Origin of the sequence: Hahella sp. HNIBRBA332 (genome assembly GCF_030719035.1) — a bacterium.
Taxonomy (GTDB): domain Bacteria; phylum Pseudomonadota; class Gammaproteobacteria; order Pseudomonadales; family Oleiphilaceae; genus Hahella.
On record NZ_CP132203.1, the window covers coordinates 4,612,229 to 4,669,899 of the forward strand.

49 protein-coding genes (2 of these 49 running past the window's edge) are annotated in these 57,671 nt (G+C 56.4%); 29 read left to right on the forward strand and 20 right to left on the reverse strand.

Translation table 11 applies throughout. The features are described from left to right. Both O5O45_RS20385 and O5O45_RS20390 read right to left on the reverse strand, forming a co-directional pair. On the reverse strand, positions 1-10,851 hold the 5' portion of the coding sequence (locus O5O45_RS20385; protein ID WP_305901182.1) for a LysM peptidoglycan-binding domain-containing protein. 5,430 nt of this gene lie to the left of the window's left edge; the window shows 10,851 of its 16,281 coding nt (coding positions 1-10,851); its start codon is at positions 10,849-10,851; its stop codon lies off the left edge, out of view. 287 nt (positions 10,852-11,138) lie between these two features. Beyond that, entirely contained in the window at positions 11,139-11,912 is a 774-nt protein-coding gene (locus O5O45_RS20390; RefSeq protein ID WP_305901183.1) for a substrate-binding periplasmic protein, read from the reverse strand. A 163-nt stretch (positions 11,913-12,075) separates the two neighbouring features. Here O5O45_RS20390 and O5O45_RS20395 point away from each other — a divergent pair, with 163 nt between their 5' ends. Further along, entirely contained in the window at positions 12,076-12,570 is a 495-nt protein-coding gene (locus O5O45_RS20395; protein ID WP_305901184.1) for a lasso peptide biosynthesis B2 protein, read from the forward strand. On the opposite strand, the gene O5O45_RS20400 is transcribed toward O5O45_RS20395, so the two are convergent. Next, positions 12,559-13,542 carry a hypothetical protein gene (locus tag O5O45_RS20400; protein WP_305901185.1) on the reverse strand — a complete coding sequence of 328 codons (984 nt, stop codon included), beginning with the start codon at positions 13,540-13,542 and terminating at the stop codon, positions 12,559-12,561. The two genes, O5O45_RS20395 and O5O45_RS20400, sit on opposite strands and share 12 nt — an antisense overlap. A gap of 80 nt (positions 13,543-13,622) precedes the next feature. Next, positions 13,623-14,327, reverse strand: a complete 705-nt coding sequence (locus tag O5O45_RS20405; protein ID WP_305901186.1) for a pirin family protein — start codon at positions 14,325-14,327, stop codon at positions 13,623-13,625. 209 nt (positions 14,328-14,536) lie between these two features. Here O5O45_RS20405 and O5O45_RS20410 point away from each other — a divergent pair, with 209 nt between their 5' ends. Both O5O45_RS20410 and O5O45_RS20415 read left to right on the forward strand, forming a co-directional pair. Continuing rightward, complete coding sequence (locus O5O45_RS20410; RefSeq protein ID WP_305901187.1) at positions 14,537-15,451, forward strand: LysR family transcriptional regulator; 915 nt, start codon at positions 14,537-14,539, stop codon at positions 15,449-15,451. A gap of 115 nt (positions 15,452-15,566) precedes the next feature. Further along, entirely contained in the window at positions 15,567-17,312 is a 1,746-nt protein-coding gene (locus O5O45_RS20415; protein WP_305901188.1) for an alkaline phosphatase D family protein, read from the forward strand. Positions 17,313-17,358: 46 nt separating this feature from the next. Here the strand turns inward: O5O45_RS20415 and O5O45_RS20420 are convergent, their stop codons facing one another. Then, positions 17,359-18,282, reverse strand: a complete 924-nt coding sequence (locus O5O45_RS20420) for a LysR family transcriptional regulator (RefSeq protein ID WP_305901189.1) — start codon at positions 18,280-18,282, stop codon at positions 17,359-17,361. 106 nt (positions 18,283-18,388) lie between these two features. Here O5O45_RS20420 and O5O45_RS20425 point away from each other — a divergent pair, with 106 nt between their 5' ends. From O5O45_RS20425 to O5O45_RS20445, 5 genes are all read left to right on the forward strand, one after another. Beyond that, positions 18,389-18,799, forward strand: coding sequence for a VOC family protein (locus tag O5O45_RS20425; RefSeq protein WP_305901190.1), 411 nt, complete (start codon positions 18,389-18,391; stop codon positions 18,797-18,799). A 13-nt stretch (positions 18,800-18,812) separates the two neighbouring features. Then, entirely contained in the window at positions 18,813-19,919 is a 1,107-nt protein-coding gene (locus tag O5O45_RS20430) for an alkene reductase (protein ID WP_305901191.1), read from the forward strand. A 350-nt stretch (positions 19,920-20,269) separates the two neighbouring features. After that, on the forward strand, positions 20,270-21,064 hold the full coding sequence (locus O5O45_RS20435) for a TIGR04255 family protein (RefSeq protein WP_305901192.1): 795 nt from the start codon (positions 20,270-20,272) through the stop codon (positions 21,062-21,064). Further along, entirely contained in the window at positions 21,064-21,528 is a 465-nt protein-coding gene (locus tag O5O45_RS20440; protein WP_305901193.1) for a hypothetical protein, read from the forward strand. The genes O5O45_RS20435 and O5O45_RS20440 overlap by 1 nt, the downstream gene beginning before the upstream one ends. Then, positions 21,491-21,955 carry a hypothetical protein gene (locus O5O45_RS20445; RefSeq protein ID WP_305901194.1) on the forward strand — a complete coding sequence of 155 codons (465 nt, stop codon included), beginning with the start codon at positions 21,491-21,493 and terminating at the stop codon, positions 21,953-21,955. Before O5O45_RS20440 ends, O5O45_RS20445 begins: the two co-directional genes overlap by 38 nt. A 315-nt stretch (positions 21,956-22,270) precedes the next feature. Here O5O45_RS20445 and O5O45_RS20450 read toward each other — a convergent pair whose 3' ends face one another. Continuing rightward, a complete protein-coding gene (locus O5O45_RS20450) occupies positions 22,271-22,957 on the reverse strand; it encodes a DsbA family protein (protein ID WP_305901195.1) in 687 nt (228 codons plus the stop codon). Continuing rightward, positions 22,951-23,817, reverse strand: a complete 867-nt coding sequence (locus O5O45_RS20455; RefSeq protein WP_305901196.1) for an MBL fold metallo-hydrolase — start codon at positions 23,815-23,817, stop codon at positions 22,951-22,953. The genes O5O45_RS20450 and O5O45_RS20455 overlap by 7 nt, the downstream gene beginning before the upstream one ends. A 223-nt stretch (positions 23,818-24,040) precedes the next feature. On the opposite strand from O5O45_RS20455, the gene O5O45_RS20460 reads away from it, so the two are divergent. Beyond that, positions 24,041-25,315 carry a cation:proton antiporter gene (locus O5O45_RS20460; RefSeq protein ID WP_305901197.1) on the forward strand — a complete coding sequence of 425 codons (1,275 nt, stop codon included), beginning with the start codon at positions 24,041-24,043 and terminating at the stop codon, positions 25,313-25,315. Positions 25,316-25,335: 20 nt separating this feature from the next. Here O5O45_RS20460 and O5O45_RS20465 read toward each other — a convergent pair whose 3' ends face one another. Next, positions 25,336-26,229, reverse strand: coding sequence for a LysR family transcriptional regulator (locus tag O5O45_RS20465; RefSeq protein WP_305901198.1), 894 nt, complete (start codon positions 26,227-26,229; stop codon positions 25,336-25,338). Between the two features lie 102 nt (positions 26,230-26,331). On the opposite strand from O5O45_RS20465, the gene metE reads away from it, so the two are divergent. Next, positions 26,332-28,620, forward strand: coding sequence for a 5-methyltetrahydropteroyltriglutamate--homocysteine S-methyltransferase (gene metE, locus O5O45_RS20470; RefSeq protein WP_305901199.1), 2,289 nt, complete (start codon positions 26,332-26,334; stop codon positions 28,618-28,620). 87 nt (positions 28,621-28,707) lie between these two features. Here the strand turns inward: metE and O5O45_RS20475 are convergent, their stop codons facing one another. Beyond that, on the reverse strand, positions 28,708-30,177 hold the full coding sequence (locus O5O45_RS20475) for a carboxylesterase family protein (protein WP_305901200.1): 1,470 nt from the start codon (positions 30,175-30,177) through the stop codon (positions 28,708-28,710). 316 nt (positions 30,178-30,493) lie between these two features. Between O5O45_RS20475 and O5O45_RS20480 the strand changes: the two genes are divergently transcribed. The 3 genes from O5O45_RS20480 to O5O45_RS20490 all read left to right on the forward strand — a co-directional run bounded on the left by O5O45_RS20480 (position 30,494) and on the right by O5O45_RS20490 (position 32,986). Beyond that, entirely contained in the window at positions 30,494-31,315 is an 822-nt protein-coding gene (locus tag O5O45_RS20480; RefSeq protein WP_305901201.1) for a substrate-binding periplasmic protein, read from the forward strand. A gap of 163 nt (positions 31,316-31,478) precedes the next feature. After that, complete coding sequence (locus O5O45_RS20485; protein ID WP_305901202.1) at positions 31,479-31,940, forward strand: thioesterase domain-containing protein; 462 nt, start codon at positions 31,479-31,481, stop codon at positions 31,938-31,940. Between the two features lie 14 nt (positions 31,941-31,954). Further along, entirely contained in the window at positions 31,955-32,986 is a 1,032-nt protein-coding gene (locus tag O5O45_RS20490) for a LacI family DNA-binding transcriptional regulator (RefSeq protein WP_305901203.1), read from the forward strand. A gap of 99 nt (positions 32,987-33,085) precedes the next feature. Here the strand turns inward: O5O45_RS20490 and O5O45_RS20495 are convergent, their stop codons facing one another. The 3 genes from O5O45_RS20495 to O5O45_RS20505 are packed head-to-tail and all read right to left on the reverse strand — an operon-like array spanning position 33,086 to position 36,684. Then, positions 33,086-34,108 (reverse strand): ABC transporter permease, encoded by a 1,023-nt coding sequence (locus O5O45_RS20495; protein ID WP_305901204.1) that lies wholly within the window; start codon positions 34,106-34,108, stop codon positions 33,086-33,088. Positions 34,109-34,167: 59 nt separating this feature from the next. Then, the gene (locus tag O5O45_RS20500; protein ID WP_305901205.1) at positions 34,168-35,715 is read right to left on the reverse strand and encodes a sugar ABC transporter ATP-binding protein; all 1,548 of its coding nucleotides are present in this window, start codon (positions 35,713-35,715) and stop codon (positions 34,168-34,170) included. A gap of 39 nt (positions 35,716-35,754) precedes the next feature. Further along, a complete protein-coding gene (locus O5O45_RS20505; RefSeq protein WP_305901206.1) occupies positions 35,755-36,684 on the reverse strand; it encodes a sugar ABC transporter substrate-binding protein in 930 nt (309 codons plus the stop codon). Between the two features lie 643 nt (positions 36,685-37,327). Between O5O45_RS20505 and O5O45_RS20510 the strand changes: the two genes are divergently transcribed. The 10 genes from O5O45_RS20510 (at position 37,328) to O5O45_RS20555 (ending at position 47,060) form a co-directional block, all read left to right on the forward strand. Further along, positions 37,328-38,164, forward strand: coding sequence for a TIM barrel protein (locus O5O45_RS20510; RefSeq protein ID WP_305901207.1), 837 nt, complete (start codon positions 37,328-37,330; stop codon positions 38,162-38,164). Between the two features lie 40 nt (positions 38,165-38,204). Then, the gene (locus O5O45_RS20515; protein WP_305901208.1) at positions 38,205-38,336 is read left to right on the forward strand and encodes a hypothetical protein; all 132 of its coding nucleotides are present in this window, start codon (positions 38,205-38,207) and stop codon (positions 38,334-38,336) included. Between the two features lie 507 nt (positions 38,337-38,843). Further along, positions 38,844-40,766, forward strand: coding sequence for a bifunctional 5-dehydro-2-deoxygluconokinase/5-dehydro-2-deoxyphosphogluconate aldolase (locus O5O45_RS20520; protein ID WP_305901209.1), 1,923 nt, complete (start codon positions 38,844-38,846; stop codon positions 40,764-40,766). Between the two features lie 241 nt (positions 40,767-41,007). Next, on the forward strand, positions 41,008-42,858 hold the full coding sequence (gene iolD, locus O5O45_RS20525) for a 3D-(3,5/4)-trihydroxycyclohexane-1,2-dione acylhydrolase (decyclizing) (protein WP_305901210.1): 1,851 nt from the start codon (positions 41,008-41,010) through the stop codon (positions 42,856-42,858). Between the two features lie 31 nt (positions 42,859-42,889). Beyond that, on the forward strand, positions 42,890-43,789 hold the full coding sequence (gene iolE / locus O5O45_RS20530; protein WP_305901211.1) for a myo-inosose-2 dehydratase: 900 nt from the start codon (positions 42,890-42,892) through the stop codon (positions 43,787-43,789). A gap of 109 nt (positions 43,790-43,898) precedes the next feature. Next, complete coding sequence (locus tag O5O45_RS20535) at positions 43,899-45,401, forward strand: CoA-acylating methylmalonate-semialdehyde dehydrogenase (protein WP_305906233.1); 1,503 nt, start codon at positions 43,899-43,901, stop codon at positions 45,399-45,401. 496 nt (positions 45,402-45,897) lie between these two features. After that, positions 45,898-46,062, forward strand: coding sequence for a hypothetical protein (locus O5O45_RS20540; protein WP_305901212.1), 165 nt, complete (start codon positions 45,898-45,900; stop codon positions 46,060-46,062). Beyond that, positions 46,052-46,456, forward strand: coding sequence for a type II toxin-antitoxin system YafO family toxin (locus O5O45_RS20545; protein WP_011395107.1), 405 nt, complete (start codon positions 46,052-46,054; stop codon positions 46,454-46,456). The genes O5O45_RS20540 and O5O45_RS20545 overlap by 11 nt, the downstream gene beginning before the upstream one ends. After that, the gene (locus tag O5O45_RS20550; RefSeq protein ID WP_216737874.1) at positions 46,456-46,686 is read left to right on the forward strand and encodes a hypothetical protein; all 231 of its coding nucleotides are present in this window, start codon (positions 46,456-46,458) and stop codon (positions 46,684-46,686) included. Before O5O45_RS20545 ends, O5O45_RS20550 begins: the two co-directional genes overlap by 1 nt. Positions 46,687-46,841: 155 nt before the next feature. After that, positions 46,842-47,060 carry a hypothetical protein gene (locus tag O5O45_RS20555; RefSeq protein ID WP_305901213.1) on the forward strand — a complete coding sequence of 73 codons (219 nt, stop codon included), beginning with the start codon at positions 46,842-46,844 and terminating at the stop codon, positions 47,058-47,060. A 66-nt stretch (positions 47,061-47,126) separates the two neighbouring features. Here O5O45_RS20555 and O5O45_RS20560 read toward each other — a convergent pair whose 3' ends face one another. Further along, on the reverse strand, positions 47,127-47,285 hold the full coding sequence (locus O5O45_RS20560; protein WP_305901214.1) for a hypothetical protein: 159 nt from the start codon (positions 47,283-47,285) through the stop codon (positions 47,127-47,129). A gap of 386 nt (positions 47,286-47,671) precedes the next feature. Between O5O45_RS20560 and O5O45_RS20565 the strand changes: the two genes are divergently transcribed. After that, positions 47,672-48,499, forward strand: a complete 828-nt coding sequence (locus O5O45_RS20565) for a hypothetical protein (RefSeq protein WP_305901215.1) — start codon at positions 47,672-47,674, stop codon at positions 48,497-48,499. A gap of 134 nt (positions 48,500-48,633) precedes the next feature. On the opposite strand, the gene allE is transcribed toward O5O45_RS20565, so the two are convergent. The 5 genes from allE to O5O45_RS20590 form a co-directional block, all read right to left on the reverse strand. Beyond that, positions 48,634-49,380, reverse strand: coding sequence for a (S)-ureidoglycine aminohydrolase (gene allE / locus O5O45_RS20570; protein WP_305901216.1), 747 nt, complete (start codon positions 49,378-49,380; stop codon positions 48,634-48,636). Positions 49,381-49,481: 101 nt separating this feature from the next. Further along, the gene (locus tag O5O45_RS20575; RefSeq protein ID WP_305901217.1) at positions 49,482-50,603 is read right to left on the reverse strand and encodes an acyltransferase family protein; all 1,122 of its coding nucleotides are present in this window, start codon (positions 50,601-50,603) and stop codon (positions 49,482-49,484) included. A gap of 179 nt (positions 50,604-50,782) precedes the next feature. Further along, entirely contained in the window at positions 50,783-51,601 is an 819-nt protein-coding gene (locus O5O45_RS20580) for a GNAT family N-acetyltransferase (protein WP_305901218.1), read from the reverse strand. Position 51,602: 1 nt separating this feature from the next. Continuing rightward, positions 51,603-52,175, reverse strand: a complete 573-nt coding sequence (locus O5O45_RS20585) for a TetR/AcrR family transcriptional regulator (RefSeq protein WP_305901219.1) — start codon at positions 52,173-52,175, stop codon at positions 51,603-51,605. 70 nt (positions 52,176-52,245) lie between these two features. Next, on the reverse strand, positions 52,246-52,875 hold the full coding sequence (locus O5O45_RS20590; protein WP_305901220.1) for an NAD(P)H-dependent oxidoreductase: 630 nt from the start codon (positions 52,873-52,875) through the stop codon (positions 52,246-52,248). 137 nt (positions 52,876-53,012) lie between these two features. Here O5O45_RS20590 and O5O45_RS20595 point away from each other — a divergent pair, with 137 nt between their 5' ends. From O5O45_RS20595 to O5O45_RS20605, 3 genes are all read left to right on the forward strand, one after another. Then, positions 53,013-53,915, forward strand: a complete 903-nt coding sequence (locus O5O45_RS20595; RefSeq protein ID WP_305901221.1) for a LysR family transcriptional regulator — start codon at positions 53,013-53,015, stop codon at positions 53,913-53,915. Positions 53,916-54,064: 149 nt separating this feature from the next. Then, on the forward strand, positions 54,065-54,805 hold the full coding sequence (locus O5O45_RS20600; protein ID WP_305901222.1) for a hypothetical protein: 741 nt from the start codon (positions 54,065-54,067) through the stop codon (positions 54,803-54,805). Further along, positions 54,802-55,158 (forward strand): response regulator, encoded by a 357-nt coding sequence (locus O5O45_RS20605; protein WP_305901223.1) that lies wholly within the window; start codon positions 54,802-54,804, stop codon positions 55,156-55,158. The genes O5O45_RS20600 and O5O45_RS20605 overlap by 4 nt, the downstream gene beginning before the upstream one ends. 83 nt (positions 55,159-55,241) lie before the next feature. Here the strand turns inward: O5O45_RS20605 and O5O45_RS20610 are convergent, their stop codons facing one another. Continuing rightward, positions 55,242-55,460 (reverse strand): hypothetical protein, encoded by a 219-nt coding sequence (locus tag O5O45_RS20610; protein WP_305901224.1) that lies wholly within the window; start codon positions 55,458-55,460, stop codon positions 55,242-55,244. 78 nt (positions 55,461-55,538) lie between these two features. Beyond that, positions 55,539-56,855: a sigma-54 interaction domain-containing protein gene (locus tag O5O45_RS20615; protein ID WP_305901225.1), complete on the reverse strand. Its 1,317-nt coding sequence runs from the start codon at positions 56,853-56,855 to the stop codon at positions 55,539-55,541. A 187-nt stretch (positions 56,856-57,042) separates the two neighbouring features. Between O5O45_RS20615 and O5O45_RS20620 the strand changes: the two genes are divergently transcribed. Next, positions 57,043-57,567 carry a hypothetical protein gene (locus O5O45_RS20620; protein ID WP_305901226.1) on the forward strand — a complete coding sequence of 175 codons (525 nt, stop codon included), beginning with the start codon at positions 57,043-57,045 and terminating at the stop codon, positions 57,565-57,567. Further along, positions 57,560-57,671, forward strand: the 5' portion of a protein-coding gene (gene cydP, locus O5O45_RS20625) for a cytochrome oxidase putative small subunit CydP (RefSeq protein ID WP_305901227.1). It continues 86 nt past the right edge of the window; the window shows 112 of its 198 coding nt (coding positions 1-112); its start codon is at positions 57,560-57,562; its stop codon lies beyond the right edge, outside the window. The genes O5O45_RS20620 and cydP overlap by 8 nt, the downstream gene beginning before the upstream one ends.

The window sequence follows — 57,671 nt, forward strand, 5'->3', positions numbered from 1 at the left end:
GTTGTCGTATTCCACCCAGCGATCACTGATTCTGGTTTCCGCTTTCAGAACATATTCAGTTTGTACTGTGGTTTTAGTGTTAGCGTAGTTATTTGAATCTACATACTTATCCACGATGGTTTTCACCACCTTTTTGGCGGTCATGGTCACGGTAGCGGTTTGATTCTCCACCGGCAGGACCCAAGCGGAAGGGGTTTTATCTTGCTCTGTCGCCAATCGATCGCCAACGAGCTCGCCCAGCACACCCCCCTTATCGTCGCGCAACTCCAGTCGATACCCATAGCGCGCCGCCTTCAATCCCAGCAGCTCAAGCTGTTCGCTGGAAGCGCCCTCACGCACTCCGCTGTCAACAATATGCTCGTCCAATGAGAGATAAGTCAGCTTCCAGCTTTTTACTTCCGAGTCCAACAAGCTGATGTTTAACGCCGCGCTATTTTCTCTCAGGTTGACATCAATTTTGGCCAACTGGATTTCCTGAGTAGCAACAGAATCATCATTCGGATCAAAGCCCGGGACTGTCCCAACGGTTGTTTTCTCTCCCGTCCCATACTTTTGTTGGATTTTCGCTATTGAATCCGTTTCGGGATCATTTATGTTGATCCAGACGGTATCTCTTACGGGCATCCCCGCCGCAATCGTCTTCGTATCGACAGGCGCCAGCCCCAACGAAGGCTCTCCCGCCCCAACCCATGGCCCTAACGTCGGCGCTGTGCCGCTATCGTAGCCAGGCTGTCCTTGTACGCCTTCCGCGCCCTTCCATCGGATCTCCCCGCTTAACCCTTCAAAGGTCATGGGCGGCTCCACCACATCCGTCAACTGCCCTTTGGCGTCATACACGCTGACGCGGATCTGTACGTCTTTCGGCGAGAGTTTGGCGGCGTCCGCGGCGCTCTTAATGTCTTTCAGGGTGACGGTTTTTCCATCCAGCTCAAAACTGTCGATGGTCAGCATTTCCATCGTCGCCTTGCCGTTGGCGTCATACAGGTACAACTTCCAGGCGCCGTTGTCCTTATTGGTTTTAAGCACGCGTCCAATATGGTCGTAGACGAACTGCTCCTGCCACTGTCCCGCTTTGCCTTTCGCTTCAATCTCGCCATAGCTGTTGTAGCGCACTTCGCTGCTGACGGTTTCGCTTAGATAGGTCGGGTCCACTTCCCAGCGTTTGATTTCCTGATCCTGAGCGTCATAGATAAAGAAGACGTCCAGGGTGCGATTATGCGTCGAACCGCTGCTGTAGCCGCCGACCAGCGTCTGCTGACGGGTCACATTGCCATAGCTGTCGTAGTTGTATTGGATACGACGGTTATCCGCATCCAGAGACGTGATAGTGCGGCCCAGTCGATCGAGCACATGAATCTCAGTGCGCGTTTGCTTCGTCTTACGGTCTGCGCTAACGCCTTCACGGCTGCTGCTGAACGCGCCGCCGTCGGCGCGAACCGCCGTAGCGCTGATGCTCACCTGCTCGCCAAACGCGTTATAAGACTGGCTCTGACGTCGACGCACCGTATCCCCTTCGAAGTCCGTGAAGGTTTCTCCGGTTTGCGTCTCTTGCCGCCCCAGATTGTCGTAAGTGAACTCCGTGACATGATTGACGCCCGGGCGCACCACTTTCACTACGTTGCCCATGCCGTCGTATGTGTAAGCGGTGACCAGATCGCCGCTGGTATGGCTGAGCGCGCCACTGCTCTTGTCGATGGCGCTGTAGGCGACGCCTTTCTTGATCTCCTGCACCTTACGGCCCAGGTTGTCGTAGCGGAACTCCGTCACCCGGTTGTCGGCGTTGCGCGGCGCCGGCTTATCCGGGTCGCTGCTGGGCGCCGGGTCCGTTTTCGCTTCTGCAATCAACGTTGGGGCGCTGCGACTGGATTGATCCGCCGCCAGCGCCTGCAAGGTCGTTCCTTTGAGCGGCACGGCGAACTGGGTTTCTTTCGTCACCGAGCCGCGATAGTCGTATTCCCACGCAATGGCGACCCCCAGCGGGTCCACCTGCAGGATGCGATTACCGCGATCGTCATAAAAGTAGTAGGTCGGCTGGTAGTTGGCGTCCACGGACTTCACCACCTGCCCGTTGCCGTCGTAATAGGACTGCGTGGTTTGCGCGCCGACGTAATAGCCCGTGCGCTCCGTGTCCTCCCCGCCGCCATGAATGACCGCATTGAGGTCAAACAACTGCTCGTCACGGGTGCGGGTGGCGATGACGCGGTTTTCCCGATCGTAATAGGTGTTCAGCTCACGATAGTCGTCACTGTCCTTATTCATCAACGCCGAGACTTCCGTCGCGCCATACCCCAGCGTCAAGCGCTCGCCATACTGCCGCACCTGAATGCGGTTACCCGCCGCATCGTAGGTCATGGCGGAGAGGCCAAAGTCTGCGTTAACCGCCCAGATCTGTTGACTCAAGGCGTTGTAACCATAGCGCTCCACTCGCGCCGCGCCGACAGGCGTGGTTCCGTTCTGATGCGCTTGTCGGGTCGTTGCAACGACCTGCCCCATCTGATCGTATTCGGTGCGGGTATGCAGACTGACGTTATTGTAAGTGGCGTTGGCGGCGGCGTCGTAGATGCCGTCCATCGCCTGATCAATGCGCAGAATCTCCCGGTTCAGCTTGTCATAGCGGTATTCCGTAGTGCGGCTCTGTTCCGCGATATTCGCCGCCTGCGTCACCTTCACTTTGTTGCCCAGGGCGTCGTACTGATAACGCGTCTCTACGCCTGCGTTGGCCAGCAGCGTCACCGAGCGGTCGTCGTTGGCCCGGTATACCCTGACCGCCGGCGTCACTTCCTTGATCAAGCGGTTGGCGGCGTCGTAGACATAGCGATACGCCTGGGTTTCGACGACGCCTTGTCCTTGCTGGTAGTTCTGCAGCTTGTCCACCATGCGGATGCGGTTGCCCGCTTTGTCGTACTCAAAACGCTCCACATAGTTCTTCACCGCCCCATCCAGCTGAGTATGGCGATAAACGATATCGCTGACCCGATCCAGCGTGTCGAAGACGTAATCGGTGCGTCCGCCGACCTGATAAATATGCGCGTTGGGATTGACCGCCCCCGTATTGACGCTGCTGATGCGGCCGGCGATGACGCTGAGCGCCGTGCTTTCGTTCAGTCCGGAAAGGGTGATCGGCGCATAATGCTCGATCTTGCTTTTTACTTTGCCGGTGCTGGTGTACTGGTTTTCTATGACGTAGCCGGCGGGATCGACGCTGTAACGCAGGCGATTGAGGCTGTCGTAGTAGAAGTAGCCTGTTTTGCCGACGCCATCGATCACTTTAGCGATATTGCCAAAGGCGTCGTAGGTGGTGGACTTGACCTGACCGTTGGCGTCCGTCTCGGAGATTTTACGGCCCAGCGTGTCGAAACGCTGCTGGCGGGAGTACAGCTCATACAGCGCCTGCTTATGGAAGCTGTTCAGGTTCTCCGCCTTGTCCGGCAGACTGTAAAGCTGCGTCTTCAAGTGCGCGGGAATTTGCAGCGCCATCGCTTCCGCACGATTAACGCTCCCACCACTGGCGACACTGCGAATCAGCGCGCGCATTTCCTGCGCCCAGGCGTCGTTGCTCTCCACCAACGCGTAAGCGCGTGGATCAATCACCCGCTCCACCTGACCGAAGGCGTCGTAGACGTAGCCGGTGCTGCTGGCGTTCGCCGTGCCGAACGCTTTGGTTTCCTTTACCACCCGGTTCAGGTCGTCGAATTCGTAGCGCGTGGTGCGCTCCAGGGCGGAGCCCTCCGCTTCGATCAACGCCGTGACGTTGCCGTAGCGGTCATATTCCTTACGTGTCAGAGTGGAGACGCCATTGAGCTCCGGCGTACGGATGCGCTCCTGGCGATTGAGGGCGTCGTATTCGTAACGGGTATGCCGGTCTCCGCTCACCGGATCGTTATTCGCCGGGACGTTCGCCGTGGCGTAATCCGCCGCCGTGCGTTCATGGATCGACACTTCCGTGATGTACTGGCTTTCCTGAATCAGGTTGTCGAAGCCGTCGTACTGGTAGCGCGTCACCGCGCCTTTGCGCGCGCTGGCGCTGATGTCCGCGTCGTCGACGGAATCCTTCGGCGTCAGTTTGGCGATCAGGCGGTTGTCCGCATCGTAGGCGAAGGTGGTGACGTTGCCCCGCGCGTCGGTCACCGCCGTGCGGTTGCCGTGGGCGTCGTAGGCGTAGCTTTCAGTAATCCAGGTTTCCGCGCCGCCGGTCATCAGCCGCTGCGACTGGCTGATTTTACGGCCGGCGTCGTCATAGGCGTAGCGGGTGATGCGGGTTTCCGCATCCGGATGCAGCCCCGACAGGGCGCTCAGGGTCGCCGCCTGGGTCCAGGGGGCGGCGTAACGGCGTTCTTCCGTCACCTGCCCCTGTCCGTTGTACAGGGTTTCCGAGACGTAGTTCTCGCCGTCCAGGCTGTAGCGCAGGCGTCCCAGGGCGTCGTAAACCCGACGGCTGTGCTGGTTCGCCGCCGCGCTGCGATGGGCGTCCGCCGCCTGCGTCACTTGCGTCAGGGTCGCCGCGGTTCCGAGATTCAGGCTGGCGGCGTAGCGCACGCGATGGGTCAGACGACCGGCGTGGTCGTACTCCTGTTCGATCAGGCGTCCGCCAGCGTCTATCCGGTAGATTTCCAGGCCGCGGGCGTCGTAGAAGACCTGCTCCACCCGGTCCCCGGCTGAAGCGTGGCCTTGCACATAAGTTTCCAGCGCCGCCGCCGTCAGCGGCTGGCTCAGGTCATAGGCCGCGACGTAACTCAGGGTGCGCGTCACCTGGCCATTATGATCGTATTCCAGTTCGGTGATATGGCCCTGGTGATCCAGCTTGAAGCGCGCCTGGCCCAGGCTGTCGTACACCATGTAAGCATGTTGCGCCCGGGTCTCGCCCGCGACAAACTGCGCCAGCGCCGCTTCGCTGTAATCGGCGCCGCTGTAGGCGGTTTCGTAGCGCAGCGTCTGCGTCGCCCGGCCCGCCGCGTCGTAACGGGTCTCCGTCACCTGCCCCAGGGCGTTCAGGCTGAAGCGCGCCAGACCGCGCGCGTCGTACGCCGTGCGGCTGACGTTGACGCGTCCCGCCGGGGCGTCCAGCCGCGTTCCGATCACCACGTCTTTCAGCAGGGAGCCGCCTTTGTAAAAGGAGCTGTCGATGGCGTACGCCTTGCTCGAGTCCGCCACTTTCGCGGAGGTGTACACCAGCGTAAAGCCGGCGTCGGTTTCCCGTTTGATGTAGTAGTTGACCTTGCCGTTTTTCAGCTCGATGCGGTAACGGGTGTCCCCGGGCAGCACACCCAGTTCCTTCACCTTGGTCGAGTCTTCATAGCAGCGCACCACGCCGCCCTGCTTGCGGTAAAACGCGAAGTTCAGATCCTCGTAGGTAGTGCCCCCATCCTTCTCGCTCAAACCACAGAACACGGCATTGACGCCCTCCGAGGGCAGGCTGAATTCAACATAGCCCTCGCCCCGAATGCTCTGCCGCGATCTCACGCTGCCGGTAAAGTCTCTCGCTTCCGGCACGTCCAGCTGCTCAATGCGCGACGAACCGCCCACCAGCGGGCCGGTGCGCTTGGACCACTCCGCCGCCTGCGGCAGCCATTGCTCCACGCCCGCTTCGGTGTAGGCCACATCCGCCGGCAACGCCCCGTTGTACTGATAGGTGGCGATCACCCGTCCCGCCGCGTCGTATTCCCGCTCCGTCACATGGCCCAGCGCGTCGATCTCAAACCGCGCCTGGCCTTTGGCGTCATACACCAGGCGCCCGCTGCGCGGCTGACTTTGTGCGCTGGCGAACTGGGTCAGCGCCGCTTCGCTATAATCCGGGCCGGCGTAGGCGCGGTCATAGCTAAGTTTTTCCGCCACCTGTCCCAGGGCGTCGTAACGGTTCTCCGTGACGTAGCCCAACGCGTCAATGGTGAAACGCGCCTGGCCTTTGGCGTCGTAGACTACGCGGGATTGAGTGTGAGAGGGTTTGCCGCTGACAAAGGACTGCAGACCGCTTTCCGAAGCGCTGCCCCCCGTATAAGCGCCATCGTAGATGCGCGTTTCAACTGCTCGCCCCAGCGCGTCATAGCGGGTCTCGGTCACCTGTCCCAGTGCGTCAATCGTAAAACGCACCTGGCTTTTGGCGTCATACACCAAACGAGAATGGGATGCAGGGGTTTCGCCATTCGCGAAGGTCTGCAAGGCGCTCTCAGTAAAGACGCCACCCGTGTAGGCATGGCTGTAGCTAAGTTTCTCGGTTACCCGGCCCAGCGCGTCGTAGCGGTTCTCCGTCACCTGTCCCAAGGCGTCAATGGTGAAGCGCACCTGGCTTTTGGCGTCATACACCAAACGGGAATGAGAAGCCGACGTTTGCCCGCTGATGAAGGTTTGCAGGGCGCTTTCGGTAAAAGCGGCGCCAGTGTAAGCAGAGCTGTAGTTGAGTTTCTCGGTTACCCGACCCAAGGCGTCGTAGCGGCTCTCCGTCACCTGTCCGAGGGCGTCGACCGTAAAACGCGCCTGACCTTTGACGTCATACACCAGCCGGGAATGGGTAGTCGGGGTTTTACCGCTGACGAAGCTTTGCAGTGCGCTTTCACTAAAGTCTGCGCCGGCGTAGGCCGCATTAAAGCTCCGCTTCTCCGTCACCCGCCCTTGGGCGTCATAGCGGTTCTCGGTAACATACCCCAAAGCGTCGAGGGTGAAGCGCGCCTGGCCTCTCGCGTCATAGATCACGCGGGATTTAGAAAGAATTGTTTTGCCACTGACAAAGGATTGCAGATCGTTTTCGGTAACGGTCGAAGCGGTATAAGCGCCGTCGTAACTGAGCGTTTCAATTACCCGACCCAGGCTGTCGTAACGGGTCTCCGTCACCTGGCCCAGAGCATCGACAGTGAAGCGCACCTGGCCTTTCACGTCGTAGACCAGTCGGGAATGGGCAGCGGGCGTTTTGCCGCTGACGAAGCTCTGCAGGGCGCTTTCGGTAAAAGCAGCGCCCGTGTAAGCATGGCTGTAGTTGAGTTTCTCGGTTATACGACCCAAGGCGTCGTAGCGGCTCTCCGTGACTTGTCCCAAGGCGTCGATGGTGAAACGCGCCTGGCCTTTGGCGTCGTAAATCACGCGCTCGCGGCTGCGCTCACTGTTCTGCGTCGCTGTTCCGCTCATCCAGACATCGCCAATCGCCGAGCCCTGTGCGTATAGGTTCGCCTGCGCCACATAGGTCTGCGTGGCGTCCACCGCATCCTTCAGGGTATGAATCAGGACGTAGTTATCCTGCCCCTTGCGTTGCAACAGAATGCGGGCGTCGCCGTCCTTCAGCTCAATCCGGAAACGGTCTCCCGCCTCCACGAACTGCATCGTCGCCGGCGCGATCTGCGTTCCCTTGTATTGAATCAGAACGCTGTGCTTCTCCGCCGCCGCGCCGTCACGGTCGCGAATAAACACGCCCAGGTCGATTTCCTTAAAGTAGTCGTTCCCCGACAACCGCTCTTCCGGGTTCAGGTTGAAGCCCACTACACCCAGGGATTGGCCATTGACCAGTTGGTCTACGGTGAATTCCAGAACGCCTTCGCCGCCCGTCAGGCCGCTTCCCGCGATTGCGCGGCCTGCGGTCAGACTCGCCGGTCCGGTGCGCGTCAGGCGTCCTCCTTGCTGGGACACCGCCGCATCCGTTCCCCAGTTCAATAACTGAGGCAGGCGCGACGCCAGATCCGCAGAAGCGGCGTCCACCGGATGCGCGTAGCGGCTCTTGTTAACCACCCGCCCTTGCGCGTCATACTCGAATTCCGTGATGTAGCCCAGAGCGTCGACCTCAAAGCGCACCTGCCCCCTCGCGTCATACACCAAACGAGAATGCGAAGCCGGGGTTGCGCCGTTCGCGAACGTCTGCAGGGCGCTTTCGGTGAAAACGCCGCCCGCGTAGGCGTGGCTATAGCTGAGTTTTTCGGTTACACGGTCCAGGGCATCGTAGCGGTTCTCCGTGACGTAGCCTTGCGCGTCCACCTCGAAGCGCGCCTGTCCCTTTGCGTCATAAACGTAGCGGGTGGCGACGCCCGCGCTGTGATAGTCCGCGTCGCCGCTGAGCGCCACCGCCTCAATGGCCGCGCCCGCGCCGTACAGGTTGGTTTGCGCCGTGTAGTTCGCGTTTGCGTCCACCACGCCCGTGAGGGTCTGAATCAGCGTGAAGCCGTGCTGGCCAGAGCGCTGAAGCAGGATGCGCGCGTCCGCGCCCCACATTTCGATGCGCAGGCGGTCGCCAACCTTGATCGGCGTCGCCGAGGGCGGCTCCGTGCGCACGCCGTTCACCTGAATCATCAGGCTGTGGCCCTGAGAACCCGCGCCGTCCGGGTCGCGGATGAAGACGCCCAGGTCCACTTCGTTCAGGTAATCGTTCCCGGTCAGGACGGTCTCCGGGTTCTTGTTGAAGCCCACCGCGCCCAGGGAGGCGCCGGTCGGCAGCGCCGCCACGGTAAACTCCAGCGCGCCGCGGCCTTGTTGCAGCGCTTCGTTCGCCACCGCCCGGCCTCCGCTGAGCCCGGTGGCGGCGCTCTTGATAATCCGTCCCGCGTCGATCTGCACGACGCCATCGCCACGCCAGCTCGGCGCATGCGCCGCCAGCGACGCCAGGTTGGCGGCGTTCAGGTCCGCCGCCTTGTCGTAGCGGGTCTTCTTCGCAACACGCCCTTGTCCGTCGTACTCGTAGCCGGTGACATAACCCTGGGCGTCGATTTCGAAACGCACCTGGCCCTCAGCGTCGTAGAAGCGTCGCGTGGTGATCGCGCTCTGGCCCCCGGCGAAGGTCTCCAGCGCCGCCAGACTGACGTCGGCGCCGCGATAGGCGGTCTCATAGCGACGCGACTGCGTCACCCGCCCCAGGGCGTCATAGCGGTTCTCCGTGACGTAACCCAGGGTGTCGATCTCAAAGCGCACCCGGTCCTGGCCGTCATAGACGTAATGGGTCTGCGCGCCCTGCGCGTCCACTCTGCGGATCACCCGGCCCTGGGCGTCGTAATACTGTTGCGCCTTGCCCAGCAGCACGCCGCCGGCGTCGCGCTCCACCACGTCGATCAGCGCGCCGGCGCTGTTGTACGTCTTCACGCTTTGCAGGCCCGCCGCATCGCGGCTCAGGATGGTCGCGCCCTGGTATTCGGTCTGCGTGGTCACCGCGCCCAGCGCGTCCTTCACCGACAGCAGCCGGCCCAGGCCGTCGTAGACGTACAGCGTTTCTCCGGTGCGATGCCCCAGGCTCTCCGGGGCCGCGCTCGCGTTCTCCGTCAGCGCCGCCTGGTCGGGGTTGACCTGCTTCAGCAGGCGCCCTTCCGCGTCGTAGATAAAGTGCGTCGTCGCCGCGCCGATTCCCGCGCCCGTGGCGTCGGTCTTGCTGTAGCGGGTCTGACGGCTCAGCTGGCCGCGGAAGTCGTAGACGTATTCCGTGAGAGTGGTTCCCTGCGCCCGGGCGGCGCCCGTCCAGGTCTTCAGAGAGCCTTCGGTCAGCGCCTGATCGTGAGCCAGACCGCTCAGATCGTAGCGCGCCAGATACCCCTGGGTCGCCGTCAACTGGCCCTGGTTGTTGTAGCGGAATTCGGTGACGCCGCCCTGGGCGTCCACGCGGTAGCGCAAACGGTGTTCGCTGTCGTAAACGTAGCGCTGGGTGGCGCCGTCCGTCGTTTCCGTCAGGGTCTGGTTCTGGGCGTTATAGGTGTAGTCAGTGGCGCGGCCCAAACGGTCGGTATGGGTCAGCAGATTGCCCATGGCGTCGTAGCGGTAGGTCTCGCTGTGGCCGTCGGCGTCCGTGCTCTGGATGAGGTTGTCGTCGGCGTCGTAGGCGTAGCGGCGCACGCTCTGGGCGCCGTCCTGTTGCGGCAGGCGCAGCTCCACCAGGCGCGCGCGTTCGTCGTAGCGCAGCACCGTCTGCAGGCCGCTCAGCGTCGCTGGGTCCAGCACCCGCGTCACCGTCGCCGTGCGCTGCGCCAGATCATAGGCGTAGGCGGTGACGATGGCGTCCGCGCCGTCGCCCTGGGTGACCCGGGTCACCCGGTATTCGCCGCCGATGTTCTGGTACTGGAAGCTCACTGATACGCCGTCGCTGGCCTGCATCTTCGCCACGCGTTTGCTGTCGCCGTCGTAGCTGTAGCGCGTCACGAAAGTACGGCCGTCGCCGATGCTGTTGTCCGCCGGGGTCAGGTCCACCGTCACCGTCGTCAGACGGCCCTGGGCGTCATAGCCGTAATAGGTCTGGTTGCGTTGCGCGCCGTCCGCGCCCACCGTCTTCACCAGCACCGCCCGCCCAGAGCCGTCGTACTGAATCTCCAGTTTCTCCCCCGACGCCGTCGTCAGGGTCGTCGCGGCCGCGCTGCGGCTGATGGTCACCCGTCCCGGTTCGTCGCGATGGGCCAGCGCGCTCAGTTTGCCCTGCCAGCTGTACACTTCCTGCGCGCCGCTCTCGCCTTCCGTCCACAGGAACGCGTCAGCGCCGGTTCCGCCGCGGAATTCCAGGGTGTCGTGAGCGCCTTCGCCGACGCTGGAGACATACAGTCCGCGGCTCTCGTCATAACGATAGTCTGTGCGGCTGCCGTCGCCGGCGATCCGCGTGATCACGCTGCCGGCTTTGTTCAGATTGCCGCCGTTGAATTCCAGGCGCTGGTTGAAGCTGAAGTAGAAGTTGTCGCCGTTGTCGTCGGTGAAGCGGCCCTGGCTGTTGTAGGTGCGGATCAGGCTGGCGTCGCGCCCTGCGCCTAACAGCAGTTCATCGCGGCGCTGCAGCACCAGGTTGCCCGTGGCCGCATTGACGTAGACCCGCTCGCCGCCCTGGCCCACGCCCGCTTGCGACAGTCCCGCCCCCGCGCCTGACAAGGCCGCGCCAAACAATCCCAGACCTTCCCCTGATACAACCGCAACCATTTGATGACTCCTAAATACTTCCGACTGACTTTTTTAACGCATAAAAAAGCCGCTGACGGCAGACTTTGCGCCTGTCGTCAGCGGCCTAGACAATAATAATGTTGTGTATAGCGCGCAGGATGCTGCACTCTGTTCCATATCCCTATTGGACACGATACCGCTCAATATTTAAACAAAACAAATAGTTAGTTTTAGCGTAGCGAGTTTACCCACCAAGAACATTCAGTGACAAGTACTTTGTTTCTACTTCTGAACAATCAAAAATTAACGATATAAAACCAGCCAAGTCACTCGGCTGAACGGCCCACATACCGCCCATTAGCCGCATCATCCAACAGCCGTTCCAGCAGGCCGTTTTCCTGGACTATTTTGAGTCCTTTGTTGAAGGCGTTGCGCATTTTTTCTCCCCGTGGATTTTTGGTGAAGATCAGTCGGTAGGGCCAGGATTCGATGGGGGTGGGGTTGTAGGTGATGAGGTTGGATTCCTGGGGGAAGTTTTTGTGCAGGATATACAGGCCGACGTATTTATCCAGTGAGAAGGCGTCTATGCGGCCGTTGAGTAGTTTGGCGAAGTTGAGGCGTTCGTCTGACACGACTTCCATTTCGAGATGGATCCCCTGCTCCTTAGCGGCTTCAAACCAAGGGTAGCTGGCGCTCATCAGGCCGCCGAATTTGAGTCCCACCAGATCCTTGTAGTCGCGCCACTGCATAGGCCGCGTTTTGGCGTAAAAGAAAACAGCGGAGCCTTCAAAAATCACATCGGAAAACAGGTAAACCTTTTCCCGTTCTTCAGTTTTCACCCACAGAATAGAAGTGTCCCAAAGTCCGTTTTCCACAAACAGCGCCACCCGGTTCCAAGGGAAAAAGCCAACCTCTACATCTACATTCGCGGCGTTAAAACAGACTTCCGCAATATGCGCCGCCAGACCGTAATGCGGCAGCTCTTCAGAGAGATAAGGCGGCCATTCGCCAATAGCGATGCGCGCCGTCTCAGCGGCGGATGAAGTGTACCCGGCGAAAAGGAGCGCCAATGCCAGGACTACGCCACGAGTTCGCGCCATAAGCTACTGAGACTCTACTGAGATTATTCTGTCTAGAAAGCATAAACAGCGACATCCAAAGGGGCAAGTTGGCGCATTTTCTGGAGCTGCTCATAAAGCTCATTCTTCAACTACACTGAACGCCATAGACAAATAATCGTAAAATGGCCTGGGAACTGTTCTTATGACGACTCACTCCATGCCGCGCTTCTACCGTAAACTCCAAACCGCCTGGCGACTTCCGCGTCAGGAGAAGTTGTGGCTGGCGTTTTTGTTTCCGTACAGCGCGGTGGTGTGTGTGATGATTTGGGGTCTACCGTTTCGGCGTTTCGCCTGGGTTTTGGGGCGCGCGTCTGCGAATCATGAGGCGCTGTTTCACGCCCCTGCAGAGCAGCAATTCTTGGCGCGACGCATTGGCGCTGTCTGCCGTTTGGTCGCCCGCTATACGCCGTGGGAATGCAAGTGTCTGGCGCAAGCGATTATGGCCAGAACGCTGCTGGGGTTTTACAAAGCGCCTTACGTCATCCACCTGGGCGTTCTTAAAGAAAGCGGCTCCGATGGCGGTTTGAAAGCACATGCCTGGCTCAGAGTCGATGGAGCCATCATTACCGGTGGAGCCGACAGCGAGAGCTATGTGAAGGCTTCCACCTACCTGCCGCGCTTTTTATCATCCGAGTAATTGGCGATGTGATTGCAGGCGCGAATAAACCGCCTGCAAGGCAAGCCTCAGGACCGGGTAGTGTTGTTCAAGCTGCGCATCCAGACGTTTTAGCTCGTCCCTCGCATCTCGCGGTTCATACGTAGAAGCGCCTTTTGAATAGAGCCTGGACGCTCCCGACATATCCTGCTCTATGCCTGGATACGACTCCAAGCCGAAATGCTCAGCCAGCGACGCTGAGGCGCCCGCGATAAATTCATACCCCATCACCCGCACTGACGTATCAGACGCCAACGCCGCCAGCATCGCCTGGGCGAATCCCAAGTAGGTCCCGGCAGCGGCGCCCAGCAGTTTAACATCCGCCGGTTGAACCTCTGATTGTTGCGACGCCAACAAGGATGCATCCGGCAATAGCTCCGCGTTAGCGCCGGTAAATGGCGGTGGCGGCCAGTCTGCGGTGAGCCATTTGGGCGTTCCCCGCAACAGCGACTCCAGCACAGATAGATAATCGCGATACAGGCACAGCGACGGACAGTTAAATGCGCGCTGATAGAGATCAATATGCATCAGGTTCCAGGAAGACAACTTGATCACCAAGCGCCGCCCTGTCTCCGCCGCCCATTGCGCCCAGAGGCCAACGCAACGGCGCAGCGCGTCTACTTTGCGCGAAGAGGTCAGCTGTTGATGACGTACAATCTGGTTCAATAGAAACGGCTCCCCCAGCACCAACGCCTGCGGATGCTGCTTCAACATCTGACACGCCAGGGTGGAGCCACATCGGCTGGTATGAAAAATCAGGCCCGCAGGCGGCGTCTCTACGCCCTCCCCGTTCAGCAGTTCCTCAAAGTGGGTCAACCCGGCGCATTGCTGCTCTTGCGGCAGCGCCTCCACCGCCTCATGAAAAAATCCCGGCCGCAGCTCCAGCTGGTCGGGATTGATCCAGCGTAACAGCAGACGCTCGTTCACCGTGGTCAGTTCATAGGGAATCAGCATCGACACCTATCCTTGCTCGCTTTTGACAACCCCATGGATATTAACGGGTTCCTCCCTACAGGATCGAGACTCTCGCTCTTCTAAGCCTGCATTTTCATATCAAACACCAGCACTTCCGCATTGTCCGCGTTGGCGAAGGTGAGCTGACTGACGTTTTCCAGCGCCGCGCCATCGCCTCCCGTCAACGCTTCCCCGTTCAGCTCCACATTCCCTTTGACGACCTGCACCCACACGCCTCGCTGCGGGTCGATATCCAGAGACACAGACTCTGCGCCATTAAGACGGGCGGCGTACAGGTTAACGTCCTGGTGGATCGTCACCGAGTCCTGCGCGCCATCGCGACTGCCGATCAGACGAAAAACGCCGGTCATGGATTCCGGCGCAAACGCCTTTTGCTCGTATCCCGGTTTGAGTCCTTTTTGCTCCGGGTAAATCCAGATTTGCAGGAATTCCACGCCCTCTGTCCGCGAATGATTGTATTCGCTATGACGAATGCCGGTTCCCGCAGTCATCCGTTGCAGCTCTCCCGGGACGATAACAGAGCCGTTGCCGATGCTGTCTTTGTGTTCCAACGCGCCGGACACGACATAGGAAATGATCTCCATATCGCTGTGCCCATGCGTATCGAAGCCTGCGCCCGGCGTCACTTGATCCTGATTGATCACACGCAGAGGACCAAAGCCCATATGCGCAGGGTCGAAGTAATGTCCAAACGAAAACGTATGCTTTGAGTGCAGCCAACCGAAATTGGCGACGCCACGCTCGTGTGATCTGCGAATATTCATACTGTCTCCTCCTGTATTCGTTGTATGGAGACAGTTTAAACCTCCCATATTCGTAAACAATTAGTCAGAATTGAGCCATAGTGTCGCTATATATGCGACAATTTTTAAATACTTGAGCACGTACGCCAATATTTATGCGCGCACACCAGTATTTGTACACGCAACACAAAGGCTGAACCGAAAACGTCAACGGAAATTGAGAGGAAGCCATGGACAAACTCGCGGGGCTTACAGCCTTCGTAAAGGTGGCGGAAGCTGAGAGCTTCGCCAAGGCGGCGCGAGAGATGGGACTGTCGCGCTCGCAGGTGAATCGACAGGTGATTGCGCTGGAGGACGAACTGGGCGTCACCCTGCTGGCCCGCACGACGCGACAAGTCTCTCTCACCCCGACCGGGCAGGCGTTTTATCTGCGCGCAAAATCCATTCTTAACGATCTGCAGGAAGCGGAAACCGCCATTCAATCCGACCATGCGGAGCCGCAGGGAGATCTGAAAATCAACGCGCCCATGTCTTTCGGCACCTTGCATTTGAGTTCCTCCCTGGCGGACTTCATGACGCGCTATCCCAACATCCGCGTGCAACTGGTGTTGGACGACCGCTTCATCGATCCGGTGTCGGAAGGTTTCGACATTACGGTGAGAGTGGCGGAAACCCGCGAAGCGCCTTCGTTGATTGAACATACCATCGTCGAAGCAAAACGCCTGTTGTGCGCGTCTCCGGGATATCTGCAGCAGTATGGTCGCCCTCGCACCATCAAAGAACTCGCCAGCCGTCCTTGTCTGCATTACGGCAATCTCGCCTCCGGCTACACGTGGCGCCTGCGTCGCGGCGACGCCCCGGAAACCAGCGTACGGGTGAATGGCGTGCTGTGCTGCAATAACGCGGAAGCGCTGCGCGACGCAGCGGTAGCGGGGCTTGGCGTCGCCTTGTTGCCCACGTTTATCGCCGGCCCTGAGCTGCAAACGGGACGTCTGGTGAGCGTGCTGCCGGAGTATCAGGCGCCGCCGGTTTATCTGAGCCTGTTATACCCGCCTAACCGGCATTTGGCGGCCCGGGTTCGCGTTTTCGTCAAGTTCATGCAGGATCGTTTTGGCGATCCGCCCTATTGGGATCTGATTTCGTGACGATTCGCACAAGTTTCTGAAATAAGCCCGCATTTTCTAGAAAAATTAAATAATTATGTAACATTATCCCTCTATCTTCCGCGCGACTTTCACAGGCAGGACAGAGAAAGGAATAATGAAAAGAATAAGCAGACGCGACTTTATCAAAGTCACCGCCGCCGGCATGGGGGCGTTGGCGATATCCACTGGTCTGATGGGATGCAGCTCCGATGACGACGGCAATGCGCCCTATCAGGTAACCTTCAGTCATGGCGTCGCCAGCGGCGACCCGCTCAGCGACCGCGTGATCATCTGGACCCGCGCCCTCCCCGACGACGCTGGCGCCGAGGTGTCGGTATCCTGGGAAGTGGCGGACGACGCCGGCTTCATCAACCTGCTCCACACCGGAACCACTCAGACCTCCGCCGCTCAGGACTTCACCGTCAAAGTAGACGTGTTGAACCTGCAACCCGGAGCGACTTATTACTACCGCTTCACCGCAAACGGCGCGACGTCTCCAGCGGGCGTCACCAAAACCTTACCTACGGTCAGCCCGGAACAGGTGAAGTTCGCCGTGTTCTCCTGCGCCAACTATCCCGCCGGACACTTCAATGTATATGCGGAAGCGGCGTTACATGACGACCTGGACGCCGTCATCCACCTGGGAGACTACATCTACGAATACGGCGCCGGCGGTTATGCGACGGAAGACGCCGCCGCCATCGGACGCACGTTGCCGGACGACAACGCCAACGAAATCCTGACCCTCGCAGACTACCGTAAGCGCTATGCGCTATATCGCAGCGACGCCAACCTCCAGGCGCTGCACCGCAAAACCCCATTCATCACCGTCTGGGATGACCACGAGATTGCTGACGACACCTGGAAGTCCGGCGCTAAAAACCACAGTGAGGGCGAAGGCGAGTTTGAGGACCGCAAAATAGCGGCGCTGCAGGCTTACTTCGAATGGATGCCGATTCGGCCGGTTGTGGATGATAATCAGGAAATCATTTATCGCCAGTTCCAGTTCGGCGATCTGGTGTCCCTCTACATGCTCGACACCCGGGTCCTCGCACGCGACAAGCAACTGGACTATCTCGACTATCTGGATCCGGTCAGCGGCGCCTTCAACGCGCCTCAGTTCAGCGCAGACATCAGCGACGCCAACCGTACGCTGCTCGGCGCGGAACAGCGCAACTGGCTGCAGAACGCCATGGCCGCGTCCAACGCCACCTGGCAGGTGTTGGGCCAGCAAATTCTGATGGGACGCATGCTGCTGCCCGCGGAACTGCTGACGCAGCTGCTGGACCCAGACCCCAACACCATCCTGCCTGCTTTCGCCGAGCTGGCGAATATCAAGGGCCGTATCCTGATGGGCGACCCCAGCGTGACGGATGCGGAACGCGCAAGAGTGGAAACCGTACTGCCTTACAACCTGGACGCCTGGGACGGCTACGCTGCGGAACGGGAAGTGTTGTTTGAGACAGCGAAGGCCATGAACAAGAATCTGGTGGCGTTGGCGGGAGACACTCACAACGCCTGGGCCAGCGATCTGAAAACCCTGTCCGGCGACCATGTCGGCGTGGAGTTCGCCACCGCCTCGGTGTCCTCTCCCGGTCTGGAAACTTACCTTTCCCTGCCCGATGACGCGACCACGATTGCCCAGACCGAATTGGGCGTGACCACGCTGGTGAGCGATTTGCGGTATCTGAACGTCAATCAGCGCGGCTACCTGCTGACGACATTCACTGCAGACGAAGCCAGGGCGGACTGGCGTTTCGTCGACACCGTGAAGAGCCCGACCTACCAAGTGGCCGCCGCGCGTTCCGTCAGTTATAAAACATTGCCGGGGCAAAATGACCGCAAGTTGATTGCAGTCTGATGTATTAATCAGGCCCTGTCTCCCGCGGCTAGCCGATACGCCGGCCTCACAGGCCGGCTTCGCTTGTTACGAACTCTCCCAGATAGTCCATAAACGCCTTTACGCAGGCTGGCGTGTACTTGCGGCTGGGGTAGATCATCTGTAGCCCCACTGCGCCCGCGTCTGCGCCATGCAGGCCGACGACCTGATCCGGCAACAGTTGGAGCAGTCGACCTTCCGTTATATCCCGGCTCACATCGCACCAGGATTTTAGCGCGATACCCAGACCCGCCAACGCCCATTGGCGGATCAGTGCGCCATCGTTGCTCGCCAGAAAAGCCTCCACGGTTAGCGTTCGCCAGCCTGAGTCGGACTGAAAGCGCCACTCCGCCAACATTTCGCCAAAGCGAGTCATCACCAGACAGCGATGCCCCAGCAGGTCTTCCGGCGTTTGAGGCAAACCAAATGACTCAACATAAGCCGGCGACGCGCAAAGCACGCGACGATTGTCAGCCACGAGTGGGCGTACAATGAGATTACTGTCCGGCAGATTGCCGTAACGAATGGCGAGATCAAAGCCTTCTTCAATCAAATTCACCACCCCGTCATGCAAATGCAAAGCGGGTCGCACCTGGGGATGCAGGCTGACAAACTGCGCCAAAGCCGGGGCCACATACTGCCGGCCAAAATCCGAGGTGGCGGTGACGCGCAGCGAGCCGCGCAGCTCTCCCTCTTTCTCCAGCAGAACCGCTTCCGCCTGCGCCATTTCCGCGACGACCCGCTGACCGGCTTCGTAAAAGCGCGCGCCCGCCTCGGTCAATGCAATGCTACGAGTGCTGCGCTGCAGTAAACGGGTCTGGTAACGGGCCTCCAGCGCATTCATGCGCGCCGTCATACTCGCCGGCGACAGGCCCACTTCCCGCCCGGCCGCCGCCAGTCCGCCTGCGCGCACCACTCTGACAAACAGCTCAATGTCGTCAATCTTGCTCATATTATTCAGTCTTTACGAAAACAGATTACACATAAACGGTGATTATCAACTTTTTCTATAAGCATTAGGCTGCATTACATCAGCTTCCGTCAACAGAGTGACTCCCATGTATATCAATCATGTTCTGATTCGCAGCAAAGACCTGACGGCCATGACGACGTTTCTCGTAGAGGTCATCGGACTCAGGAACGGCGACCGTCCCGGCTTCCGCTTCCCCGGCGCCTGGCTGTACAGCGACGACCGCCCCATCGTTCATTTGGTCGGCGCGGATGCGTCGGACGAAGAGCAGGCCGCCTATCTTGGCGATAACACGCTGGAAGGACGCGGCGCAGTTGATCATGTGGCGCTGGCGGGCGCCGATTACGAGCAACTCTTATCCCGTTTACGGCATCACGGCGCGACTTATAGCGAGCGCACCGTGCCCGCTTCACGAGAACATCAGGTTTTTGTGGAAGGTCCGGAGGGACTGAAGCTGGAACTGTTGTTCGCCGAAGACAAAACCCCTTACCCCTCTTGAGCGGAGTATTCCCATGCATTATCCATTACTGTTTAACCCGGGCGTTATTGGCGCACTGGACATCCCCAATCGCATTGTCATGGCGCCGATGACCCGCGCCCGCACCGAACAGCCTGAAGACGCGCCTCGCGATCTCATGGCGGTCTATTACGCCCAGCGGGCGCAAGCTGGACTCATCGTCAGCGAAGCCACGCAGATTTCCGCACAGGGCAAAGGCTACTCCTTCACGCCCGGGATCTACACCAACGCACAGATCGCCGGCTGGCGCAAAGTCACGGATGCCGTCCATGCCGTTGGCGGACGGATTTTTTGCCAGCTCTGGCATGTCGGCAGAATGTCCCACGCCTCATTGCATGAGGACGGCAAGCCGGTTGCGCCTTCCGCCATCGCGCCTGACGCCAAAGTCTGGATCGTGGGTGAGGACGGAGTGGGACAGATGCTGGATTGCCCCACTCCGCGCGCCCTCAGTCAGGCGGACATCCAGGCGATTATTCGGGACTATCGGCAGGCGGCGCTTAACGCCATGGAGGCGGGATTTGATGGCGTTGAGATTCACGGCGCCAATGGTTATTTGATCGACCAGTTCCTGCGCGCCACCGCCAACCAGCGCGACGATGACTATGGCGGCAGCCTCGACAAGCGAATCCGTTTCGTGCAGGAGGTGGCGCGTACTGTGTGCGACGCCATCGGCTCGCATCGGGTCGGCATCCGCCTATCACCGTTCATTACCCAAAGAGGCATGGACGACCCGGAAGCGCCTGGGGCCATCCTGACGGCGGCGAAAACCTTCGACGAACTAGGCATGGCGTACATTCACCTGGCGGAAGCGGACTGGGACGACGCCCCGCCCGTACCGGACAGTTTTCGCCGCCAATTGCGTGAAACCTTCAGCGGCGCGGTGATCGTGGCGGGCAATTACAACGCCGATAAAGCCAACGCGATCCTCAAGGCGGGCTACGCCGACTATGTCGCCTTCGGACGCATGTTCCTGGCCAATCCGGACCTGCCCTACCGCCTGCAACACAATCTGGAGCTGAACGCCATCAGCGATCCCGCCACCTTGTTCGGCGGCGATGCGGCGGGATATACGGACTACCCCGCCTATAGCGGCGGCGCGTAAGTAACATGGAGCTTAATGGGTTGAAAAACGGTTAATCATAGAGTTGAGAGAAAACAGGCCGCCACCGGCCTGTTTATCCTGGAAAGTGAGCTTAGTTTGGGCTCAATTGAACATCCAGCACGCCGGTACAGGCATGAATCTCATACTCAGCATCGTTAGAAGAGCGAGGCAAAATAGGGGTTTAGATAAATTTATAATAAATTCAGCACATTACGTCTATTTTACGCTGTAGACAGATTTTATACAGGTCTAAATTGGTAACTAAGGGCAGACATCTATATACCTGAACATTGTTGGGCTTCTTTTTATCGTTTGCTACACTCTTCCATAGCAATAGCTCAGGTACCCAGATGAAAAGGCTCGAACTCGATTTAATTACACCTCCACTCGTAGAGACCTCATTTTCTCTCCAGTTCTCCAGGCTAGAGAGCCTGCATACTGGCTTTAGGGGGCTTCTTTGGAGCGAGTATCGCCAAGATTTCCCTATAGTTAAAAGGCATCATGAGCTTTCACATGAAATTGAAAAATTTGGAATAATCCAAAGGGATACTCCTCAATTAAGGTTTAATACTGACGTACCAAACCCTCGTTTATACTTTATTTCACATAAAAGTGACAAAGTTATCCAATTGCAACAGGATCGCTTCATCTTCAACTGGCTCAAAAAAGGCAATAGCGAGTACCCGAGATTCCCGAAGTTAAAAGAAGAATACCTTGAACACTATACAAATTTCACAAAATTTCTAAAAAGAGAAAGCCTTGGAGAACCGGAAATTGATCAAGTTGAGCTAACCTATGTAAACCATATTGACGCAGATGGTTTGTCAGCTCAGGAAGTATTTGTCGGCATAGTTGAGAAACATACGAAAATTGAGAGTTTGGAGCTAGAGTCTTTCGCATTAAACCTCAAACACATTATTAGTCACAATGGTGAGCATATTGGTCGCATATACACCACAATCAGCACAGCTCAAAAGGAATCTAGTTGCGATACTTACTACTATCTAAAGTTTGTGGCGAGGGCAAATCCATTAGGCTCATCATTAAGCGATGTATTGCTTACGATGGATCTATTGAGCAGCACAATTAATCATAGCTTCAAGGCCATGATACGAGATGATTTATTAGAAAAATGGAGTAGGTAATGACAAATATCATTCAATTTACAGATCCTTTCAGCAGAGGCTCTGCTATAAGTGAAGACAGCTACCCCATAGCAGTGAGTAAAGTTGCTAGCCAACTGGAAGCTCTCACCTCACTCCAACCTAACTGGGATTCATATAATGCAAAGCCGCCTTCAACAAATGCCCTCTTAGGTGCTATACAGCTCGCAAGCTATACATTCCAAATCACAACGCCAACGCCAGATGTATTCCCTACTCCAAATGGAAACATTCAGTTTGAATGGAGCATATGCAATTATGATATTGAAATAGAAATCGAGTCTGGAAGTAAGTGTATAGTTTCTTATATGGACTTAAATGCAGATAACGAATGGAAAGAGAAAACTCTCACAACCAACCTAGCCATGCTTACCAATCTAATTAAAGAGTTGACTAGAAGGTATGTGGATGAATTCGAATCTAAAAGTAGTGAAAACGTTGCCTGAACGGGATGATGACCCCAGCATCCTTAATGAAGAAAATTTACTTAGAAGGGTTCCCTCTTGGCCAATAATGTTCAAGTTTGACCATAATAGAAATACCCACAGATTAACCAGTGCAATATTTTCAGATAGCGAAACTAATGACGTTGAAATTTCAACGACTCACAAAGAAAAACTATTAGATTCCAATAAACAGTTGCAAGACGCCCTAGGTGAAACTAGAAAAAAAGAAGGCTGGGGGCTAGTTGCCATCAATTGCGGCGACTTAAGGAATCAGATATCTCCCCCACAGAAGTTAGTGGCAGACCCTACTGAAGATGATCCTTTTCACACTTTAATAGTCGGAAAAAAGAGCAAAAGTGTAAAAAGGAAAATGGTTGATATGGTAACCACGCTAATTGCCCCCTCCCCTCCAAATAAAGACACTTAACTGCATAAAAAGTTTGCTCGTAACGGTCCCCAGAACACCTCGTCATTAATTTATCCCATCCAAGAGAAAGATAATTTATAACAACTCCTCCTCTGATATAGAGGCGGTACGACAAGCATTATGTGCATCATCAGGCTCGCACTCTCCCTGCCTTATGGGACCTCTAAACAAAACGCTACAAGACAGAACAGTCATCATCAAGCTATCGCTTCGGTTTAAAGGCCGCTTAAACATTCACATAGCCTTGCGAGTTAACACAGAATTTCACCCTCAGAATGGCTGCAACGGGCGTCCTTGCCCGGATAGATGAAAGTCTCAGGAACAGCCGTCAGGCGTACAGAAGGGGGCATCGTCCGTGTCGTCATTCTGCGCCTTGCTTCCTATCAGCGACTCCAAGTGAGTAGCGAAGGCGACGGGTTTGCCGAGATAAGGGCCGACGGTCACCGGAACCACTGAGCCGTCGATAATCAGCGCCAGAGAAGGATAGCCGCGCAGGCTCAGGCGCGTCATCTCCCGTCGCGTCGACTGTATATGCGCGGCGGCGGAGCTGGCATTGACGGACATCTGCGCGGTGAAGCGTTCGCCGTCCAGGCCGATGCTTTGCGCCAGGCGGGTCAAGGTCGCCAGGTCGGCGATACGCTCGCCTTCGACATAATGCGCCTGTTGCAGGCGGTGCAGCATCGCCAGTGCGTCGCCGCCCAGGCTCTCCGTCGCCAGCACCGCTCGGATTGGCGGCTCGGAGTCGAAAACGGCGTCATGATCCCGCAGCAGGCCATTGAAATAAGCATCCCCGAATGGCTGGCCGGTCAGAGTCTGAATCCGCTGATCATGGGCCATCACGTAATCGCGCAGCGCGTCGTTCACCGGCTGTCGATTGGCGCCGATCATCAACCCGCCGGCGCGCAGATTAACCGGCATCATTTCCCGCGCCTTGCTGATCAGCGGCGCGGCGCCGTAGCACCACCCGCAGATGGGATCGTAAAAGTAGTCGAGTTCTACCACTTCATCTCCCCTTTCTCTACTTTCGCGCTGATTTCCAGGGCGATCCCGGTTTCCAGCTTCGGATAGGCCTGCTCCATCGCCTGCATCAGGGCGTCTGCGTTTTTAGCGTCCTTGGCTTCTTCTTCAAAGCGCTTCAGGTACGTGCGGGTGAAATCGATGGCGCTCACATCCATATCGGAATCCGGCAGCATGTGTCCAGGCACCACGATAGCGGGATGCAGCGCTTTCATTTCGTCCAGCTGCGCTACCCAGGCGTCGCGTTCGCTTTGCTTCTGCGTATCCGCCATCCATACATGCATGTCAGACAGTACGCCGACATTACCGACAATCGCCTGCAAAGAAGGCACCCACACGTATGGACGGTGCGCCAACTCGCCCTGCATGCCGCGCACTTCCAGTTTCTCTCCGTCCACGGTGATGAAGTTGCCTTTCAACGCCGCCGGGACAACCGGGTTGCGCGGTGCGTTAGCGCCCATTTTCGGGCCCCAGAATTCCACTTTGAACGGCAGTTTGGCCTTGATGTGCTCCAGCACCGCAGGCGGCGCCACGACGTCGGCTTGCGGAAAGATTTCCTTCAGCACTTCCACGCCAAAGTAATAGTCCGGATCGGCATTGCTGACCAAGATGGTTTTCAGCGTTTTACCGGTATCCAGCACATTGGCGGCGATGCGATAGGCGTCGGCGCGAGTGAATCCAGCATCCACCACAACCGCTTCGGTTTCACCACTGATGACGGTGGAAGTGACGTTGAAACTGTTGTCGTCAGCGTTGTAAACCTTCAATTGCAGCGGCTCTTTCGCTGCAACGGCGGCGGTGAATGAAACAGCGACGGATGCGGCTAAAAGTAATTTGCGAAACATGATCGGTGACTCCTCATAGGAATAATTGATGGGAGCACTATAATTTCCAGATAAGCGCAGAAAAACGGCCAAATCCGCACAACTTTGTTGCATGAATTAAGCGAATGGGGGACGGGACTGGTGCGTTGGGTTGCGCTAAGTCGCTGACGTCGGTACAAAATAAAAGACATGAGGCCGCAAACTTTCATTTTTGGTCCGCTCTGGCGGATATGACAAATCATCCATGAGCTTTGAATTGACGCTCCTACTGTTTGGCGCTGCGGTTATTGCGTTCGCGCTTATCTCGCGTTGGTCCCAGCAGGGCCCAATGACCGCGCCCTTGTTTTTCACACTGGCTGGATTGCTGCTCAGCGATCGTGGTCTGGGTCTGCTCGTCGCCGATCCTGAGTGGAGTCTGGCGCACTGGTTGGCGGAGGTCACTCTGGTGTGGGTGCTGTTTACTGACGCCTCCCGCATTAATCTGCGTCAGCTCAGGGAAGGCCACAATATTCCCCTGCGTCTGCTTGGTCTGGGTTTGCCGTTGTGTATTGGCGTCGGCGCTTTGGTCGCCTATCCGATGTTTCCCGAGCTGGGCTGGGCGGGCGCTTTCACCTTGGCGGTGATCCTGGCGCCGACGGACGCGGCGCTGGGGCAGGCGGTCATCAACAATGAACGCGTACCGGTGCGCATCCGTCAGGCGTTCAATGTGGAAAGCGGCCTCAATGACGGCATGGCGCTGCCGTTGCTGATCATTGGCCTGTCCTGGCTGATTGGCGAAAACCACAGCGCCAGTCACTGGCTGGAACTGGCGTCGATGCAATTGCTGCTGGGCCCGATCTACGGCGTCGCCGTGGGACTTGCGGCGGGACGCGCGCTGGACGCCGGCGTACAACGACGCTGGGTGAGCCCGACCTATCAGCGTCTGGGACTGCTGGCCGTCGCCATGTCTTCATACGGTCTGGCGGAACTGTGCGGCGGCAACGGTTTTATCGCCGCCTTCTGCGCCGGCGCCGCGGTAGGCACGCGCACCCACGTATTTTGCGCGCCGCTGCACCGTTTTGCGGAAACCGAAGGCCAGTTGTTAAGCCTGATCAACTTCCTGCTGTTCGGCGCCATCATGATTCCCCACGCCCTGCCAGACCTCACCTGGACGCATTTTTTCTATGCGCTGTTGAGTCTGACGGTCATTCGCATCATCCCAGTGATTATCAGCCTGACCGGCACCCGGCTGCAGTTCACCAGCAAGCTGTTTCTGGGTTGGTTCGGGCCACGGGGACTGGCTTCCCTGCTCTATGTGCTGCTGGTCATGCAGCAGGATCATGCACCCGGGAAAGATCAGCTTTTCAGCGTCGCCGTGCTGACCATCCTGCTCAGCGTATTACTGCATGGCGTCACCGCCGCGCCGCTGGCGCAGCGATACAGCCGCTATATTCAGCGCAACAGCGCGGACACCGGCGCAGAGCAAATGGAAACATCAAGCTTCCCCACCCGACGCCCCTTCGGACGCGAAGAGGCCTGAACGCCCTGAGAAGAAGCGCGCTATCCACGCCACTCCGCATCCCGCGCCATGGCGACGAAGGACGCCAAATAGTCCGTGTCGGCGTCCTCCTCGCGCACACCCAGAAAAATCTGTTTGGCGATGCCCTGCGGCCCCAATCGCACCGGACGCACCGGCATCTTCTGCGCATACTCCGCCACCAGCCACTTCGGCAAAGCCGCCACGCCGCGTCCCGCCGCCACCATTTGCAGCATAATATCCGTCGTCTCAATCGTCTTGTGTTGTCTGGGGTTACAATTCGCGGGCAACAGGAACTGGTTGTAAATATCCAGGCGATCGATATCCACGGGATAAGAAATCAGAGTCTCCTGCAGTAAATGCGCAGGTTCGACAAAGGGGACCTGCGCCAGCGGGTGATTGTCGCCCACCACCAGCACCTGCTCATAATCGAACACCGGCTGAAAGGACAACCCATCCTTGCGCACCGGGTCCGGCGTCACCAGCACGTCGATTTCATACCCGATCAACGCCCCGATGCCGCCAAACTGAAACTTCTGTTTGACGTCCACATCCACATCCGGCCAGCGCTGCAGGTAAGGAGCCACCACTTTCAGCAGCCATTGATAACAGGGATGACACTCCATACCGATGCGCAAAGAGCCGCGCTGCCCCTGAGAGAACTGACTCATCACCAGTTCTGCATGTTCGAATTGCGGCAGCATTCGTTTGGCCAACGCCAACAGATACTCTCCGGCCTGGGTAAAGCGCAAACTGCGACCTTCCTTGGTCCACACCGCCGCGCCCATTTGCTGCTCCAGTTTCTTTACCGCATGACTGAGAGCGGATTGCGTCAGGCACAGGCTTTCCGCAGCGGCGGTCAGCGAACCTAAACGATCCACCTCCCGCAGGATGGTGAGATGATTACGTTCCAGCATTTTAGCAACTCATGAATTTATCTAATAGATCGATGAAATCTTAACATTATTTTTCATAATTCGGAGTCTCTATGATGACGTCATCGACATAGGAGGCATGACATGATTACCACTCACAACCTGGGGTTCCCCCGCATTGGCGCAAAACGGGAATTGAAATTCGCTCAGGAAGATTATTGGAAAGGACGCATTCCCCAGGAGGAGCTGCTGAAAGTCGGCGCGGAGCTGCGGCAGCGCCATTGGCGTAATCAGTCGCAACTGGACCTGGTTCCGGTGGGCGATTTTTCCTTCTACGATCAAGTCTTGGATATGAGCTTCACCCTCGGCGTCATACCTGAGCGAGTCAGCCGTCTGCAAGGCGACGAGCTCGACAATTACTTTCGGGTCGCCCGCGGCCGTTCGGCGCAGGACAGCGATTGCCATTGCGTTCACGCAGGCGAAATGACCAAGTGGTTCGACACCAACTATCACTACATCGTGCCGGAGTTCACCGCAGACACTGCCTTCTCACTCAATCCGTCCCGTTTACTGGCGGAAATTGCAGAGGCGAAACAAACCGGCGCCAACATCAAGCCCGTTATCATCGGCCCTGTGACCTATCTATGGCTGGGCAAGAGCAAAGACGGCTCCAATAAACTCGACCTGCTGGAGCGTCTGTTGCCGGTCTACGCCGCGCTGTTGGACGTACTGGCCAGCCAGGGCGTGGAGTGGGTGCAGATCGACGAGCCCATTTTGGTCACCGAGCTGGACGCCAACTGGCGTTACGCGCTCAACCTCGCCTATCACACGCTTAAATCCAGTAAAGCCAAACTGCTACTGGCCACCTATTTCGGACAACTGCAGGACAACCTGCAACTGGCCTGCGAACTGCCTGTGGGCGGTCTGCATGTGGACGCCATTAATGGGCGTGCGGAGATCGGCAAACTGATCGACTGGCTGCCGAGCCATAAAGTGCTGTCGCTGGGCGTGGTGAACGGGCGCAATATCTGGAAGACCGACCTCAATCAAACCCTGGACTGGCTGCAACCGGTTTATGACAAGCTGCAATCGCGTTTGTGGCTGGCGCCGTCCTGCTCGCTGCTGCACTCGCCGGTGGACCTGGACAGCGAAGAGAAAATGGATGCGGAGATCAAATCCTGGCTGGCGTTCGCCCTGCAAAAACTGGATGAAGTGAAGATCCTTGCTACAGCCCTGAACGAGGGCCGCAATACTGTCGCAGAGGCCTTGCAGGAAAATCAGGCCTGCGTGGACAGCCGTAAAGGCTCTTCTCGCGTCCATAATCCAGCCGTGAAAGAGGCCGTGGACGCGATCACCGCTGACATGGGCGATCGTCGCAGCGACTATCAAACCCGGGCCGCCAAGCAGGCGCAAAGGCTGCAATTGCCCGCGTTCCCGACCACCACTATCGGGTCGTTTCCACAAACTGCGGACATTCGTAATGCGCGCCGCCGCTACCGTCAGGGCGAGCTGCAGGACAACGAATACCGTGCGCTGATGCAACAGGAAATCGAGCGTTGCGTGAGAGAGCAGGAAAGCCTGGGTCTGGACGTGCTGGTGCATGGCGAAGCGGAACGCAACGACATGGTGGAGTATTTCGGCGAGCAGTTGGACGGCTATGTGTTCAGTCAGTTCGGCTGGGTGCAGTCTTATGGCTCCCGTTGCGTCAAACCGCCCATTATTTTCGGCGATATCAGTCGCCCGCAGGCAATGACCGTGGATTGGATCAAGTATGCGCAATCACTCACCGACCGCCCGATGAAAGGCATGCTGACCGGTCCGGTGACCATTCTGAACTGGTCTTTCGTGCGGGACGACCAGCCCCGCGCCCTCACCTGTTATCAACTGGCGTTGGCCATCCGCGCCGAGGTGCAGGACCTGGAGCGCGCCGGCGTTCGCGTCATTCAGATCGATGAAGCGGCGTTACGGGAAGGCTTGCCGTTAAGACGCGCGCAGTGGCGGGAATATCTGCAATGGGCGGTCAGCTCGTTCCGTATCGCCGCTAACGGCGTGAGAGACGAAACCCAGATTCACACCCACATGTGCTACTCCGAGTTTAACGACATTATCGAGGCCATCGCCGGGATGGATGCGGACGTCATCACCATCGAAACCTCCCGTTCCGACATGGAGTTGCTGGACGCCTTCGACAACTTTAAATACCCGAATGAAATCGGCCCGGGAGTGTATGACATCCATTCGCCGAACATTCCGAGCGAAACGCACATCGTTCAATTGATGCGTAAAGCCGCCGAGCGCATTCCCGCACACCGACTGTGGGTGAATCCGGATTGCGGCCTGAAGACCCGCAACTGGGAAGAAGTGCGTCCGGCGTTGCAGAACATGGTTAATGCAGCCAAACAGCTACGCACGGACACCGTCGCCGCAGCCTGATATTCCCTAACCCCCCCGCGTAAGCGCGTTCAGAGGACCGGAGCCATCCCGGTCCTCTTCTTTTGTTTTTCTCGGCGTCAATGACGATCAACCACCGCTATCCTCGCCAACGATCAACTCTGCGGAGAGCGCGCCATTGGCGCGATAAGCGGAGGATGGATGCTGCGCCCCGAAAAACACCAGGGGCGTTGCGGATCCGGTGAATTTCACTTCATCCAGCCCCAAGTCCAACTGCGCCGAGAGGCCAAAGAACAAACGCACGCATTGCACATGGCGCAAGTCCACACCCTGGGCGGCGAAATCAGCAAGGGGAATCTCCACCGTACTCCAAACCGGGCCGACGCTGAGGTAGTCGTTCAACGACACGCCCAGATCTTTCCTCACCTGCGTATCCCACAACTGCACATACCATTGCGACGGCGCGGCGCCGTTCAGTGCCTTGAAGGACAGCGACAGCGTATCCAGTCCCCTGGCGGGCAAGTCGAACTCTCCGCTCCACAGGGCGCTTTCAAACAAGCGAAATTGATCCCACTGCACCGCTTCTCCGTGCAGGCGCAGATACAGGCCATCTCCCGGCTGCGGGTCTGGATTGGAAGGCGCGCCGGCGTCTTTGGCGAAGCTCAGCAACCAGTGAAACAGGACATGGCGGCCAAATTCGTTGTAGTGATAGTAATATCCATCGCCGCCGTATGCGCCGGCGGCGTCGACATTGGGATCGTTGTGGTCGTAGGCCAATTCCAGATAGTAATTTTTGCTGTCTACAACCTGACCATCGCTGTTTTTGAACGTGTGATTCAGTTTCAGGCCGTAAGCGCCATCCCAGGAATTATGCCCAACCCCCGCGAAACTGGTCAGCTTGGCGGGATACCTCGGCGGATAATCCGGATCGCCGCAGCCGTTCAGTTTTTTGTCCACGGCGTTTTTACCGGAGTTATGACCGATAACGCGATCTTCATCGCCATGAAACGCCCAGACGGCGATAGGGTGAATGGCGTCGCAGTCGAACTCCTGCGGGTACCAGGCGGCGATAGGCGCAGCCGCGGCGATGGTGTCGGGCCGGTCCCGCAACACGTTGTAGGTTCCATTGCCGCCCTGGCTATAACCGGAGACGTAGACGCGATTCAGGTCCACGTTGTAATTGGCCACCGCGTGGTTATAGATCTGCTCGTAGCGGCTTTTGTGCATGCCGCAGATACCCGATCCGCCCGCGGGCAACTGCGGCGCCAGCACAATCAGGGGAGACGACGCTTCCCACAGTCCGTCCCGTATCATTCTGGGAACGCCGGCGCCCGACACCTTGTTGAGGATTTGCATGTTCAGGGAATAGGTTCCATCACCGTTACTCACGGTGGCGTCGCCGCATTCGCCCAGTCCATGCAAAGAGATCAGCAGAGGATACCCCTCCTCGCGCTGGGGATCGTAATCAGCAGGAAGGTGTACAAAACCATTCAGGGTTTGCGGGGTTTCCATTTTGCCGTTGATGGGCGTCAGCGCCGCGGAGACGGCGGACGTCAGGAACAGCGTCGCCGAAAGAAGCAGGGACATTGATATTTTCATGGCGATTCCTTTGCGCTTGCAACAACATTAACCAGGCGGACAAACAGCCTCCTTCTATTTGTCTGCAACGACAGAGCCTGCACATGTCAGGCCCTGTCTCCCGCGGCTAAGCGCCGCTCAGGCGCATCCATGCGCCTGATCAATAACATGCCAATATCATTGCCATGTTATTGATGACTATAGCTAACGCGGGGGCGGGAAGCGGTCTCTGGATCACGAAACCGGGTAACGCCTTACATCCTTCCGTTAAGAAATGTAATCCCGCCCGAAGCGCCTATAATTACTAAGACAGCTTTAACGTCGCAGGGTGCATCCCATGTCCTCGTCCGTCTCGATAGGCCGCCCACGCCACGCCGTTCTCGCCGCTTTATACAGCCTGTTGCTGATCGCCGCGCCAGTCGCCTCGGAAACCCTGACCGTGGCCACCGGCGACTGGCCTCCCTATGTGTCGCCGCAGTTAAAGCACTATGGCGTCACCGCGCGCATCGTCAAAGAAGCATTCGAGGCGGCGGGAGATGAAGTCGTGTTCCAGTTCTTTCCCTGGAAACGCACGCTGCTGATGTCAGAAGAAGGGCTGGCGGACGCCTCCTTTCCCTGGAGCCATAAACCAGAACGAGAGGCCCATCATCACTACAGCGACGCCATCGGCAAATATGGATATGTGTTTTTCCACCTCAAAACCACTACGTTCGAATGGCGTGAACTCAGCGACCTGCGCAATCTGAAAGTCGGCGGCACCAACAGTTATAACTACGGCGAAGAATTTGTGAATGCAGCAAAGAGCGGGTTGTTTGAGATTGAGTGGGTGCACTCCGACGAGCTGAGCTGGCGCAAACTGCTGGTGGGCCGCCTCGATATCTTTCCCTCAGACGTCGAAGCAGGCTACGCCGAGCTCCGCGACCTGTTCCCGGCGCAGCAGGCCAATCGCGTGACGCACCACCCCCACCCGCTAAAACCGCTGACCACCATGCATCTCCTGTTCTCTATGGAAAAACCGGAAAGCCTTGAACGTCTCAAACGCTTCAACGCCGGCCTGCAACAACTGCACGCAGAGGGCAAGATTGAGCGATACCTGCGCGAATCCCGGGAAGGACAATATCGATTAGTCAGTGAGGAAGTGCGGGAAGAAGGATTGTGATGGAGTTGCATTGCGTTGCGACGCATCTGAATGCCGCCCATTTCTCTGGATGTGGCCGCCCCAAAGCTAATACCGCCAGACACCGACGAATGGCTAACTCCCTGCCCGCTTGCTCTGATTATAATAGCCTCTAGCCTACATCCAACTACGCCAAGGAAAAGCTATGAGTGACGCGTCTTTAGCTGCGCAATTGCAACGTATTTTCGACGATGAAATTCCCCTTACCCGTGCGATGGCGTTACGCGTCGATCAGTATGATGGACAGGCGCTGGCGCTGTCGGCGCCGCTGGAAAACAACATTAACGATAAAGCGACGGCTTTCGGCGGCAGCCTGTATTCCATGTGCGTGCTGTCTGGATGGGGATTACTGACCTTGACGCTGAAATCTCATGAACTCAAGGGCGACATCGTGATCCAGGACAGCCAGATTCAGTTTCTGAAACCGCTGCGCTCAGCGCGTTTGGCAGTGCGCTGCGCCTTTGCGGAGCCGCAGCAAGTGGACGAGTTCGTCAGCATTTACCAGCAGCGGGGCAAAGCACGTCGGGAGCTGGTGGCGGAGATTCTTGCGGACGGTGAAACAGCGGTGCGATTTACCGGACGTTATGTAGCGCTGAAGGCGGATTGAAGCGGCGCAACGCCATGTCCAAACGCCCCAACATCACCGATCTCGCACAAGCTGCGGGGGTCAGCCCGGCCACCGTGGACCGGGTGCTGAATAATCGCTCCAAGGTGCGCGAAGCAACAGCGCAACGAGTGCTGTTGGCGGCGGAGGATATCGGCTATCACGCGTCCGGGCTGCTGAAAAAACGCTTTCAGGAATCCAAGCCCCGCAAGACCATCACACTGCTGCTGCAACGCAGCGCCGAAGCCTTTTATCAGGCGTTGGGAAGCGCGCTGGTCAACGCCGCCGCACGGCAGCGGGATTATCAGATCCAGACAAATTTGATTTTCATGGACGAAGTCGCCCCCGCTTACATCGCCGGACAACTGCAGCAAGTTGCGGAGGCCTCTGACGCCGTGGCGCTGGTGGCGTTAGACCATCACTCAATCAACCAGGTCATCGAGCAACTGGCCGCCCAGGGCAAGCCCGTCATCACCCTGCTGTCGCAACTCTCCACTCAGGCCTGCGCCGGGCACCTCGGCCTGGATAGCCGCAAAGCGGGACGCAGCGCCGCCTGGGCGATTTCACGATTAGCGAAAAAAGAGGGCGAAGTAGGAATTCTGCTGGGCAGCCATCGCTACCTGAATCAGGAAATTTCCGAGATCAGTTTTATCAGCTACTTTCGCGAACTGGGGCGCAACTTCCGTCTGCTTGACCCGATCCTCAATCTCGACGACGACCGTCTCGCCGCCGAGGCCACCGCTAATTTGCTGGCCTCGCATCCTGACCTGGTGGCGCTTTACAGCGCTGGCGGCGGCATGGCGGGGATGATTTCCGCACTACGCAGCGAAGCCGCGGACAGAGACCTGGTAGTCATCTGCAATGAGCTGACGCCCAGCACCCGCGAGGCGCTGAACGAAGGGCTGGTGGACATGGTGATCGCCACGCCGGTGGAACGGCTGGCCGCTGAAACCCTCGCCTTGTTCGTGCGCGCTTTCAACGCTAAAGGCGCACAACGCTTTGCGCCGGTATTGTTGGCGCCGGAGCTACATATTCTGGAAAACATTTAGCCCCGTCAGTCCTGTCAGCGTGGTCAGCACTAAAAGAAAAAGCCCGCACGCTTATCGCGTCGGGCTTTTTCATGGCGATACTGCAGTCGCTGCGCCAGGTCAGCTGGTTTTCTTGCGCTTATTCTGCCGATGCTGATCCACCACCACCGCGCACACGATAATGGCGCCCTTGATGATGTCCTGATAATAGGCGTCCACTCGCAGGAAAGTGAAACCGGACAGCATGACCCCCAGGATCAGCGCGCCGATAACCGTCCCGGTGATGCGTCCGCGTCCGCCGGACAACGACACGCCGCCAATCACCGCCGCCGCAATGGCGTCCAATTCATACATCAATCCCATGCCCGCCTGTGCGGTTTTGATGCGGGCGATCGCCACCATCGCCGCCAGCCCCGCCAACAGGCCTGCAATCATATAGACCTTGATGAGATGGGCATCGATATTGATGCCGGAAACCCGCGCCGCCTGGGGATTGGCGCCGATCGCATAGGTGAACTTGCCGAAACGGGTGTAGCGCATCACCACATGGAAAAACGCCGCAACCAAAAGAAACACCACTACTGGGGCCCAGCGTCCCAAACCACTGCCGAGCATCGTGAAGCTCTCGGTAAAGCCGGAAACCGGGCTCCCGTCCGTGAACCAGCGGGCGATGCCGCGAGCGGAAACCATCATGCCCAGAGTGGCGATGAAAGGAGGAATCTTGGTTTTAGTGATCAGCCAGCCATTGATAAAGCCAGCCAGCGCGCCTATCGCCAGTCCCACCGCCAAGGGCACGATAAACGGCATGTCCACCAGCGCGGGATAGATGATCTTGGGCCAGTTGCTATCCTGGGCGAACGTCGCGGCGATCATGGCGGTCATCGCCACTACCGAGCCAGAGGACAAATCAATGCCGCCAGTGATAATGACCTGAGTGACGCCGACGGCGATAATGCCGATCACCGACACCTGCAGAATAATAATCTGCAACCGGCTCATGTTGGCCAGAAAGCTCTGCCCGACAATGAACCAGCCAAGTACTTCAAACAATGCGGCGATGCCGAAAAGCACCATCAGGATGCTCAGCTCGGGAGGCATGCGCTTCTTCGACGCGGGAGTCAGGCGTCCGTTATCCGTCGTCATGGGACCACTCGTTGTTGTCGTTGCCATTTCAACCTCTCTCAATATTAGTCACCAGCGGCTTACTGCGCCGCCAGATCCATAATCTTCACTTGATCCGCTTCCGCCCGGTCCAGAATGCCGGTGACGCGCCCTTCATGCATAACCACGACCCGATCGCTCATGCCGAGTATTTCCGGCAGTTCGGAGGAGATCATCACCACCGCCACGCCTTTGTGGGCCAGCTGGGTGATCAGGCTGTGTATCTCGGCTTTGGCGCCGACGTCGATGCCCCGCGTAGGCTCATCCAGGATCAGGATTTTCGGATGGGTCAGCAGCCAGCGGCCGATCAGCACTTTCTGCTGATTGCCCCCTGACAGGTTCTCGATCACTTCATCCATGCCCGGCGTTTTCACCCGCAACTTATTGCAGATTTCCACCGCTTCTTTCGCCAGCTCCGCTTCCGCCACGAAGCCCTTGTTAACGAATTTCTGATGCAGCACCGCCGACTGGATGTTTTCCTGGATGGTTAAAGGTAGAAAACAGCCCGTCTCCTTACGGTCTTCCGTGAGAAACGCCATGCCATGCTGAATCGCTTCATTGGGTGATTTGATCTGCACGAATTCGCCGTTGATCTGAATCGCCCCACCGTCGGCGGGGGCGACGCCAAATAAGGCTTCAGCGACGTTGGAACGGCCGGAGCCGACCAACCCTGCAAACCCGACTATCTCTCCCGCGCGCACGTCGAAAGACACGTTGCGGAACACGCCTTCACGGCTCAGGTTCTTCACGGACAGCACCACATCGCCCAACGCCACCTCTTCTTTCGGGAACATCTGCGATACCTCCCGCCCCACCATCATGCGAATGATGTCGTCACGAGTGACGTTGGAAGACAGGTGCGTGCCAATGTACTGGCCGTCGCGAAACACCGAAAACTCATCGGCGATTTCAAACAGCTCATGCATTTTGTGAGTGATATAGACGATGCCAATGCCTTTGGCGCGCAGGTCGCGAATAATCTCAAAAAGATGGGCGACTTCGGTTTCCGTGATCGCCGACGTCGGTTCGTCCATGATCAGCACGTCCGAATTGAAGGACACCGCTTTGGCGATTTCCACCATCTGCCGGTTGGCGACTGACAGCTCGCTGATTTCCGCATCCGGATCAAGATTGATATTGAGACGGTCGAACAATTCCTGAGTGCGACGACGCATCTCGTCATGATCAATCAGCCCGAATCGCCCCTTGGGTTCGCGGCGAATCCAGATATTTTCCGCCACGGTCATAGGGTTCATCAGCAACAGCTCCTGATGAATCATGGCGATGCCGGCTTCCTGGGCGTCCAGCGGCTTCTCCAGACGCACCGGCTCGCCCCGCAGCAACACTTGTCCTTTGTCAGGCTGATAAATGCCGGCGATAATTTTCATCAACGTCGACTTGCCCGCACCGTTCTCTCCCATCAACGCATGCACCGTCCCTGGACGAATCCTGAGGGAGACATTGTCCAGAGCCACCACGCCGGGAAACTCCTTACGGACATTGGCCACTTCAAGCACGTATTCGTAATTGCGATTTTGGGGAATTGCGCTGTTCACAGACACCGCCTCCACTACTGATGCGCTACTCATAACGCAATCCCTCCGCATTGCCTAAGATGGAAAATCGACCTACTTGCCCAGGTACTTGTCCAGATTGGCCGGCGTCACCAGCTCAAAGGGAACCCACACTTTCTGATCCACATTTTCACCTTTGGCGAGACGAACAGCCGCGTCGACCGCACCCGCGCCCTGACCTTTAGCGCTCTGGAATACCGTCACATCCAAGTCGCCGGATTTCATCGCAGCCAGCGCATCAGGGGTGGCGTCGATGCCTGCGACCACAACGGAATCCATCTTGCGGCCCGCCGCTTTCAGGGCCTGCAGCGCGCCAATGGCCATTTCGTCGTTGTTGGAGATCACTGCGTCAAACTCAAGACCTGCGGACAGCCAGTTGGTCATCAGGTCGTTGCCCTTCAAACGCGACCATTCCGCCGTCTGCTCCGCGACGATTTTCATACCAGAGCATTCTTTGCGCTTGATGACCTCGTGCACGTCTTTGGTGCGCTGAATAGCGGCCTGGTTGGAGAGTTCACCCATCATAACCACCACGTTGCCTTTACCGCCCAGCAGACGACACACTTCTTCCGCCTGCAGGGTGCCGGACACTTCTTCGTTGGAGGCGACGAACGCCTGGTTGTCCGGAAGCTGGTTAACGTTGATAGGTTGACGGTTGACATATATGAGGGGAATGCCGGCGGCTTCCGCGTCGCTGCTCATGGACACGGTGGCGTCGGTATCGACAGGGTTGACGATGATTGCGTCCACGCCCGACGCAATAAAGTTCTGAATCTGATTTAGTTGCGTTCCGACTTCGTTCTTACCGTCCTCAATCTGCACATCTACGTTTTTTTCCTTAGCGGCGGACTCAATGCCGTTACGCAAAGCGGTCAGGAAGTTATCATCGAATACGGCCATGGATACGCCAATTTTAAGATCAGCGGCCGCAACGGAGCCGGCAAACATGGCTGACGCCAAGACACTCAAGGCTAACTTTTTCATCTTATAATTATCCTCTTTGATTTCGAGTACCCGTTGCACTCACTTTTTTATTGTTGGTTCCGGTTTGAATCACATCGGCGCAACGCGTATTGTGGTCAATTTATGTGCGTCCGCATAGGCCGCAGATCCAACCGCCGCCGTTTCGCCTCAGTGCAGTTCCGCATCCTTGATATCGAGATTTTTATTCCAGATATTTATATGATGGAACATATATTCCAATTTGCACCTGCCGCCCCAATTTGTCAACCCTTTTTCCGCCCCCCTATGCGTTTTCCCTCAACCCCCGCGGTATAAAGGCCGCGGCGACGGCTCGCTATAAACAGAATATTTATTTCATCGCAGTTTCATATGAACCGACTCGCCTCTAAAACGGCTTGCCGCCGAGCGTTCATAACCTCCCACGCGATTGCATTGATGTAATCACCTCAGGACTCGCTCTGCCCCACTCCTGCAAATGATGTTTTTTGAGGTGATTTGATGTCTCGGTGATGGGATTGATTGACGCCCAGACGAGGGACGATTTAATTTTTTTCGCACAAGTCCTGAACACCGCCGACCTGCTGGGTCACGCACAAATTAAGGACCACAGTAACGACAATAGTGAGTCCCCGACGCACACAAATAACAACAAGGTAAACCGACTATGTCCTATCCCTATTCCGGCACGCTTCGTTTCGCGTTGAATCACATGATATGCCCTTCCCTCACGCCGCTTGCGTTGCTGGACGCCGCCGCGTCCCTCGGCGTTGACGCCATTGAGCTGCGCAACGATATCGGCGACAACAGCCTTACCAACCTTGAACAGGCTAAAGCCGTTAGCGCCAAGGCGGCGGAAATGGGTATTGAGGTTCTGAGCGTCAACGCCCTTTACCCCTTCAATATCTGGAACGACGAGCGCGCCGCACAGGCGGAAAAACTGGCCCATCTGGCCGCCACTTGCGGGGCCAAGGCGCTGGTGATGTGTCCCTTGAACGACGGAACCCAGGTAGAGCCCAGCGCCAGCAAAGACAAAGCGCTACGCCGAGCGCTACAGGCATTAAAGGAAATTCTGCAACAGCAGGGGCTTCAGGGCTACGTCGAGCCGCTTGGGTTCCCCGTTTCCTCTCTGCGTTTCAAGCAAGAAGCGCTGGCGGCCATTGACGCCATAGACGGCGCAGATTGTTTGCAACTGGTCCACGACACATTCCATCACCGCGGCGCGGATGAGCGGCGTCTGTTTCCCCAACGCACAGGACTGGTCCATATATCCGGTATTGAAGATCCTGCTCTCAGCTTTACCGATATGCTGGACGGCGACCGTGTACTGGTCGGACCCAGAGACAGGCTGGGCAATGTCGAGCAGCTACAACAAATGCTGGTCGCCGGCTATCGCGGGCCAGTTTCCTTCGAGCCTTTTTCCGAAGCGATCTGGAGTCTCACAGATCCTCTGCAGGCCGTGAAAGAGAGTATGGAGCATATTCGCAACGCACTCTCCCAATAACGCATCCCTCAGGAATTCAACACCAGCAAGAGGCGTCGTGATGGCCTCATTGCACCTCATGTACCGCTGGTCCAGTCCTTACCCGGACGAATGGGAGAACGCCATGGACAACTGGAAGCGGATCATTATGCGCGAAGAGATCCAACGCTATGTCGATAAGTACTGGCATTAATGACAACAGAGAAGGTAATGCAATCATGACTCATAGAATCGGAATTATCGGCGCCGGGGACGCCTGACGTCTGTTTTCTCCTGTTTTCTCCGCCAAGTCTTCCTTGAGCCCCATCGGGCTCAAGGCGTCGCCAATCTGCTTTGAACCTCCATCGCGCTTAACCTGCGGGGCGTCTGATACCAAACCGCCACCGCTATTGGAATATTTATTCCACAACGTGTTAGAAAACCACCCTGTTCCGCTCGTAGCAAATAGAAAAGACCGCCTTCGTAGCGCTGTCACCGTTCGCCTTGCGCAAGTTTTGCGCCGCCTGCGCCAGGGGCTGCAGCCCACTCTCCCTGATAAAAAGAAAGTATTTTCCATCTATTGTCATTATGGAATTTTTATTCTATTCTTTTGGAAAAATGAAATGTCGGCGATGTCTGCGTCAGCACGGAGACAGGCCGGGGGAATTCGATGTATGGTTATGGGAGCCGCAGTTCCCGGCCACGGGAGATAAACAATAATATGAGTACAGACAAAACTCTGGACCTGATCTGCCTCGGCAGAGCCGCCGTCGACATTTACGGCGAACAAATCGGCAGCCGCCTGGAAGACATGAACAGCTTCGCCAAATACCTCGGCGGCTCCTCCGGCAACATCGCATATGGAACCGCCCGCCTGGGCCTGAAATCCGCCATGCTGACCCGCGTCGGCGATGAACACATGGGACGCTTTGTCCGCGAAGAACTGGCCCGGGCCGGCGTCGATGTCAGCCATGTGGTCACCGACAAAGAACGCCTGACCGGTCTGGTGCTTCTCGGCATCAAAGATAAAGACACTTTCCCTTTGATTTTCTATCGCAACGACTGCGCCGACATGGCGGTGGACAGCGGTGATTTCACTCCCGAATTTATCGCTTCCTCCAAAGCCCTGTTGATCACCGGCACCCACTTCTCCACGGACCAGACTTACCGCGCCAGCATGACAGCGCTGGAATATGCGAAAGCCGCCGGCGCCAAGCGGATTCTCGATATCGACTACCGCCCCGTGCTATGGGGCCTGACCAGCCTCGGCGACGGCGAAACCCGCTTTATTTCCAGCGAAGGCGTCACCCGGCATTTGCAAAGCATCCTGCCCCACTTTGACTTGATTGTGGGCACAGAAGAAGAAGTACACATCGCTGGCGGCAGCACCGACACCATCGCCGCCCTGCAGGCGATTCGCACGCTGACCAACGCCACCATCGTCCTGAAACTGGGCGCCCAGGGCTGCACCGTGCTTGACGGCGAAATTCCCGTCAACGCGGAAGCTTTTAAGGTGTATTCCGGCGTGCGTGTGGACGTGCTCAATGTGCTCGGCGCCGGCGACGCTTTCATGAGCGGCTTTCTACGCGGCTGGCTGCGCGGCGAATCCTATGAGCGCTGCTGTGCCTACGCCAACGCCTGTGGCGCGCTGGTGGTTTCCCGCCATGGCTGCGCGCCCGCCATTCCCAGTGCGGAAGAGCTGGACGACTACATGGCGCGGGCGCAATCCATTCCCCGCCCGGATCTGGACGAACGGCTGAACTATCTGCATCGAGTCACCACCCAGCGCAACAGCGCCCAGTGGAGCGACCTGTGCATTCTGGCTTTCGATCATCGCAAGCAGCTGTTCGATATGGCGCGGGAAGAAGGCGCAGACCTGTCCCGCATCAAGCAACTAAAGCGCTTGTTAGTCAAAGCGACGGAGTTGGGCTCCAAGGGCATTGGCGATAGTCAGGTCGGCGTCCTGGTTGACGACACCTATGGACAGGACGCGCTCAATGACGTCAGCGGGCGCGGCTGGTGGATTGGTCGCCCGGTGGAGTTTCCCAGCTCACGCCCCTTGGAATTGGAAGGCGGCCGCAGCGTCAGCGCGCGCCTGAAAACCTGGCCCAGGGAACATATCGTCAAGTGTCTGGTGTTCTACCACCCGGAAGACTGCATTGACCTGCGCACGGCGCAAGAGCGCCAGGTACGCGAGCTGTACAAGGCCTGTTGCGACTCCGGTCATGAAATGTTGCTGGAGCTGATTCCGCCCCGCGACCAGCACGTTACCGACAATGTTTATATCGACGCCATGGCCCGCTTCTACAACCTGGGCGTCAAGCCGGACTGGTGGAAACTGCCGCCACAATCGCCCGCCAACTGGCGTCGCATCAGCGACTTGATCGCGCAACGCTCGCCCCACTGCCGCGGTGTGGTGATGCTGGGTCTGGACGCGCCGGCGGAAGAACTGAAAAAAGGCTTTATGGACAGCGCCGGCTTCGATATCTGCAAAGGCTTCGCCGTGGGGCGCACAATTTTCAGCGTCCCCAGCCGCAAGTGGCTGCGCGGCGAATTCAACGACCAGGAGCTGATCGACGCGGTCGCCGCCAACTATCTGGAACTGGTCGCCTGCTGGAAGCAACGCAACAGCCTGCAGCCCTAACCGATTTACTTATTAACCAGGCAGGCAAATAGCTTCCTTCTATTTGTCTGCAACGACAGGTCCTGCACATGTCAGGCCCTGTCTCCCGCGGCTAACCGCCGCGCAGGCGCATTCATACGCCTGATTATCAACATGCCAATATGATTGCCATGTTAATAACAGCCCGCCCTCCCTGCGTGAAACAGACGGGGATGGCGAACGGACCAACGTCCGGATCAGCAAAGACGAGAGGCTAAGCCGAATGAAAACAATAAGACTGACCATGGCGCAGGCGGTGATCAAATATATGATCGCGCAAAAGGTCGATGTGGATGGCGAGATTAAACCTTTATTCGCAGGGATGTGGGCCATCTTCGGCCACGGCAATGTCGCCGGTTTGGGCGAAGCGCTGCATCATGTGCGCGACGCGCTTCCCACCTATCGCGCCCACAATGAACAGGGCATGGCTCACGCCGCGATCGCCTACGCCAAGACGCAGAATCGTCGTCAGATGATGGCCTGCACTGCGTCCGCCGGACCCGGCTCGGTGAATATGGTGACCGCCGCCGCCGTGGCGCACGTCAATCGCATCCCTGTGCTGTTCCTGCCCGGCGACACCTTCGCCACCCGCATCCCCGACCCGGTGCTGCAACAGGTGGAGAATTTCCACGACTACACCCTGACCTCCAATGATTGCTTCAAACCGGTGAGCCGTTTCTTTGATCGCATTACTCGCCCGGAACAATTACTGGCGTCGCTGCCGCAGGCCTTGCGTGTCTTAACGGACCCCGTCGAGTGCGGCCCGGTGACTTTGGCGCTGCCGCAGGATGTGCAAACAATGGCGTTCGATTACCCGGAAAGTTTCTTTGCGGAAAAAATCCATCGCCTGCGTCGTCAAACACCGGACGCCACAGAGCTGGCTAACGCCATCGCCATGATCAAAGCCTCGAAGAGGCCGCTGCTAGTCGCCGGCGGCGGCGTGCATTACTCCGGCGCGCTGGCGGAGCTGGACAATCTGGTCTCCACCTATGCATTTCCAGTCGGGGAGACGCAGGCGGGCAAAGGCGCTCTGCCCTGGGATCATCGTCAAAACATCGGCTCGCTGGGCGTCACCGGCGCCGCCTCCACCAATGCGCTCGCTGCTGAAGCGGATCTGATCATCGCCGTCGGCACGCGTTTGGGTGATTTCGCCTCCGGTTCCCGCGCGATCATTGACCCCGAAGCCAGGTTGTTGAGCATCAACGTCGCCTCTTTCGACGCCGTCAAGCACAAGGGGCAACCCTTGGTGGGCGACGCCAGACTGACGCTGGCGCAATTGCAGGATGCTCTGGGCGACTGGCGCCCCGACGGAGAGTGGATTGAAAAGGCCGAACACCTACGCGCGCAGTGGCATAAAACCGTGGACAACGCCACCGCCGATCATCAGGCCGACCTGCCAACCGACGCAGAAGTGGTCGGCGCGGTCAATCGCGCTGCGGGGGAAAAAGACATTGTGGTTTGCGCCGCCGGCGGTCTGCCGGGAGATCTGCAAAAGCTCTGGCGCACCCGCTATGACAGAGGCTATCACCTGGAGTATGGCTATTCCTGCATGGGTTATGAGCTGGCGGGAGGCGTCGGCGCCAAGATGGCGAAGCCGGATTCGGAAGTGTTCGTCATGGTCGGCGACGGCTCTTATCTGATGCTCAATTCCGAAATCGCCACCTCAGTCATGCTGGGGCAGAAAATCATCATCGTGGTGCTGGATAACCGTGGTTTTGGATGTATTCATCGTCTGCAACAAGCCTGCGGCGGTCCTGGTTTCAATAATCTGCTGGACGATTGCCTCACCGCTGACGGCGGCGCGCCCAACATCGACTTCGCCGCCCACGGCGCCGCGTTGGGCGCCAAATCCGAAAGCGTGCGCAGCATCAAGGAGCTGGAGGCCGCCCTGGAGCGCGCCAAGGCGTCCGATATCAGTTATCTGATCGCCATCGACACCGATCCCCTGAAAGTCACTGAAGACGGCGGGGCCTGGTGGGACGTGGCGGTCGCGGAAGTATCCGAACGTCCGCAGGTCGAAGAGGCCCGCCGCCGTTACGAGAGCTTCAAAGCTCGTCAGTTCAAAAATCTGTAATCACTTTTGGCGGAATATCTGGAGTTATCTAATGAGCGTACGTATCGGCATCAACCCTCTGACCTGGACTAACGACGACCTGCCCTCCCTGGGCGGCGACACGCCGCTGGAAGTGTGCCTCAGCGAAGGCAAGCAAGCGGGCTTCGCCGGCTTTGAACTGGGCCACAAGTTCCCGCGCAAACCGGAAGTGCTGGGTCCGATTCTGGACCATCACGGACTGCGTCTGGTGTCAGGCTGGTTCAGCGGCCAACTGCTGGAGCGCAGCGTGGAAGCGGAAATCGCCGCCATTCAGGATCACCTGCATCTGCTGAAATCCCTTGGCGCCACGGCGATGGTGTATTGTGAGGTCACGGGCTGCGTGCATGGCGATCAAAGCACGCCGGTGTCTCACCGTCCGCGCCTGGCGGAAGACCAGTGGGAAGCCTTCGGCGCCAAGCTGACGCAAGTGGCGGATTACTGCCTGGAGCAAGGCGTGAAGATCGCTTATCACCATCACATGGGCACGGTGGTGGAAACCGAGGAAGAGATTGACGCGCTGATGGCCAACACCGGCGACTCCGTGGGCCTGTTGCTCGACACCGGGCATCTAACCTATGCGGGCGGCAATCCCATTGCAGTGCAGCAACGCCATGCCGATCGCATCAACCATGTGCACTGCAAAGACATTCGCATGCAAGTGCTGGCGGACGCCAAAAACCGGGACCTGAGTTTTCTGGATGCGGTGCTCAACGGCGTATTCACCGTTCCCGGCGACGGCGGCATTGACTATGCAACCCTGTTCAAAGGCCTGCATGCCAGCGGTTACAAAGGCTGGCTGGTAGTGGAAGCGGAGCAGGACCCTGCCGTCGCCCACCCGCTAACCTACGCCACGATGGGCGCCAACAACCTGAAACGGCTATGCGCCGAGGCGGGTATTACGCTATCGGAATAACCGCCAACGTTTCCCCATACAGCAAACGCCGGCCCGGCACGGGCCCTGCATCTCCGATGACGCGCGCCTCTGCGCAGGCGCGCCGCAGCAAATGAAAAAGGTATTCGACATGCAAACTCTTGGTAACTTCATCAACGGCGTTCGTTGCGACAGCGCCTCGGGCCGCGTCGGTCCGGTTTTCAATCCCGCCACCGGCGAGCAACGCCTGAACGTCGCCCTGTCCAGCGCTGACGAAACCCGCGCCGCCATTGCCGCAGCGGAAACCGCGTTCGCCAGCTGGAAGGAAGTCACGCCGCTGCGCCGCGCCCGCGTCATGTTCAAATTCAAAGAGCTGATGGAAAAGCACGCTGACGAGCTGGCGGAGTTAATCACGCTGGAGCACGGCAAAGTGTTCTCCGACGCTCAGGGCGAACTGGTGCGAGGTCTGGAAGTTGTCGAATTCGCCTGCGGTATTCCACACCTGCAAAAAGGCGAGCACAGCCTGAATGTAGGCCGTGGCGTTGACAGCTACAGCCTGATGCAGCCTCTGGGGGTTTGCGCCGGCATCTCGCCTTTCAACTTCCCGGCCATGGTGCCCATGTGGATGTTCCCGGTGGCGATCGCCTGCGGCAATACCTTTGTGATGAAGCCATCGGAAAAAGATCCGTCCGTTCCATTGCGTCTGGCTGAACTGCTGAAAGAAGCCGGCCTGCCCGACGGCGTTTTCAATGTGGTGAACGGCGACAAAGAAGCCGTCGACGTGCTGCTGACCGACGAGCGCGTGCAGGCGGTCAGCTTCGTCGGCTCCACGCCTATCGCAGAATACATCTACGCCACCGCGTCCGCGCATGGCAAGCGTGTGCAGGCCCTCGGCGGCGCTAAAAACCACATGGTGGTCATGCCGGACGCCGATCCTGAACAGGTCGTCGGCTCATTGGTGGGCGCCGCCTACGGCTCTGCGGGAGAGCGCTGCATGGCGATTTCCGTTGCGGTCTGCGTGGGCGATGAGGTGGCGGACACCCTGGTCAGCCGTCTGCAAAGCGAGATCGACAACATGCGCGTCGGTCCTGGTCTCGGCCTGCCGGAAGAAGCCCACATGGGACCGCTGGTGTCGAAAGAACACGCCGCCAAAGTGCGCAGTTATATTGGTTCAGGCATCGAAGAAGGCGCCACGCTGATTCGCGATGGCCGCGACTTTGTCTGCGCCGGCAATGAGCAAGGATATTTCGTCGGTCCCACACTGTTTGATCATGTGAAACCGGACATGCGCATCTACAAAGAGGAAATCTTCGGGCCGGTGTTGTGCGTAGTACGCGTCGACAGCTACGCAGAAGCCATTCGCCTGATCAACCAGCACGAATACGGCAACGGCACGGCGATCTTCACCCGCGACGGCGACACCGCCCGTCAGTTCTGCGAAGAAATCCAGGTCGGCATGGTCGGCGTCAACGTCCCCATCCCCGTTCCCATGGCCTTCCACAGTTTCGGCGGCTGGAAACGATCCCTGTTCGGCCCCCTGCACATGCACGGCCCGGACGGCGTACGCTTCTACACACGCATGAAAACCATCACCAGCCGCTGGCCAACAGGCCTCCGCGCCGGCGCCGAGTTTTCCATGCCGACGATGAAGTAGACGCTTCCTAGCGGAAAAACCTAACGATTCAGCAAACCAGACAAGTACAAAAAGCATCTAAAATAATAACTAATTGATTTTCAAAGAGGCAGGGATGTGCGGCTAAACTCTCGCCTCTTTTTCAAAATGTAATTTTATGTAAATGGTCGCACAGAATGTACCACCTAGTGTCTTCACGACATATTCTGATTACCCCGAGACTCGTCATATTTCTCACTTAATAAGAGAAAATATTAAAAAATACCCTTTACGCATTAAATACATAAATTGACGCCTCCCCCAAATAGTCACATAACTTAAAAATTAACTCTTGTCCATTAGCCAATATTTGTAAAATATAATTTACAGGCACTCTCCAATTTATCGCAGAGCATTGTCTATCTTGAGCTTCATACTAGCACCGGATGAGCAGCATTTCTGATATAGGCCCAACTCACTATTCCACCAAATTTACCAAGCCATATAATGGAAGTAGACTTCTAGAGGAATATTTTTTATGTCAGTAAAAGACGTTCAAGGTAAGAAAAAAGCACTTAAGCAGCCAGAGGCATTAACTATTCATGAGCTGGAAGAAATTAAAGCAGCTATGACGAAGGCCCGTAAAGAGCGAGAGATTCGAGAGGAAATGAAGTCAAAAGGATTTAAAGGACATGGCGGTTAAACTTTTTTACGGTAAAGACATTGAATATCAGAAAAACATTCCTGCTGTAAAGAAGGTGATTGATGCCTTCGAATATTATGTTGAAACCGGAGATCCAGGTAAAATGTTTGGCAAGGATGTTCTCACTATGAGCCCCAAGCTAGCTTGGGAAGAAAAAGTCAAACACGTCCACTTGCTTGACGAAAAGCGATTCCGAGTTGAGAAACTTCATTTACGAATCCAGGACAAAAGAACTAGTGATGCATTTTTGCTATATTGTCCAGGATACTTAAACCCAGATTATTATATGCTACTTACAATTATATGGAATAATGGTCACGAGTTTCTTCGAACTGAGGAAAAAACTCTCAAAAGTTATGCGGAAGAAGCACTAGAGTTTAGGATGAAATGGTAATGAAACGCGAACCTAAAAAGGTCCAGTGGACCCGAGCAGAGGCTCCCAAAAAAGCAGGGCGTTACGTTGTAGCTATTGAGCATGAGTGCGGGCTGGGGGCTTACGACTTCAGTGCGTGGAGCCCTCTCGAAGGCTGGGAAATCAAGGATCAATCAGGCAAGATCGTTGCGTTTATCGACTTTGATGATGTCGCCGAGTTGCTTCCATATGCGTGGGAAGATCAAGAATAACTCTCCCTGCTCAGAACTCCTGATCGCTTTCTGGCATTTACTAAAAACTACCCCGGACTGGCCAACCATTCCGGGATACTGCAAACTAACCGTCCTGTCGACGTTTACCCGAAACGTCGCGTCAATTCATCACCCTGCACATAGAGATAACGCCCATGCAGCAACGAGATTTGGAATTCTTTCGCCCCGTATGGAGACGTGTCGCCATCACGGTGTTCTGCTTGTTCTGGGCGACGCTGGAATGGGCCACCGGCGAACCTCTGTGGGGCATGCTCGCCAGCGGCGCAGCGCTTTATTGCTACTGGCAGTTGTTTTATGCGTTTGATGCGAACGTAGGAGCGAACAACAAGGAAAACTCCGACGCTGGCAAGTAGCGCCTGCGCGGCGGAGACCCGTGTGATTAATAGCATTTGGATCAGACTGCCACTCCCTTGAAGACGTTACCCGCCGGAGCTGGGCTTGATAACCTTGGTCCACAGGAGATAAGCGCCGATGGCCAGCACGGCGAAAAACACCAGCTTACCGATCAGTTTGAACGCCCACCAGGCGATCGCAATGACGAGTATACAACCCAATAAAAACAGCACTTTTTTTAACATCAACCTTACTCGAAAACTGAGAGCGTTTCTTCGCCGGGATGGCGATAACTGCATGAATGACAAATTATTTTCTGCCTCAACCATACTACTCCTTAACTGAAAAGTAGAGTATCGCCCCATACTTGGTCAGGAAAAAACCTAAATATCTTACTCCAATTCAGAGAGTATGATGGCTTCAGACAGCCGTATTCCTTGGCGTTTTCCAAGGTCTGCACGGCGGTTACTTTCACTCATTCCCGATAACGCCCCAGCAGCTCAGCCACTAAAGAGCCGGTTAGAGAAAACAGCACTCCCCCAATGGAACCCCAACAGTATGAAATCATTGGCCAGACGCTGCAGTTATTCTTGCCGATACAGCAATATTAGATTAATAACCAGACGCATGGATGCGCCTGCGCGGCGGCAAGCCGCGAGAGACAGAGCCTGACAGGTGCAGGCCCTGTCATTTCAGCCAAATAGAAGGAAGCGATTTGGTTGCCGGATTAGCGTTCAAGAAAAAGGACAGCAGCATGATGCGCACATTACTTGGAGTTCTTATAACATTTCTGGTCATATGCAAACCTGTATTCGCAGGCGTCATTGATGTCATCGTCGACCCTGGCGGAACTGCGGCTATTGGCGTGAAATACAAAAATGACGGGGAAGTAATTCAGACTATTTTCGACCGCGATGGAGACGGCGCCATACGATTTACGATTCCCGAGCAAGAAGATGTGGATATCGGCGTTATCATCACAGAATACAAAGGCAAAGAGCTTATTATCAACATCGCGGACCTGGGAATTGGCGGCCTTACCGGCCTGGAGCCCTTTGCAATTCCTACATTCAGTGATACGGAAACCGGACTTAATCTGGTTCCTCTTTTCAATACCGAGGCGTTCCTGTCTGAAGGACTCACACTGAATATTGGCGACACAGTGGAAGTCAGTAACAGTGACGCCTCCACAACCCCCAACATTCGATTCTTCGACGGCTCACTTCTCCCCTCAGACCGAGTATTGGCCGCCGGACTGCTTTTGGACACAGATTATGTCAAGTCGCTGCCGTACTTTTCCGGCAAAGCCCAGGTGGAAAGCCTCATACATTTCCAAGTGCCGGAGCCCTCTTCTACTGTGCTAACAGGGATGTGCCTGGGCCTTATTTTTCTTCTTCGATTACTAAACCGCACTACGCGCCAAGAATCACAAAGGCGAACATCACTACCAGCGCTCTAGCTTTGTTACCTGACTGTGAGCAGTCAGGGGGCGAATCACTATTCGCCTCACACGCCGGGATGTGGCGCCAGCATTGTCGCCTAAACGACATGCTGTGGACAGGAGTCCACTCGTTCGAGTGGTTGCAAGCAGCGCTACAACCCCGGCGCCCGATTCATTTCCTTGTAGTAGATATACTTGCTGGAGACTTTCCCCGTTGCGGCGAACCACTGCTCCAGATAAGGCCCCATCCAGATCGCATCGCCCTGCTCCACCAGATGCCAGTCGCTTCCCAGACGGTAAACGCCCTGCCCCTGCAGAAAGTACAGACCGTGCTCCATGAAATGCATTTCCACAATGGGCAGCGTGGCGCCGGGTTGAAACTCAAAGACATTGACGCCCCAATCCCAGGCCGGCGCATCCGGCAACAGCGCTTGCAACAACGCGCCATCATCGCCAAGAAAGGGTTTCGCAGGGACTTGCGCCAGGGAGCTGACAAAGGATGTAACCGCATCCGTCGCCTCCGGCATCGGCGCATATTTCTTCTGAAACGCGAGTAGCCGCGAAGAATCGCCTCGGTTCGACAATTCAAAGCGCTCCCCCACCTTCAGGTGCGCGAAACCGTCCTGCTGTAAACGATGAGTCTCACCACTAAAACTCAGCGCTATTTCTCCTTCCAGCACCAGCAGCAAAAATTCATCCGACGGGCTCTCCGAGCAGAAACTACCGCCGGCTTTCATATTCACCAGAAACTGACAAAACTTCGCCCCCATCTCCGGCGACGCCGTATAAATCACCTGACAGTTTTTCCACTGCGGCAAACTCAATGGCACATGGGAGTCGGGACACATCAGAGCATAGTTGCGGGATAATTTACTGCGGGTAGCGCCGGTCAGGGACATTTTTTCGCCTTATTTTGTTCTATTGTTCGATAGGTACACGTGCAATGCTGTCTTATTCATCCGACAAACAAATAGCTCCCGTCTATTTGCCCGGTATTGCCTCAATTCACCACTCTCTCAGCACATTGCTCAGACTGCGGCCGCCTGTACTTGTGCGACAGTATATAACCAAGCCGAATACTTGGCCGCTCCACAAATTGATATGAGAAATGCGCCATCAGGACAGTGATGATAATGCACACTGACATATAGACCCCCATATGCAGAGACGCGACATCTGAAGCCCAGCTCTGCGCTCTTAGCGTGGCGACCAGCTTTATCGCCAAGGGATGAAAGAGATACATAGAGTAACTGATCATCCCTAACCAGATAGCGATAGGAGGAGCTGATTTGAGCAGTTTATATCCCACCAAAAATAATGCTACGCCTAACATATGTCCCGCAGCGAATCGTACAGGCTGGCCGTTAACATCCATCCCCAAAAGATGAAGCACCCCAGTCAGCGCCGGAATCGCAAATACGCATACCGGACCAGTTAGCAACATCTTCATGGTGCGAGGTGTTAAAGTCGTAGTTAATAGCGTCCTCAAGATGGTCCCGGTCATCATGACTGACAGGGCGTAAGGGATATAAATCAGCTCCTTATTGACGCCATCAAATGCAGGACTAACTTTTGTCGCTATCGAGAGCGCGCAAAACGCACTTAGCGCGAGAAAGCAAAAGCTCAGCTGATAGAAGTGATCATGAAGCACACCCGAAAAAAAGAGAAGTCCGCAGAGCGCATAAAACACCACCTCAACTTGCAGAGTCCAATACACGCCCAGAATATGAGGTTCCGCAAAGAAGGTCTGCAACATCGTCAAGTTGGCGGCGATATTTTCGAGGGGGTATATTTTTCCCGAAAGCAAATACGCCAGAGCCAAAGCACTTAGGATAGAAACCCAATAGGCAGGATAGAGTCGAAAAAAGCGACGCACGCCAAACTGTTTCAAAGCCCCAAGGCCCGCGGAGAAGCTATAGGGAATCACAAACCCTGAAATGAGAAAAAAACAAACCACGCCAACGCGTCCCAGATCGACAGACCAGGCCACATCAGCGAGAAAGACGCCATGAGAGGCGATATCAGGAACTTGAGTGAAGACTTCCGAACTATGCTGCCAAATCACCAAACAAGCAGCAATACCTCTCATTGCGTCAATATTTCCAAGCCGTTCATGCGCCATTCGAATCAATCCTTCTCATTCAAAAACAAAAGCTGCACTGTCCGGCGATCATCAGAATGGCTAAGCTCCGCGATCTCATCCAGCGACGCATTAACCAATGTTTTCACCATCAGACTGAGCGCCCCCTCCAGCTCGCAGCGCCACTATAGCGAATGCTAAGCCTCTGTGGACAGATGAAGTCAGGCGTCGAAACGCACGATTCTGTGTCTGGAGACGAAACCCGCCCTGGCGATGGCTGTCTGCGCAGCGATATTTTCTCTTTCTGTGGAGCAGATTGGACGTCGCTGAGTTTCTCTGATTCGGGAGGCCAGGGTTCGGATCACTTTTCCAGCGATGCCTTGCTTTCTGTGCTCCCGCGCCACAATCACGCCAATATCCACACTGTCGGCTTGAAAGGTCGGGTCATGCCTCATTTCTCCACTGGCGACTAATTCGCCATCTCGCCAGTAGCCCAAAAGTTGCCTGCGCTCGATCAAGCCCCCCAAATAATAATTCAGCCACTCCTCCGGCGCTTGAATATTATGCGCGGTAAAAGCCACAAACTCTGAGAGTTGCTCGGTACTGGCGAACTCCATCGGCAGTTGATCTGATAATTTATGCGTCCCTGCCGCCTTGATGTCATATTCATACATCAAGACATTCACTTGGAAACTGTTGAACACATCCAGACACGCCGATAGATATGCAGGCTCAGCGGTGCTGACAAAAGCACCGGCAATTTTTGAATAGTCTTTTCCACCCTGTTCGAGAATACGGCGCAATGTTGGCGCGTACTGGTTTTGGTGGCTGGATGGCAGAAAAAGCTGCAATACATATCCCTCACTGTTGACGCAGGCGTAACCCGCCAGCGTATCGCCGTCGAACAACCCAAGATGCTGCGAAAAAGGCAGGAACCCGTTCAACCACATGCCATCGAGAGGGGCGACGCAACCCTTCAGATAGGCGATTTTTAGCGGCGTCAGGGAGTCATTGTTTTCAATAGGCGTAATTTTCAGCATGTCACTCTTCCTTATGTTGGCGACAGAGGTCCAATATGTTTCGCGTGAGCTGTTTCTGCACGGCGTCGAGCGGATAGTTGTCGTAGATCGATAAATAATGCAGGGCGACGCCATCCAGCATGGCCAGGATGATTCTGGCGTTATTGCGGCTTTTCTCAACCCCCAAATCCTTCATCCAACGGCTCACCTGTTTCAGCAGCATTTCCGCTCGCTGCTTCACCGCGGCGTCCACAATTTTGCGCAACTCGGGCGTATGCAGAATGGTTAGCTGGAGCTTTAGATAAGTCTTTTCCGTTTTCAGAAATGTAAAAAACACGTTCAGGAAACTGGCGACCGACTCAGAGGCATTACGCCCCTCGAATAGTGTGGAGGATACAGACGCCATTCTATTGGAGGCGTCTTCCACCAAGGCAATGAGCAGCTCTTCCTTGCTCTTGAAATAGTTGTAAGTAAGTCCTTTGGATACTCCAGCCTGCTGCGAGATTTGCTCAATCGTCGTGGCGAAGTAGCCATTTGCTTCAAACAGCGTCATTGCTGCTTGCAGTAGCTTTATTCTTCCTGTCTGCGGTCTCACCAAACCTCCCACCAATCATCTTAACTGACCATTAAGTCAGTTAAGATGATGATGTGCGACATCATTTCTGTCAAGTTGACGCGCTTAGATCCGCCTGATTCAGCCCAATATTTTGCGGCGAACGTCCATTCAACAACTCAAAGGTAAGTGATGAATATAGCGAGGTCAGATGACGCCGCCATCTTTCCGCCCAATACTCGAAACGGGGTTCGTTGATGACATTGAACGCAGCGAAGCTTTCCAAAGGTGTGAGCCCAACGTATCGCTGGGTGATATGCATGGAGGTCAGCACTTGATCCGCCGCTAGTCCGGCCAGTACGCCGCCTTCAGGATGGAAGGCTTCTTCAGCGGCGTTCCAGGTGGTGGAAAGCAGGTAGCGCCGGCCTTTAAGTAATCCGCCTTCACCATATCGTTCAGCACCGGCGAAGAAAACGCCGTGCGCGTAGACATCGTCGATGTAACGCTTCAACGCCGCCGGGGCGGAAAACCAATACACGGGAAACTGCAGAACGATAAGGTCCGCCCACAGATATTTTTGTTGCTCCTCGGAGATATCATAGCCGTCCATTACTCGGCTGGTCCGCACCTCTGCAAACGGCTGCAGCGCCTGCATCGCCACGCTGATCAGTCCCTCATTGAAGCTTCCATCCGCCACCCCTGATTTGGGTTCCGCGCCGTTTACGATTAATACCTTCTTCATCCGTCATGCTCCTGTTATTCGGCGCCGCCACTCATAGCTCGCAGCGCCTTGGCTATATAAACGGGTTGTAGATTAGCGAGGCGGGTATTATTGTTTAATCTCGAATTATCTTTTTCATACTTTGAATATTCGCAACAATGATCCGATCCCTGCATGCCCTCCGCGTTTTCCTCTCCGTCGCCAAACATTTGAACTTCGCCCAGGCTTCAGCCGAGTTGCATTTATCCGCGTCCTCGGTGTCCCGACAGATAACCGAGCTGGAGAAAGAGCTGAATGTGGCGCTGTTCACCCGCAGCACACGCATGGTGGCGTTAACCCAACAGGGGCAACGCTTGTATGAAGAGGCGGCGCCGCTGGTGACGTCTCTGGATGAGGTCAGTGATTGTCTGCGCCAGCAAAAAGAGGAAGTGGGAGGCAGAGTGAGTCTGTCCGCTCCCTGGTGGTTCGCGTCTTACTTTATCGCCCCCGCTCTGGCGGGTTTGAGAGACCACTACCCTGATCTGACGGTGATTCTGGATTGCGATGACCGCGTCATTGACCCTAACGAGGGATTGCATGATATCTACGTTCGCTTCGGCAGACTGAACGATTCCCGCTTGCTGGCGAAAAAGTTCGGCGCCTACGAATTCTGGCTAATAGCCTCTCCCCAATATATTGAGAAATACGGCGAGCCCAAACATCCCAAAGACCTGCATGATCACCGGCTGCTCGCCTACCGGTTTTCATCGCCTCACAGTAGCTGGATATTTGATGATGGCGCATCGCAACAACGCATCGCCATGCAAAGCCCTTATCTGCTCACCAACAATACCGAAAGCATCCTGCATTGCGCGTTGAACCACGGCGGCATCGGCCTGCTGGCGGATCATGGCGTCTTGAATGCAGTGAAACGCGGCGAATTGATACGCCTGATGCCCAACTACGCCATCACGCCCAACCGGTTTGAAAACGGCATGTATCTGGTTTACTCAAAAGACAAAGCGAAGATAAAACGCGTCAAAGCGGTTATTGATTACTTGGCGGAGCATTTGCGTAGTTAAGAACACATGACCGCCAGAACATTATGCAGAGCCTAACCAGCTTAAGTCAGGCGGCATCATGCCGCCGATATAGGCGCGCAGGGTTGGGCGCCATAGAAAACTATGACTAACCTGATTATTCATAAGCTCTGTTTTGAAGCGTGGCCAGAATGCAACCTTATCCCTTCCTTCGTGCGTTGGCTTTATTCGCACTATCCATCTTGGCGCTAGTTCCCATTATTCTTCTGTTCACCTACGCCTTTGTTGAATTGGGTTTACTCTTCGGCGCGATACTATGCTCCGCGTTAAGCGCGCACTATTACTCCAAAGCCAGTGGAGAATCTCTCTCCAATGCGAAACTAGGCGCCTTTGCGGTGTTGGGAGCAGGCTATTGCCTGCTATTGGAAGCCGGCGCTTATTTTATCTTTCAGACGCCAGAGCAAGCATTGAGTTCTGAACGGCTGATCGCCTACGGGCTGACAGCCTACCTGACATACCTGATCGCTATTATTCTCTGCGCCAGCGTCGTCAAGCCGACAGACAGGCAGAACAAGCCAGCCAGACTTATCCCCCACACTCTCATTGATCGCTGGATAGAGCGACTCAGCAAGCCGCTCGATACACTGAGCAATGACGAACTCATACTGAAGATTGCAGGATCTCCATCGGGAGGGATAAAAGGCTTTATACTTGGCGCTGCGTTTATGTGGCTGCTGATCAATACATTAGTTTATCCGTTAAGCCCTCACATCAGCGCAATCATCAGCATGCTCCTATTGAGCTTCCTGGCGCTGTTGTTGATAACCACATTGAGCAAAAGAAACTTATTATTGGAAGAAATGAGAAAGAGACTGAATAGCGAGCCCGACAGCGCATCGTCCGAACCATCATCGACGCAATACACGCAATGAAAACCCGCATTCTTTATGTCGAAAATCACCCCGTCTTCGCCGCCTCGGCGCAAGATGTCTTTTTATCGGATTGTGAGATCACTGTGACGCCAGATAAAGCGTCCACATTGGCCGCATTGGAGTCAAAACGCTTTGATCTGGCGCTGGTTGATTTCGATCTGGACGACTGCAAAGGCGATGAAGTTACGCGGGAGATTCGCGCGCGCTTTCCCCAGTTAAAAATCATCGCGGTTTCATCTCATGCGCAGGGTAACGCGAAAATTCAGAAAGCGGGCGCTGACGCGATTTGCGGGAAAATGGAGTTCAGTAAAATCAGGGAAACAATAGAGCAGGTTTTAGAACGCCCAATATAAGCGGCAAAGAGAGGCGCGACAGTCACCGCCAGCCACAACATGACGCCATAGTGACACCACAGATCGCGCTCAAATTATTACGCTTAGCTTCTCGTTAGCTTGATATCGAAGACGCCATACACGATAGAGGCCATTCCCAAAAGAAGAATGACAAGCGCCTCCGCGCTATCTTTCCCGCCTGCGACAAATTTATCGCCCATGATGCTCTTCACCGTAAACAAGTCGGACGCTCCCCACAGGAAAAGTATTCCACCCAGAACAATCATACAAACGGCAAACAGCCTTCGAAGGAAAGCGCCCATTCCTATACTCCCTTTTTACTCGCTTTATTTCCGATGCCGGTTGTCCTCTACCAGCTATCGGAGGGGTATTCATAGCCCCTATTTCAGCATCCTGACTTTTCGATATAACGTTCTTTCACTAACGCCCAGCGCCTTGGCCAGGGACGCATTATCGCCTTGATGCCGGTCAAGCGCCTGTCGCAAGTAGCAACGCTCGGCCTCATCCAAAGTCAGAAGCTCATCCTCTGAGGTCGCAGCAAGGGGGCGGTTAGCAGAGGTCGCCTCTTCATCAAGTTGCAGATGAGACGCTTCGATATCCGAGCCGTCACAGAGCAGAATCGCCCGTTCAATCCGGTTGCGCAACTCACGGATGTTACCGGGAAAGGACTGTTTCCACAGCCAATGCTCCGCACTTTCTGCGAAGTTAAGAATACGTTGTTTGCTAAGACTATCGAGGAGGTGTCGGGCCAGATGAAGCACGTCGTCGCCCCGCTCCCGCAACGCCGGCAAGCGCACGGGGAAAGGGCTGATGCGGTAATAAAGGTCCTGGCGAAAGCGCCCTTCCCGCACCAGTTCCTGTAACGGCTGATGCGTGGCGCATACCAGGCGAAAGTCCGCCTGTTTCGTGGTCACCCCTCCGACTGGACGATAGGCGCCAGATTCCAGCAGGCGCAACAGCTTAACCTGCATGCTTAGAGGGATATCGCCAACTTCATCCAGAAAAAGCGTGCCGCCCTCAGCCGCCTCAACCAACCCAATTTTACGGTGCGTCGCGCCAGTAAAAGCGCCCTTCTCGTGGCCGAACAGTTCACTTTCAAACAAACTGTCGGTCAACCCCGAGCACTCTACGGTGACAAAGGGTTTGCTTGCGCGTGGACTGCGTTCATGCAGGTATTCCGCCGCCAGCTCCTTGCCGGTTCCCGACTCCCCCAATAGCAACACGCTGATATCCGCCGGCGCGGCGCGACTGAGCAGCTCCAGCATGTGCGTATATGCGTTACTGAAGCCGATCATGCGCCGTTCGCTGCGCTCCCTGCGGCCAGGATGCGCCGGCTGCATAATCTCGACATAGAAACGAATTTCGCCTTCTTCGTCGCGGATCGGGCTGAGCTCCACATCCACATGCTCGCGCCCCTTCGGCGTGTTGTGAATATGCAGCATACGCTGCCGTCGGCCGCTCTCCTGACACTGACGCAAGGGGCAGGTCTCCCCCGCCTGATCACAAGGCACGGAATAGCCGTGAGACACTTCATAACAATGGCGATTGAGCAACGCGCCGTCCTGTTGAAAGGTGCGGCGATAGGCGTCATTGGCGGCGCGAATACGGTATTCGCGATCCAGCAACACAGCGGGGGCGGGAATCGCTTCCAGCATAGAACTGATAGCGGGGAGTGTGGGATAGAAGGACTCTGTCATGACAGACCGTCATTTATGTCATAGCTCATGACAAATATGGCGCGACATCACCATAAAGTAAAGCTGCGCATCACCTGCTTTTGCTTCTATCTCCGCGGAATACAAGACATTCCCGCCTCTGGCTCGCCGCTTGCTGAATCCTCGTCACAGACCATAAAAACCTTTACCCCAAATTCGACGACTTACCATGGCCAGAGTGAAACAATGGATTTACGGCGACCGACTCAGCTACCTGCTGTTCGAGCCCATCTCACGGCGCAGCGCTCTGATCGACGCCCTTCCCGCGCTTTCGGACAGCTATCGGAGTTTTCTGGTCAGCAAGGGGCTCAGCAATCAATATCTGCTGTATACCACTGCGGAAACATCCGATGTTTCTGATATCGCAGGACTACGCATTGCGCCAACGCCAGCGGAGCAATTGCCCCAGAGTCTACCTTTGGGGGAAACCATTCTATGGACCTTGCCTGACGCAACCGGTGAGTGTTGCGGATTTCGTTGTGAGGGATTCGCCTTCACCGGCCAGTGGTTTTCTCCCGGCGCCCTGCTTTACCTAACAACACCATCTCCTGCGTTGTTGCAGTCCCTGCTGCAGTTGGCGGACGACACCATAATTTACCCCGGTCGCATCGTCGACGGACAACGCATCACCAGCCTGGGTCAGGAGAAGGCGATTGCGGCGCGGGTGACGTCAGGGAGATCCCGCAATGCCTGAGCGCAAGTCCATCTTTTCCATTCCGCTGGTGCGCGAGCTCAGCCTGTTTCTGCTGCTCAAACTGATTCTGATTTTCGCTATCAAGGCGGTCTACTTCTCTGATC

Coding starts and splice junctions, on each gene's coding strand:
- O5O45_RS20490 (WP_305901203.1), top strand. CDS start 31,955: ATGTCCAAACGCCCCAACATCACCGATCTCGCACAAGCTGCGGGGGTC.
- O5O45_RS20515 (WP_305901208.1), top strand. CDS start 38,205: ATGGCCTCATTGCACCTCATGTACCGCTGGTCCAGTCCTTACCCGGAC.
- O5O45_RS20505 (WP_305901206.1), bottom strand. CDS start 36,684: ATGAAAAAGTTAGCCTTGAGTGTCTTGGCGTCAGCCATGTTTGCCGGC.
- O5O45_RS20440 (WP_305901193.1), top strand. CDS start 21,064: ATGACAAATATCATTCAATTTACAGATCCTTTCAGCAGAGGCTCTGCT.
- O5O45_RS20590 (WP_305901220.1), bottom strand. CDS start 52,875: ATGAAGAAGGTATTAATCGTAAACGGCGCGGAACCCAAATCAGGGGTG.
- O5O45_RS20390 (WP_305901183.1), bottom strand. CDS start 11,912: ATGGCGCGAACTCGTGGCGTAGTCCTGGCATTGGCGCTCCTTTTCGCC.
- O5O45_RS20595 (WP_305901221.1), top strand. CDS start 53,013: ATGATCCGATCCCTGCATGCCCTCCGCGTTTTCCTCTCCGTCGCCAAA.
- O5O45_RS20605 (WP_305901223.1), top strand. CDS start 54,802: ATGAAAACCCGCATTCTTTATGTCGAAAATCACCCCGTCTTCGCCGCC.
- O5O45_RS20415 (WP_305901188.1), top strand. CDS start 15,567: ATGAAAAGAATAAGCAGACGCGACTTTATCAAAGTCACCGCCGCCGGC.
- metE (WP_305901199.1), top strand. CDS start 26,332: ATGATTACCACTCACAACCTGGGGTTCCCCCGCATTGGCGCAAAACGG.
- O5O45_RS20575 (WP_305901217.1), bottom strand. CDS start 50,603: ATGGCGCATGAACGGCTTGGAAATATTGACGCAATGAGAGGTATTGCT.
- O5O45_RS20465 (WP_305901198.1), bottom strand. CDS start 26,229: ATGCTGGAACGTAATCATCTCACCATCCTGCGGGAGGTGGATCGTTTA.
- O5O45_RS20455 (WP_305901196.1), bottom strand. CDS start 23,817: ATGTTTCGCAAATTACTTTTAGCCGCATCCGTCGCTGTTTCATTCACC.
- O5O45_RS20405 (WP_305901186.1), bottom strand. CDS start 14,327: ATGAATATTCGCAGATCACACGAGCGTGGCGTCGCCAATTTCGGTTGG.
- O5O45_RS20510 (WP_305901207.1), top strand. CDS start 37,328: ATGTCCTATCCCTATTCCGGCACGCTTCGTTTCGCGTTGAATCACATG.
- O5O45_RS20610 (WP_305901224.1), bottom strand. CDS start 55,460: ATGGGCGCTTTCCTTCGAAGGCTGTTTGCCGTTTGTATGATTGTTCTG.
- O5O45_RS20445 (WP_305901194.1), top strand. CDS start 21,491: ATGAATTCGAATCTAAAAGTAGTGAAAACGTTGCCTGAACGGGATGAT.
- O5O45_RS20500 (WP_305901205.1), bottom strand. CDS start 35,715: ATGAGTAGCGCATCAGTAGTGGAGGCGGTGTCTGTGAACAGCGCAATT.
- O5O45_RS20435 (WP_305901192.1), top strand. CDS start 20,270: ATGAAAAGGCTCGAACTCGATTTAATTACACCTCCACTCGTAGAGACC.
- O5O45_RS20485 (WP_305901202.1), top strand. CDS start 31,479: ATGAGTGACGCGTCTTTAGCTGCGCAATTGCAACGTATTTTCGACGAT.
- O5O45_RS20460 (WP_305901197.1), top strand. CDS start 24,041: ATGAGCTTTGAATTGACGCTCCTACTGTTTGGCGCTGCGGTTATTGCG.
- iolE (WP_305901211.1), top strand. CDS start 42,890: ATGAGCGTACGTATCGGCATCAACCCTCTGACCTGGACTAACGACGAC.
- O5O45_RS20545 (WP_011395107.1), top strand. CDS start 46,052: ATGGCGGTTAAACTTTTTTACGGTAAAGACATTGAATATCAGAAAAAC.
- O5O45_RS20560 (WP_305901214.1), bottom strand. CDS start 47,285: ATGTTAAAAAAAGTGCTGTTTTTATTGGGTTGTATACTCGTCATTGCG.
- allE (WP_305901216.1), bottom strand. CDS start 49,380: ATGTCCCTGACCGGCGCTACCCGCAGTAAATTATCCCGCAACTATGCT.
- O5O45_RS20540 (WP_305901212.1), top strand. CDS start 45,898: ATGTCAGTAAAAGACGTTCAAGGTAAGAAAAAAGCACTTAAGCAGCCA.
- O5O45_RS20410 (WP_305901187.1), top strand. CDS start 14,537: ATGGACAAACTCGCGGGGCTTACAGCCTTCGTAAAGGTGGCGGAAGCT.
- O5O45_RS20565 (WP_305901215.1), top strand. CDS start 47,672: ATGCGCCTGCGCGGCGGCAAGCCGCGAGAGACAGAGCCTGACAGGTGC.
- iolD (WP_305901210.1), top strand. CDS start 41,008: ATGAAAACAATAAGACTGACCATGGCGCAGGCGGTGATCAAATATATG.
- O5O45_RS20620 (WP_305901226.1), top strand. CDS start 57,043: ATGGCCAGAGTGAAACAATGGATTTACGGCGACCGACTCAGCTACCTG.
- O5O45_RS20475 (WP_305901200.1), bottom strand. CDS start 30,177: ATGAAAATATCAATGTCCCTGCTTCTTTCGGCGACGCTGTTCCTGACG.
- O5O45_RS20495 (WP_305901204.1), bottom strand. CDS start 34,108: ATGACGACGGATAACGGACGCCTGACTCCCGCGTCGAAGAAGCGCATG.
- O5O45_RS20615 (WP_305901225.1), bottom strand. CDS start 56,855: ATGACAGAGTCCTTCTATCCCACACTCCCCGCTATCAGTTCTATGCTG.
- O5O45_RS20425 (WP_305901190.1), top strand. CDS start 18,389: ATGTATATCAATCATGTTCTGATTCGCAGCAAAGACCTGACGGCCATG.
- O5O45_RS20400 (WP_305901185.1), bottom strand. CDS start 13,542: ATGCTGATTCCCTATGAACTGACCACGGTGAACGAGCGTCTGCTGTTA.
- O5O45_RS20480 (WP_305901201.1), top strand. CDS start 30,494: ATGTCCTCGTCCGTCTCGATAGGCCGCCCACGCCACGCCGTTCTCGCC.
- O5O45_RS20520 (WP_305901209.1), top strand. CDS start 38,844: ATGAGTACAGACAAAACTCTGGACCTGATCTGCCTCGGCAGAGCCGCC.
- O5O45_RS20600 (WP_305901222.1), top strand. CDS start 54,065: ATGCAACCTTATCCCTTCCTTCGTGCGTTGGCTTTATTCGCACTATCC.
- O5O45_RS20555 (WP_305901213.1), top strand. CDS start 46,842: ATGCAGCAACGAGATTTGGAATTCTTTCGCCCCGTATGGAGACGTGTC.
- O5O45_RS20420 (WP_305901189.1), bottom strand. CDS start 18,282: ATGAGCAAGATTGACGACATTGAGCTGTTTGTCAGAGTGGTGCGCGCA.
- O5O45_RS20395 (WP_305901184.1), top strand. CDS start 12,076: ATGACGACTCACTCCATGCCGCGCTTCTACCGTAAACTCCAAACCGCC.
- O5O45_RS20550 (WP_216737874.1), top strand. CDS start 46,456: ATGAAACGCGAACCTAAAAAGGTCCAGTGGACCCGAGCAGAGGCTCCC.
- O5O45_RS20535 (WP_305906233.1), top strand. CDS start 43,899: ATGCAAACTCTTGGTAACTTCATCAACGGCGTTCGTTGCGACAGCGCC.
- O5O45_RS20430 (WP_305901191.1), top strand. CDS start 18,813: ATGCATTATCCATTACTGTTTAACCCGGGCGTTATTGGCGCACTGGAC.
- O5O45_RS20580 (WP_305901218.1), bottom strand. CDS start 51,601: ATGCTGAAAATTACGCCTATTGAAAACAATGACTCCCTGACGCCGCTA.